Source organism: Microcystis sp. CS-574 (assembly GCF_028329095.1).
Lineage (GTDB): Bacteria > Cyanobacteriota > Cyanobacteriia > Cyanobacteriales > Microcystaceae > Microcystis > Microcystis ichthyoblabe_A.
On the sequence record NZ_JAQMSY010000208.1, the window covers coordinates 1 to 55286 of the forward strand.

Here is a 55286-nt window from a genome sequence, read left to right on the forward strand (position 1 = left end):
ATATCCTAAATACTCTAAACGTACTCATTCTGTTGAGTTTAAAAAGTCAGGTTGGAAACTTAATCGAAATTCCAAGAGAATAACTTTCACTGACGGAAAAAACATTGGGGAGTTAAAACTAATTGGTAGTCGAGACTTGTTGGATTTTCAAGAATGGCAAATTCAACGGATAAGAATAGTTAAAAGGGCCGAATTTGACTTCTTTTCTGAACAAAACCCCCTACTATCTGTTGTCAAGGTTCAGTTTTTAGCTTGGTTATCGCTTTTTCCGTTGTAGCTTAAAGCCGTCCTAAAAGGACGGGGTTTTAACCCAAATTTTCGATAAAAGATTTTGTTAACAAAGTGTTGGTCGAGGAAATCTCCTTGATCTACATTGATGAAGAGGGAATTATTTTCAAGAACTAACAAGGCGCTCCGTCCCTCAAAATTCGATTTTTCGAGGTAGCCTAGACATAACGCCTTGGTTATTGGCTAAAATTAAACTTTTTTTGCCCATCAATTTAAAAACTTGCGTTTTTTTGATCATCTTAGCCTAGAGGACTGAGTAGTATGAGTTACAGCAAAGTTGAGTTGTTAATTTTGTCCATCAGTGTAATCTGGGTTAAATCTCTCACTTTTTCCCGTTATCAATTACTCAAGGGGTAGCTCGATCAATTGGACTTATTGAGAAAATCTTCGCACTAATTGAGAGTAAACCAAGGTTTGATCAGGGTTTCAGGCGGTGCAATGCTGAAGTAAATCTATTTTTCGAGGTACCCCCAAGAGGATCGATAACCACTGATTCCGAGCCAGTAATGATACACTAGGCATGATTTAATTACAAACCTCGATCGCAAAAGGAAATAAATATCGATGAAAGCCATGATTTTGGCGGCAGGCAAAGGAACTCGTGTCCGTCCGATTACCCATACGATTCCCAAACCCCTGATCCCGATTTTACAAAAGCCGGTGATGGAGTTTTTATTGGAACTGTTGCGACAGCATGGCTTTGATCAGATCATGGTGAATGTCAGTCATTTAGCCGAAGAAATTGAGAGTTATTTCCGCGATGGTCAGCGTTTTGGGGTGCATATCGGCTATTCTTTCGAGGGTAGAATCGAAGAGGGCGAGTTAATCGGTGATGCCCTGGGATCGGCGGGCGGTTTACGACGAATTCAAGATTTTAATCCCTTTTTTGACGATACTTTTGTGGTTCTCTGTGGTGATGCGCTGATTGATCTCGATCTAACCGCAGCCGTTAAATGGCATCGAGAAAAAGGAGCGATCGCCACTATCGTCACCAAAACCGTCCCCAGAGAGGAAGTATCCAGTTATGGGGTGGTAGTTAGCGACGAGGAGGGACGGATTCTCAGTTTCCAAGAAAAACCGGCCATCGATGAAGCTTTAAGTACCTGCATTAACACGGGGATCTATATTTTTGAACCAGAAATCATTGATTTTATTCCCTCTAATAGTAAATACGACATCGGGGGCGAGTTATTCCCCCAATTAGTCGCTAAAGGTGCGCCTTTCTACGCTTTAAACATGGATTTTGAATGGGTGGATATTGGTAAAGTCCCCGACTACTGGCAGGCAATTCGCGGGGTGTTATCCAGGAAAATTAAAAATGTTGCTATCCCCGGCATCGAAGTCAAACCGGGCATCTACACGGGCTTAAATGTGGGGGTAAACTGGGATCGAGTCGATATTACCGGACCTGTGTATATCGGGGCAATGACGCGCATTGAAGACGGGGCGAAAATTGTCGGTCCGAGTATGATTGGCCCAAATTGTTGGATTTGTGGCGGCGCGACGGTGGATAATAGCGTTATTTTTGAATATTCTCGCCTCGGTTCAGGGGCCCGTTTGGTGGATAAGTTGGTCTTTGGGCGCTATTGTGTTGATAAAACCGGCGCGGCGATCGATGTGGAAGCGGCAGCCTTGGATTGGTTGATTACCGATACCCGCAAGGTTCTCCCAGAGTTTGATCACCCTAAACATCAGGCAATTCGTTCTTTATTCAATAGCAAGTAGGCAACACCGCAACGGGGAACTTTTTACTTGATAAGTACCTAAGCAAAATTAATTACACATATCTAACCACTCCTTCCATGAGTGCCTTTTGCCTTTTGCCTTTTGCCTATCCTAACCAAGACATTAATTTTGCACGACTACTTATCATGTTTGATTCTCCTGTTGATCTTCTCATTCTCTCCAATGGTCCTGGAGAAATATCTACATGGGTGCGTCCAGTTGTCAAGAGATTGCGACAAAACTTAACAGAAGATCGATCGCGGTTGCGGATTTCGGTGATTCTTTCCCCTTGTACTCATTCTATGGGGGCGGAAACGGAAGTAGTTAGGAAATATCCGGAGGTCGATCGAGTCCAGTCGCCAGAAAACTTCTTTAATTTTCTTTTCTGGGGAAAAACCGCCGATAATTGGGATTGGCACCCCAAGGGCATCGTTTTATTTTTAGGGGGCGATCAATTTTTTGCCCTCACCATCGGTAAACGTTTGGGTTATCGCACCGTTATCTATGCGGAATGGGAAGCGCGTTGGTATCGGGGGATCGATCGCTTTGCCGTGATGAATACAAGTGTATTAAATAATATTCCCCAACAATATCAGCATAAATTTACTGTTATCGGCGATTTAATGGTGGATTTGCCCACTGCTATCACCCCTGATGATGCTACCTTAATTGCACTCCTCCCGGGTTCCAAACCCTCGAAATTAGCCCAGGGTGTACCCCTAACCCTAGCCATTGCTGAAAAGATACACGCGCAGGCTCCCCAGACTAAATTCTTAATTCCCGTCGCTCCTACCCTAAATTTAGCTTATTTGGCGAAATTTGCCGATCCTAGCTATAATCCGATGATCACTAAAACCGGTTGGAGTGCTGCCCAATTAAAAAACGGCGAAAAACCCTATCTAGAAACAGATAAGGGGGTAAAAGTTGACCTAATTACCGATTTTCCCGCCCATAACCAGCTTTCTCGCTGTCATTTAGCTTTAACGACGGTGGGTGCTAATACTGCCGAATTAGGGGCGCTGGCAATCCCGATGATTATTTTACTACCGACTCAGCAACTAGACGCGATGAGAACTTGGGACGGTTTACCCGGTTTATTAGCTCAACTGCCGGGGGTGGGTTCTTTATTTGCTAAGATAATTAATCTCTATATGTTGCGGAAAAAGCGTTTATATGCTTGGCCAAATATTTGGGCTGGTGCCGAAATTGTTCCGGAATTATTAGGGGAATTACAACCAGAGGAAGTGGCAAATATCGCTAGATCTTGGTTAGAAAATCCCGAACAATTAGAGGCTATCCGGCAAAAATTGCGGGCAGTGCGCGGGCAAGCAGGAGCAGTGGATAAGTTAGTATCTATTATTGCCGAACAATTGTCTAGTTTTTAATCAATTAGATAATTAAGCTTGTTGGTAGTGAGGATCAATTGCGATTAATTTATTAACAGTTTGATAGAATTCCTGCTGATAAAATTCCCGTTGATTGCCGTCCAGGGAATTAATTAATTGTTCTTGACAGTAGCGACGATATTCCATTAAACTAATTTTTTCCATAGCTATAATAGCATCTTTAATTTGTTCCTCTGGTTGCAAAATTTCCTGACTGGTATGTTCATTTAAGTGAAATAAAGAATTAAAATCACGATTTTTGTCTGTAGTTATCATCAATAAATGATTCTGTAAAGCTGACATCAAATCTCTTGGTTTAGTAATTTGGTTTTCTAAATCTAGAATTACTTGCCATAACCAACGATAATCAGGGACATTAAAAATTAAATCTTTTTCATCCAAAAGTTCACAAATGAGCCTCCGATATTCGGGAGAATGGAGATAGATTAATAATAATAACCATTCGGCTTTTTCTGTGCCATTTTTTTCGGATTTATCTAAGATGTTTTTACTCTTAATTGCTGGGGATTTTCCTTGAGGTTTATTAACCTGTTTGGAGAGATTTTTTAAAATATATGGCAAACGAGTAGCATCTTTTTGAGCCAAAATTTCAGCACAATAATCGAGGTAAAAAGTGCGTTGATTGCCATCGATTAACTTTTGCAGTAAACTCACCATACTATTAGCTATTTGTTGAAAATGTAGTCCCTGTTTTAAATCTTTATTAACCAACATTTGCGAGATTTGCCAATCAATCCAAAAAGGAGATTTTTCGATTAATTCTCGATAACTATTCACCCCGTCAGCACGAGATTTAAGAAATTCATCGGCATCTTTACCATCGGGAAGATTAAGGATTTTTAGGTTAACTTGTCCTGAATAAACTAGAGAGTTAATTTCCTCGATCGCCCTTTGTGTCGCTTTAATTCCCGCTTGATCGGCATCAAAATTAAAGATTATTTGTTTACTTTCACTGTAGCGCAAAAGTAGCTTAATTTGCTCTTGACTTAAAGCTGTTCCTAAACAGGCAACCACATTAGTAATACCAGCAGCATGGAGAGCGATTGCGTCAAAATAACCCTCCACAACTATCGCTAAATCTTGCTGAATAATTGCCTGTTTAGCTCGATCGAGAGCAAAGAGAGTTTTTCCCTTTTCAAATAGAGGAGTATCGGGAGAATTTAGATACTTTGGTTGTTCATTACCTAAACTACGACTACCAAAAGCGATCGCTCGTCCTTGACTATCAAAAATAGGAATCATTAAACGATCTCGAAATTGATCGTAATAACCGCTACCATTTTGACGCGCTTTAATTAATCCCGCTTGTTCTACTAAAGCCACAGGATAGCGCTTTTGTTCCACTAAATAACGATAGAGAGTTTCCCAACCTTCCGGAGAATATCCCAGTTGAAAAGTTGCGATAGTTTCTGCGGTTAGTTGTCGTTGTACCTTGAGATAATCTAACGCTTTTTCCCCTTGGGGTTGACTAAGGGCGTGTTGATAAAAACTCACCGCCACGGCCATTATCTCGTATAATTGTTCCTTGAGGGATAATTGCTGTTCTAATTCCTGACGCTGTTCTACTGCTAGAGTTTTAATCGGGATTTGATACCTTCTAGCAAGATCGAAAACCACTTCACTAAAAGATTGTTTCCCCACTTCCATGAAAAATTTAATCCCGTTTCCCCCCGCACCACAGCCAAAACAGTAATACATTTGTTTGGCAGGACTAACCGTAAAACTAGGGGATTTTTCCTCGTGAAAGGGACATAAACCGACGTATTCCCTTCCCCTTTTTTTGAGGACGACTCTCTCGGAAATTAAATCCACAATATCAATTCTTTGTTTAACTTCTTCGATCGTATCTGGATGTAGTCGCGGTGTATCCATAATCAGTTATCAGTTATCAGTTATCAGTTATCAGGAGATTTGCTTTTATTTATTCTCCCCGTCTCCCCAATTCATCATTCATCATTCCCACTCCCCTCTCCTTCTCCCCCATCTCCCCACTGCGATGGCGGCATTTTGTCCTCCGAAACCGAAACTAAGACAGAGACAATTGTGCAGGGAAAAATTAACAGCCGATCTAATTAAATTTAATTGAAAAGGCGACTCGCGCACACCGACACAGGGGGGAATTAGCTGATTTTTCAGAGCCATTAAACAAAAAGCCACACCTAATGCCCCGGAAGCCCCTAAAGTGTGTCCTGTTGCGCCTTTTGTCGAGCTTACAGCCACTTGCGAACCAAAAATGCTGGCGATCAGGTTTGCCTCCCGTTCATCGTTTAAACGCGTGCTAGTGCCGTGGGCGTGAATGTAATTAATTTCATCTTTTCTTAATTGACTTCTGTGCAAACATAGTTCTATGGCTTTGGTAGCGCTACGATTATCCACCGCCGGGGCGCTAACATGATCGGCATCGCAGGTAAAACCATAGCCCAAAATTTGCCCGTAGATGGCGGCATTTCTGCTTAAAGCCAGTTCTTCCGATTCAAGGACTAAAATCGCGCCACCTTCCCCCAAAACTAAGCCTTCCCTAGCTCTATCAAAAGGATAACAGCCCGTTTTCGCCAAAGCTCCCATCTGTTCAAATCCCACCAGAGTTAAGGGAGTGATCGGAGTTTCGATCGCCCCGACTAAAACTCGATCGCATTCTCCCATTTTGATTAATTCTACAGCCTGTGCGAGCGACCAGATGCCCGTGGCACAGGCCGCCATGGGTGCTAAGACTGGGGCGCCGGTTTCTATCAATCTAGCGGTCAATACCGAGGCGCGATCGGGTAAACTATCTAACCAGTTTTCTACTATTCCCGTCGCTGCCATCCGTTCCCATAAACCCTGACAACCACGACTAGAACCGATAGTGACACCACAATCCTTTAAGGGAGGGGTTAACTTCGCGTCTTCAAGGGCAGCAATCAGGGCAATTTTGGTTAAATCCTCTAAAAATGCCGGTTTGTGACCGATTAAACCCAAGGGTAAAGCGGGTAAATCAGAAAATGGTTGTTGTCTAGTTATACCAGTTTTGCCCTCTAGTAATCTTTGCCAACTCTGACTTAAATTTCCCAGAGAACTGATCAACCCAATTCCCGTCACCACAACATTCATTGATCAGTTATCAGTTATCAGTTATCGGAATATTAAATGATTGGGTGGGTGACGGCGAAGATTAAATTATCGTCCCGCGAACCCACCCTAACTGATCGCTATTTTTTCAGATTTTCTGCACCAGAAATAACTTTGGCCGAGTCAATTTTATCCCCTTGTTTGATCGTATCGATCACTTCCATTCCCTCAGTTACATAACCAAAAACGGCATAATCACCATCGAGGAAATTGATATCCGACAGGGCAAAATAAAACTGAGAAGAAGCGGAATTAGGTTGTTGAGAACGGGCCATCGCGATCGCACCGCGTTTATGGGGTAAAGCGACGATGGGAGTGCGCGACGTGGCCTGTTGACCGATTGATTTCCCATAAATCGGCTCTTTTTCGTCTTTAAGGAGAATTTCTAGGGGAACATAACGGGATTGCTTGGTTTCTGGATCAACAAAACCACCGGTTCCGCGACCTTGGGGATCACCACCTTGGGCGACAAAAGGCTGCGGTTCTGTAACCACGCGATGGAAAGTTAAACCATTATAAAAACCTCTCTCCACCAGATCCACAAAATTACCGGCAGTAACTGGGGCCGCATTGCCATCAATTTCGATCGTTACCGGTTTACCTTTGATGATCATCTCGACGACAGCAGTTCCATCTAAGCGGGGTTTGTAATTATCCATGTTGACACTGCCCGAACTGGCAGGTTGAGAGGTTTGGGTGATACTAGAATTATCGGGGGTGGAGTTAGCTTCTGGGGAAGAACAGCCGAAAAGTGTGGTCGTTGTGATTAAAAAAACACAAACCACAGACAGCCAGCCAGATTTTCTTATCTTCATCATTTTATAGCCAAAAAGAGCGAAAAAAGGACTACAATCCCTCTAGAGGAATTTCTAGAAAACGAGCGAGTTCCGCTCCTTGATTTTCCAATTCCGAGAGGGACATCGGATCACCGACGCGAGTTAAAGGAATATCGCGACGCTGTTTAATCCGCAGGAATAGTTCCCGTTTCGGGTTGAGTCCTTCTCGCACTTCGGCCCGCACAGCTTGCACATCTTCCAGGGGCCAATCGAGATCAACGCGACGATTTTTGCCAGGGTAGCCCCAACGAAAGATTTTAAGTTTGCCGGTTTCCTTATTAAACTCGTTGTAACCACCTCCGACATTCCAGAGGAGAGATAACCAGAGATAGATGGCTAAGAGGGTCCCCGCAGTGCCATAAAAGAGGAGGGCGACCCCTTGGGGAATAAATTGTAAGGCACTGGTATCGCTAACGAGAAGTAGATTGACCTTCAAATAACTGGAAAGACCGGCAAGGAGAAACCCTAGACCGCCAATAGAGACGATTACAGCCCAAAAATAGTTACTAGGGCGACGCGCTCCCACTACTTCTTGCCGTAGGATCAGGCTATCTTTACTTGTTGTTTGCGCTTTCATGAATTCTTTTTAAGGTTGCCTAGAGTTATTTTACCAGCTTTTTTCTCGCCACTTCCCCAACCCCGACCCAGGGATGCAGCCGTTGATTTTTCTGGGTGTACCCATGTTTATTATAATATTTACTTATAGGTGAGTGGGGGAAGTTTAGGGGAAAATTCCCTAATCGTAATTCTCCTCGGCAACAATCATGCGTTAGATTTATTCGGGGTTTCCTTAATTTGTACCCAGTAAAGGCACATTCAGATACAGCACGGGTTATGGCCTTTTGTTGACGGGGAAGTCCAATAATTAAATCTCCACCTTTTAAAATACAAATCGACTATTAAAACTAAATCCGTAGTCAATTACTCATAACTTCGGTGGCCGCTCGTAACCTTTAAGGTGTTTGTCCAAAGACCATATATAGACGCGGCGGCTTGGATTTTGATCACAAATTTTCTGCCAATCATGAATGATAGAAAGGTCTCCCAGTCCCCTACCTCGCATCGCTTGATCAGGAAACTCTTTTAACCATCCTTGCAGGTCTTCTTTCTTTAGAAAATTAATAGGGGTGAAGGGAGATTTTCCTTCAAGAGCTTGTGTTACCTGATTTACAAATTTTTCTGCACAAATACGTCGCTGATTGCCATCTACCTTTTTGGCCTTGGCAATATGATTGCCAGTTTCCAGAATGGTCGCCATTGGCAAAAAAAGAGATTCTCTAGCTTCAATTTTCTCTTTTAACTCTTGAAGTATTAACTCAGATTGACTCGCTTTGTGGGGGACATTAAGTATCTCTAAAAAGATCGAAGTATCGATCAGACAAATAGCTCCCATCAGGCTACTTCTCCCTGTTTTAATTGCTCTAACCAACTTAGCGCGTTTTGTTGACGTTGTTCTGCTGTGGACTTATCCTTTAAGAACTTATCTAATACTTGTTTAGTCATCAACTGACCAAGAGTTCCCTGCACAATTAATTCGGGGAAACGCTCTAAATCAGCTAATCGGACAATACGACTATCTCCTGCTTGCGGATCTCGGTAACAACAAAGTACATTTCCAATATCACTATCGGGTACTGCATCTAGTAACGCTGGGTTATGGGAGGTGATCAGTACCCTCAGTTTTCTTTCTAAGGCGATCTCCCGAATTTGCTTAACTAAATTATCTGCACGACTGGGATGAACACCATTATCGATCTCTTCAATAATTACGAAAGTTCCAGGATTTACACTTAGTAGAGTTGCAGCAATCGCTAAAACTCTCAGAGTACCATCAGACAACAAAGGAGCATCTATCTGATGTTCTTTGTTCCCAAAAGACTCTATTAGTTTCACCATAACATCCTTGCGGTCTGTAATGATAAAGCGAATATCGGTAATATCCTGTTCTGGTAATGAACGAATGAAGTCAAGCAACTTGTTTTTTTGAGTCTCTCCCTGCTGACAAACTGCGTAAAGAACACTAGAAAGGTTAGAGCCATCTTCTTTAATATCATCATCTTTAGCGTAAGCATAATCCCGCATTACTGCTGGACGAGGATCAAGAAAGACGATATTCCTCAAGGTTTCTCGAATTACTTTAGTAACTGCTGGAATAATTTTTTGTGATTTAGTATGACTTTGCTGGAACCGACTGGGAGTTTCCAATTGATAAAAAATAGCTTGTCGGTTAGAGCAAGGTATGTGGGGCTTTTTACCACCTTTATTAAAATTGTTATACATCACCCTAATTTCATCGGTGTGTGAGTTGGGATCGCCATCAATTTTGTAAAGTGTTAATTCCTGATCTTTACTAGCTTTACTGACACTTTCTCCGATTATAATAAGTTGGTCTGATAATAGCCCAATTTCAATCTCGAAATCAGTCCAACCGTCAGGAGCGTTATCAATGTGTGTTGCTAAGGTAAAATACTGTTTTTCTGCACCGAAAAGATCGATCACTTGTCCACGAGCAATTGCATTCCCGCTTTGAATGTTGCGTTCAATGTCATCTAACCTGCTGCCTTTCGCTAACCACGAAAGTAAGCGAATTGCTTCTAGTGCATTACTTTTCCCTGACGCATTAGCACCGATTAAAAAGGTGATGGGTGCTAGAGACAAGGTTGCCTCCTGATAGCTTTTGAAATTCCGAAGAGTCAGCGATGTTAACATACTTTTCACCCATTAAATCTTGACTGGTGCAGTTTGAGCATTTGTACTAAAAGTTCCAATACCAGCGCAGCTTATAGACTCTAACAAGTACCGAAAACTAGCACCCATAACCTTGAAAACTCAAACTGTAGGGCAGGGCATATCCGAACAGTATAATCTAGGCTTGGGGAGATAAGATCGCTGTTTATTGGCATTAGGGCGGAACCCTTACCCTTACTGCATGGGGCTTCTCAGAAAAAATTGAAAAGACGCTACCGGGTACATTTTTCCCTTGAAAATGGCTGTACCGTTGACTGTATCTAGAGTAGAGCGATTCGGTGGAGTTGGCTTTATAGTGATCGCTAACCTTATGATCACAGATGATGTCATTAATCTTTAGAGTAAGCGATTCCCTCTGTAGCCATGTTTTTGCTGGTTTTCTGCCCCGAAACAAGCTATAATGGTCGAAAGGTCAAATTGGAAGATTTTTGCCGCAAACCCTATCTGCGTAAAGACTTCAGGATTTTGTGTTCAGTAGCTCATTGGTATTATATGGCTTTAACTCAGGCTCTGTAAGACTTTTAGCCATAGCTAGTATTTTTGTACGGGTAAAGTCCAGAGCTAAATGGTTGCCTTTTTTAACTTTTTTATTGATCTCATTAAGCATTTCTACTTATTGCAAGGGTGAGATGCTCCCTTATGAAATATGAAACTAGAGGCAAAGTCAAAATTAATAATCGTCTTAATTCCAATGAAATTAAAAGATATTGTCAACAAAGTCAAAATAGATTCTAGAAAATTAACCCAATATGCTCTCAATTTAGACAATCCAAAAGGATTAAATAAAGCCATCATGTTTCAACGCCACTTAGGATATACTCAAGATAATTATGAGCCACTTCTACAACAAATCGCTAACAAATCCCTTGAAGCAAAAGCTGTTTATCAAAGTACAGATCGACATGGCAAACGCTATCAAGTTGACCTAGAAATTACAGGAATTGAACCAGGGCAACAAGAAATAGTGAGGACTGGATGGATTGTTGAGCCTGATAGTGATACAGCTAAATTAGTAACTTTATATGTGAGAAAAAGACCATGATTAAACCAGAATTATTTGACCTTGTGGAATTATTAGTTGACTTGCCTGAACATAACTTAATGATGGGAGAACAAGGGACAATTGTTGAAGACTACAATGATGGTTGTTACGAAATTGAATTTAGTAATAATCTAGGGGAAACTATCGCCCTTTGTTCTCTCCCAATGCAGCAATTTATTGTAATCTGGAAAGCTCAGAACAAAACTTGGTTATCTTTAACAGAAAAGCTAACAGCTTTAATCGATAAATTACCCAAAGAAAAGCAACAAAAAGTTTTAGATTTCACCCGCTCTTTGTATCAATAAAATCGGAAAAAATAGGCTATTCCAGAATTGCTATGCAAATAATTAACTTAAAATAAAAGCTAAAATTCATATAGGGAAGGACTTACGGCACAAACAGGTTAATACCAAAAGATAGACAATAGAGTTAAGATTTGATATAATCGCCAAAAACGAGAGTATTTTACCTATGATAGTTGACAAATTTTTGAACCTAAAAGGAACCTCTATTCAAGGCTATCGACACCTAGAAAATATCGGTATATTTTGACGAATTGAATCAAAAAATAAAAAAGCAACGGCTCGAAGGCGTTAGATTTATTTGGGGTTTCCTTAATTTGTACCCAGTAAAACCCCATTCAGACACAGCACGGGTTATGGTCTTTTGTCAAGGGGTAATACCAAATTTCTAAATCCATGACAGACATCCACGCTCGAATGCTTGCCAAGCCTGCATTCGTTGTGACGCAAATAAAGAAAAATGGTATAAGTCCAGTAATAGTTATAATTCCTATGTTGATGTTAACTTAGCACCCCACAGACAAGGTGCGTTACATTTTATTAAAGCACCAGGTAATAGCGGCGTGCTGCTACGCAGTGCCTTGAAAACCTCACTATCGTTCAACACTTCTCATCCATCATCCATCTTCTCCTTGCTGCCTCACGAGCTAAGTCGAACTTAATCTTGAACTTATTATTCTCCAGAATTTCCTGAATTGATCTAAGCTCATCATCCCCTAAATGGTCTGCTAAATAAGCTTCTATCAAAACCTCCACCAGTTGAGTAATAGTATCTTTCGGCATTTGAATATGTTGCCGAATATAATTTATTGCCTTTCTATCATCGGTCAGCACTTTGCCACCGATACGTCTGGCGACAACAAAACAGGACAGTTCTGCATCACTCGCACGTTTTGATTGAGGGACGTTTGACATCTCAACTAAATCCTCGATCTCTAGAGGAAATGTTGTAATTTCACCATAATTAATTAGTTTTTTGTAATAATTTAAACTATCAGAATGTCCCTGCTCAAATTCTAATTGAACATACACTGTAGTAATCACAGAGTATCCAAGCAATTTAAGAAGATGAAAGCGATTAATGTACATGAAGTGAATAATCGCACAAGTATCGATAGATACTACGCCCATCATTAACTACTGACCTCCAAAAACGTTAGAAGTTCATTTAGAAGCTGATAACCATCTTCCAAAGGTAGCAGTAGCATATCTAGGAGCTTATGGTGAGTAATCTCTCCTCTTCTATATGCCTCCGTACACAAATCAATGAAATGCCAGGATAAACCTTGACGTATAATTTGTGCAGATTTACTTCGCATACCTGAAGATAGCGTTGGTGGAGTCTCAGGATCAAATTTCTCGTCATGTTTAATGACCAAACGTTTTTCTTGAATTAATGGATCTTGTAAAGCCTTATCGAGCCATTTAAGCTCAGATAAACGGATAATTACCACTTGAGAACTGACTCGAAATCGTTCAGCAATTCGCCGAATGAGACTAACCCAAGCTTCGTAGCTTTCTGCGGGTGAGTAATCTGACTCAATTCTTTGTTTTGAAACTAGAAAGCTGCCTGCAAAACTATTGGCTCTCCACTCAAGTTCAGACCGAGCATTTAAAGATTTTAAGTATGTAACTTCCTGCCCTTCAGAAGAGTCAAATAAAGCATGACAGTACTCATGAGCGGCAGAAAAATTTTGTCGGTATAAATCATCAAGATAGTTGATGAGAATACAGTGACCAGCGACCGGATGGTTAATATATAGTCCGGATATATTTTTATCTTCTAATTGACGTTTGAATATATGAATGCCTTGATTTCTGATTAACTCAAATATATTTTCTACTGGCTGTTGCCCTAAACCCAAACGTTCTCTCTCCAAAGAAGCTGCTTCTTCACCTTGTCTTTTGAAGTAGCTATGATTAAACGGATATTGTGCGTAATTAGGAATTTTTGTAGGCTGACGCTGAAATACTTCCCTTTCTAGGAAATCTTCGTACTCACAAAGCCGAACAAATTCCTGAATAGCAATGCGATCGCTTTTGGAAAGGGCAGCGTTGCGACGAAATATTTCTTGAACTTGGGACTCTGCTGATGGGTAGTCGCCTGTAACTAAGTACCTGAAGTCACGGCGGTACATCACAGATAACAACACCAACTGGTCGCCAGTAATTCTATTCCTGCCTTCTTCAATATCTAGATATTCCTGCAAACTTATTTGAAGACGCAATGCCGACTCTTGCGGAGTAATTGAAAGACTTTCTCGCGCATCCTTGAGCTTTCTGCCTAAAACTACATAATCAAATGCCATCGCTAATGAGAAAAACAGGAATCCAGTCCCATTATATTGGGAGCATTTCATTTATGCAAGTGAGTAATTATATAGTCATTTCAATTAAAGGTGAGATGCTCCCTTATTTCTAGCTCGGATTCACTCTTGCTAAAAATTCTACCAGACAAATAGAAAAAAAGGGAGGTCTAAGAACCCCCCTCAATAGTTAATAATTAGATGACAGCCAAATTAGTAGCGGCCGGCATTGGGTTTATGAACAATAAAGCTCATGGTTTGACATTGTTTGATGTTGTCAAAAGCGATAACGCGGATATAGCAATCAGAATACTCGGTGCGGCACTCGCGAACTTCATTAAGAACTTCTTGGGGACCAGAAACAGAGAATAAAGGCAGTTTCCACATCGTCCAATGATAATCCGCGGGTTTGGGATCTTTTTCAAATTCCACAGCAGGAATATAACCCTGATCGATCATGTATTGAATTTGTTTAGCAATTTGTTGATCGGTGAGGGGGGGCAAGTAGGAAAGAGTTTCGTAACGCTTCTCTTTAGGTAAAGTTTTCATGGGTTTCTTGATTCCTTATGGGTTGGGTAGATCATCAACATCGAGATTTAATTCCGATGTCTCTGGTTGACTTATAGCAGTACGGGTGAGACGTTCCAAAAGTTGCCGACGATGTTCGGTATTGTCATTAATAATTCCCGTTTTTACCATCTCTGGCAAGAACTCTAAAACCTGTTCGGCTAGATGTTCTCTTACCGTCATGATCCGCAAAACTAACTCTTTATTCTCAGTCATTAACCCCGCAATATAGGCCTCGCCATCCTGAATGGAATGGCTAGAAGTATAGTGACTCAGCCAAATAGCTAAAGTGGGATTAGTTTCTGACAATTGATCGATAATCGTGCGAACCGCTTGGTAAGTTAGGTAACTTTGTAAGACTTTCGCGGTATCTTGAACAACTTTTTTCGGATACATTTTATACAGTTTTCAGTTATTGGCTAGACAGTTATCAGTGTTGAAATTCTAGCGACTGCTTGCCGATTTTGGGCAAGTCCCCAGCATTATTTTGCACCGATAACTGCTAACAACTTTCTGAAGGGCTGTATTAGAGGGTATCCATAGCCTCGAACTCGAATTTGATTTCTTTCCAGAGTTCGCAAGCGGCAGCCAGTTCAGGACTCCAACGGCAAGCTTCCCGGATAACGTCGTTACCTTCGCGGGCCAAGGAGCGACCTTCGTTACGAGCTTGGATACAAGCTTCCAGAGCCACACGGTTAGCGGTGGCACCCGGTGCGTTACCCCAGGGGTGGCCGAGGGTTCCACCACCGAACTGTAAGCAGGAATCGTCACCGAAGATTTCCACCAGCGCCGGCATATGCCAAACGTGGATACCACCAGAAGCAACCGGCATTACCCCGGGTAAGGAAGCGTAGTCTTGGGTGAAGAAAATACCACGAGCGCGATCTTCTTCTACATAGTCTTCACGCATCAGGTCAACAAAACCCATCGTGATTCCGCGTTCACCTTCGAGTTTACCGACAACGGTTCCCGAGTGCAGGTGATCACCACCAGAGAGACGTAAGCACTTAGCTAAAACGCGGAAGTGGATACCATGATTTTTCTGACGGTCGATAACCGCGTGCATTGCCCGGTGAATGTGGAGCAGTAACCCTTTGTCGCGGCAGAATTTCGCCAGGGTGGTGTTAGCGGTGAAACCACCGGTGAGGTAGTCGTGCATGATGATGGGGGTTTTGATTTCGGCGGCGAATTCAGCCCGTTGCATCATCTGCTCGCAGGTAGGAGCAGTTACGTTGAGGTAATGTCCTTTAACTTCGTTGGTTTCTGCTTGGGATTTAACGATCGCCTCTTGGACAAAGAGGAAACGATCGCGCCAACGCATGAAGGGTTGAGAGTTAATATTTTCGTCGTCTTTGGTGAAGTCTAAACCACCGCGGAGACATTCATAAACGGCACGACCGTAGTTTTTAGCGGAAAGGCCGAGTTTGGGTTTGATGGTGCAACCGAGTAAGGGGCGACCGTATTTGTTTAATTTGTCCCGTTCAACGGTGATACCGTGGGGAGGACCTTGGAAGGTTTTGATTAAAGCGACGGGGAAACGGATATCTTCTAAACGGAGACCGCGTAGAGCTTTGAAACCGAAAACGTTACCAACGATCGAGGTGAGGATGTTGGTGACGGAACCTTCTTCAAATAGATCTAAAGGATAGGCAACGAAACAGAAGAATTGGTTATCTTCGTTGGGTACGGGTTCGATATCATAACAACGGCCTTTATAGCGATCGAGGTCGGTTAAGTTATCGGTCCAAACGGTGGTCCAGGTACCTGTGGAAGATTCCGCCGCTACCGCCGCACCTGCTTCTTCAGGAGGAACTCCTGGTTGGGGTGTTACCCGGAAGCAAGCTAGTAGATCGGTATCTTTGGGGGTGTAGTCGGGGGTGTAGTAAGTCAGGCGGTAGTCTTTTACGCCGGCCTGGAAACCTTTGGATTTGGCTTGCACCATTGGGATTATTCCTCCATAAACTGCATGATTAGTCGCACCTGTAAAATCTCGCCGTCAACCGACATAGATTTTTCTTAAGCTCCTTTCCCCTGCTGCTAGGAGCGAAGTTAGGGAGCAATTTTCACTAATGTTTTTTTCAACTGATCATCTTAACACGAACTTTACCCTATTCTGATCATTTTTTTCTTTATCCCTAAAATTTTGATTGTTTTTTTTTCTCGGGGGGATTAGTTTCTTTAATCTGTCGTCATCTAACTTTGACAATCTCTACAAAAACACAAAAAAATCAACAAAAATTTACCTGATTGACACGCAGACACTTCTGCTCATCAGGCTTTGAGCGATTAAAGCTAATCCTTAATTGAGGAAGATTATCAATAATTACAACCTCAAAAAATGTCGGCAATCGCTAAAGATGAATTAGATTTCTAAGCAATTATACCCAGTACCTAGAGGACAGTTAGACAGCAGTGAACTCTAGATAAATTAGGTCTAATTACTCAGTAATTATTGTTGAGATTTTTGGCTTATGAACGATTATTTTCCCCTTCAAGAATTAAGGTTATTGTTGCCATTAAAACGATGACGTTCTGGAAATAGTGTGACCAATAACTGATTGATATAGACCTTTCCGACCACCGATGCTTGATTCGGTCGGTTAGTAGTAGATGCTGGTTCTCTGGTTTCCGTAGGACCTGCCTCGGCGACCATTTCCTCGCCATCCCAAGGACTGGCCACGGTTTCGGAGACCACTTCCTCCACGGACGGCACTGGGGACACTTGACTGACTACGGGTTGCGGTTCCGGTAAAGGGGGTCTTTCCGGTTCCGATGGGGTCGCTGACACCTCGATGGTAATTTGACGGGAAGTATCTCCGATCAGGGAACCAGACGGCACGATCGACATCGCTGCCACAGAAGCATTAAAAATCGTTGTGGTTGACCCAATACAGGCATTTTCACCGATTTCACCCCGACCGACGACGAGAACACCTGTACCTAAAATTGCTCCCGCACCGATAGCAATAACACCCTGATAGGCGGTTAAAATTGTTCCCATACCCAGGCAAGCACCCGCACCGATAATTATTTGGCTATTGGGGGCTGCTCGGAGAATCACCCCCGGAGCCACGATCGCACTCTCATCAATGGTTACATCACCATTGACATAGAATTCCGAGCGGCTAATAGGTTGAACGGGGGGTAAGGACATAATTGACAGTTATTCAGTGATCAGTGATCAGTGACCAGGGGTTAGGGGGTAGGGGTTAGAGTTTCGGGTATTTTTCCCGATCCGCCAACACCTAACACCTATCTCCCTTCACCGCTCGCCGAGTCCTGAAATTAAGGGCGTTGAATAATCGATTCGAGAACACGACGTTTTGCTTGGGAGTCAATCCCGATCAGACGAACGTATTCTCCTTGATGGTCGCGCAGACAGGTTTCTAAAGCGGCCACCACATCGGATTCGCGACTGCTATCGATCGGGGTGCAGCTTTGCCAAGAACCGGTTTTAAAACGACGTTTATCCGCGTGTTCACTGCCAATTTTGTGACCTTGGTTCAATAAAGAACGAATCTGAGCGATCGTTTCCGCCGTTAAGGTACTGGTTAAAGTGGCAGTACCGCCGCCGGAGGAACTGGAAGCAGAGCTTTTGAAACTCGGTTCGGCAACGGTGGCGGTTTTACTGCTGCCATTACTACTCACCGAACCATCGGGGCGCTGGATCACCGTTTCTAAAACCCGTTTTTTGGCTTTAGCATCGATACCGAGTAAGCGGACGTATTCGCCGCTATGTTCCCGTAAACAATCTTCCAAAGCAGTAATTACCTCGGATTCGCGATTACTTTCGATCGGAGCGCAACTCTGCCAAGAACTGGTTTTAAACCGGCGTTTATCGGCGTGTTCGGTGCCGATTTTGTAGCCTTGGGCGAGCAGGGAACGAATTTGAGCGATCGTTTCCCCACTTAAGCTACCACTGCTGCTGTAACTGGCTCCGTTACTAGCGGGGGCGCTGTAGCTGCTGGCTTTGCCGCTGCCGTTACTAGCGGGGGCGCTGCCGGGGCGGTGAATAATCATTTCGACGACGCGTTTTTTCGCTTGCGGGTCGATCCCGATCAGGCGGACGTACTCATCGCTATTTTCAGTCACGATCGCTTCAATATCGCGAATGATGCCCGCTTCGCTCTTGGTTTCGATCGCAGGTCCGGTTAACCAAGAACTGGTTTTAAACCGGCGTTTATCCGCGTGTTCGGTGGCGATTTTCAGCCCTTGGGCCAGCAGGGAACGCACTTGTACGGACAGGTCGGAATGGCCGTTACCGTTGCCATGACCGCCGTGGACGGCGGTGGTGGTGCGGGCCGGTTCTCCCGGTGTGTCTTCGGGGCGTTGGATAATCATTTCCAGTATGCGCCGTTTAGCGGCGGGATCTACTCCGATCAGGCGGACGTATTCGCCTTGCAGGTCTCTGAGGGAGGCTTCTAGGGATTGGGATACCTGTTCTTCGCGGCCGCCGTCGATAAAGCCGGCACTTAACCAAGAACTGGTTTTAAAGCGGCGTTTGTCAGCGTATTCGATGCCGATCTTGTAGCCTTGGGAGAGGAGGGAGCGAACCTGCGCTCGAATGTTTGTATTTAAACTCATAGGTGTCACCGAATTTCTATATAGCGTCTCATTAGCGATGTTTATAGCGGCTGCCGGTGGAGGAGTCGCTGGGCTGTGGGCTTTGACCGGGACGCTGGGGGCGAGGTCGATATCGACAATGTGACGGGTGAAGGCTCGATCGATTTCTGTGACATCGGGTAAGCGGTCGGCCTGTTGTTGGCTGGTGATCACGGAACCGGATGGCACGAATTTCCCGGCGGGGATTTCCACGTCTTGAACGAGGGCGTGCATCATGACGATGCAATCGGCACCAATGCGGGCATTAAAGACGGTGGAGCGAAAACCGATAAAACAGCGATCGCCCACATAGGCTGGCCCGTGAATGAGTGCCATGTGGGTGATGCAGCTGCCCCGGCCGATCCACACCGAATATTCTCGGCCGTCATCTCCCACCACACGGCTTTTTTCTAAACCGTGGATGATTGCTCCGTCCTGAATTTTGCTGTCGTCGCCAATGTGAAAGGGTGTTCCTTCATCGGCGCGGATGGAAGTCCCCGGAGCAATCACCACTCGCGCCCCGATCTCGATAGCGCCACTGAGGTTAGAGAAGGTGTGGACTTTGGCACTCTCGTCTATGTGCGTTTCCTCTGGGGATTTGGTCCGCTTTTTCGGACTAGCCGCCGTTGTGCGGACGACCATAGTTAGTCTTCCTCCATACTGAATTTGGCTGGCTGGTTGTTACTTAACTGTGTTTGGGTTCTATCAATGTTTAACCGGATTGACGAAATTCGTCCCTCTTGCTGTAGAGGGTGCGATTTTCTACGGTTATAGTGTCAATAATCCCCACCACCATCGCGTCAAGGGGGCGATTGTTCTGTCCGTCTTCGATACGGGCGGCTCCTCCCCGGGACACTAGCACCCATTCATTAATCCCCGCTCCGACAATATCACCCGCTACTTCGTATTTAGGCAAAAGTTGCCCTTGCGCGTCGATGAATTGCAAAAGCAGAAGTTTCACTCCCGTCATACTGCGCGGTTTCAGGGAGCTAACGACGGTGCCGCAAACTTTGGCAATTTGCATGGAATTTGTTTACACTAAAAGTTAGTTGCGCTCTAGATTCGTCTTAAAGGTTGTGGGTTAACACTTTCACGAAACTGTTCCACGGCTTCTGTATAACGAATGGGAAGAACGTATTCGAGGTTTTCGTGGGGACGGGCGATGATGTGGGTCGAGAGGACTTGACCACCCTTAACACGATTAGATGCCGCTTCTGTCCCCGCCGATACGGAGGCCTGTACTTCCGAAACGTCCCCCCGGACGATGACGGTGACGCGACCACTACCAATTTTTTCGTAACCTACTAGGGTTACGCGGGCGGCTTTTACCATGGCATCAGCCGCCTCGACGACGGCTGGGAAACCCAAGGTTTCCACCATGCCCACTGCAATTGACATAATATTTTTGTCTCCTAATGGTTGGCTTTCTTCGACTCTATAGATGCTGACCCCGATTAACGGTGTTTAATAGCTGCGGAATTGCTCTACTTCTTCGGTGTAGCGAATGGGCAGCACGTATTCGAGGTTTTCGTGGGGACGAGCGATGATATGGGTAGATAGCACTTGTCCTCCGTTAACCCGGTTGGCGTTTTCCACTCCGGCAGCCACAGAAGCTTGCACTTCTGAAACGTCTCCCCGGACAATGACAGTGACGCGACCACTACCGATCTTTTCGTAACCCACTAGAGTCACCCTGGCGGCCTTGACCATGGCATCGGCCGCTTCCACAACGGCGGGAAATCCTAGGGTTTCAATCATTCCTACTGCAATTGGCATTTTTTTGTTCCTCGCTTGTCAAGCCAAACTAAACTATTAATTTCGTTAGCGTTATCAACTTTGTTTCAGTCAAATTCTTTCCTTGTTACTTTTCCTGCTCTAGCTTTGGTGGCAGTCGGGATCGTGGCAAGGTGGGGGTAAGACCATCCTAAATTTTATCTCGATCGTGACCGTTTTCATCCACTAATTTTATTTTCTAGGGCTGGTTGGTAAAAATTTGACGAGTCAGGCAAAATTATCAACCTAAAAAAAGCATAGGAAACTATGACACCTTTGACAATATAAAACATTATGATTATTTCTCATCTTCCGGTTAACGAAAGTTAATCATTCCTTGACTTCGCTCATCAGCCTCAGCAATTCTCAAGAGATTTACAGCTAAAACCTTTGCTATGACTGCATTTCCGCTTTAACTTTTCTCTTGGCAGCTCGATTGTCTCTGCTGGATTTACTGGCAGATAAAAGCCTATTTTTCGCTGATTTCGGCTTTTTTATAATTTTTTTATACTATATATGGCTGGGGTGGGGAGTGGGGTGAGGGGAGTGGGAATTATAAATTATGAATTATGAATTATGAATTGGGAGCATTCCACTTTTGCCATAAGCAATTATACTTAGATGCAAAATGCTTAGATGGCAAGCCTTTTCGGTAGTTCTGGGAATTATAAATTATGAATTATGAATTATGAATTGGAAGCATCCCAATTTTGCCATAAGCAATTGTACTTAGATGCGAAATGCTTAGTGGGATGCTCCCTATGAATTGGGGAGAGAGGGGAGCCTTTTTCAGTGATTAGTAAACAGTGAAATGAAAACTCACCTCTGATCACTGGTAACTGATCACTGATAACTGATTCTAGCGATCGATCTCACCTTCGTAGGGTTGGACACCGATCGAGGGATAATTATCGTGGTTAGGGCTGAAAACTTCTAACACTGCATGAGCTAACTTTTGGAAAAAGTCGGGACTCTCGTGCAAGGATTTAAGTGCCGCTTCTAATTCCGGACGGGAGAAATCGAAGCCTTGGGAGCGAGCTATCTCTAGTAATTGCTGAGGATCTTGGGTTGAGCGCATTTTTTGACCCAATTCTTCGTTTTTAGCAGCTAAGGCGAAAAAGTCGAACACTTGATTTTTAGACATATAAATACTTTTCCTTTGATGATTAAAGGTGTGGCCTCGGCGGCGTGGAGGTTAAACTGCCTAGTATGGTTTATTTTTATCCTACCAGTCAGGAGATATCCTCAAAGCAAAAGTTTCGTTTTTATTTGCTTGTATGGCTGAGTATGCTTTAGGTCTAATTCTGAGGAGTGGGAAGTGGGAAGATGAAAGAGGTTTCTTTCCCCACACCCTACACCCCACACCCTACACTCTCTTTCAAGTCAGAGAATAAATAGCCTAAAATAGAAACCTGCACTCTTGTTTCTGTAGCCAGCATCATGAATAAGTCCCCACGTCGTTACCATATCACCACCTTTGGTTGTCAGATGAATAAAGCTGACTCCGAACGCATGGCGGGTATTTTAGAAGATTTGGGGTTTCAATGGTCCGAGGATGCCAACGAAGCCGATTTAATCCTCTACAATACCTGTACAATTCGCGATAATGCCGAACAGAAGGTTTATTCCTATCTCGGCAGACAGGCTAAACGCAAACAAACTCAACCCGATCTTACTCTAGTGGTCGCTGGCTGCGTGGCCCAACAGGAAGGGGAACAATTGTTAAGACGGGTTCCCGAGGTGGATTTAATTATCGGTCCCCAACACGCAAACCGCTTGGGAGACTTATTACAACAAGTTTTTGACGGTTCCCAGGTGGTGGCCACCGAACCCATCCACATCATGGAAGATATCACCAAACCGCGCCGGGATAGTAATATTACCGCTTGGGTGAACGTCATCTATGGTTGTAATGAACGCTGTACCTATTGTGTGGTTCCGGGGGTGCGTGGGGTGGAACAATCGCGCACTCCTGCGGCAATTCGAGCAGAAATGGCACAATTAGGACAACAGGGTTATCAAGAAATCACCCTTTTAGGTCAAAATATCGATGCCTACGGACGGGATTTACCCGGAGTGACGGCAAGCGGCCGACATCTGCACAATTTTACCGATTTACTGTACTACATTCACGATGTGGCCGGCATTGAACGTCTCCGTTTTGCCACCAGTCACCCCCGCTATTTTACCGAACGTTTGATTAAAGCTTGTCAGGAATTACCTAAAGTTTGTGAACATTTTCATATCCCTTTTCAATCGGGGGATAATGATATCCTCAAGGCCATGAAACGGGGCTATACTCAGGAAAAATACCGACGGATTATTGCTAATATTCGCGATTTAATGCCGGATGCTGCCATCAGTGCCGATGCGATTGTCGGATTCCCGGGAGAAACAGAGGCACAGTTCGAGAATACTTTAAAATTAGTCGATGAGATTGGTTTTGATCAATTAAATACGGCGGCCTATTCTCCCCGTCCAGGCACTCCGGCTGCTATTTGGGATAATCAATTAAGTGAGCAGGTAAAAAGCGATCGCCTACAAAGATTAAATCATTTAGTGGCCACAAAAGCTGCTGAACGTTCCCAAAGATATTTAGGCAGAATTGAGGAAATTTTAGTGGAAGACGTTAACCCTAAAGATGCTAGTCAAGTTATGGGAAGAACTAGAGGCAATCGCTTAACTTTCTTTACGGGAAATATTGAGGAATTGCGAGGCACATTTGTTAAGGTTAAAATTACCGAAGTCCGTCCCTTTAGTTTGACGGGAGTGAGCTTTTAAGTAGTGGTGCAAAACTAATTTCTTGGTTAGGAGAGGCAAAAGGCAATAGGCAAGAGGTTGTTAAATATGTGTAACTAATTTTGCTTAGGTACTTAATAGTTAACAGTGACCCCTCAGCAGCGAAAAAAGACAATAGCTATCGGGAATAATTGGGTATTTTATGGATATTATCGCTATTTTGCAGCAAGATTATCAAAGATTTCCCCTCGATCAAACCTATGATATTTATGCTGATAACGTTTATTTTCAAGACCCTCTCAATCAATTTCGGGGGATTAAACGCTATCGGGAAATGATTGGTTTTATGAGTCAATGGTTCCAAGCTATCAAGATGGATGTCCACGCAATTGAACAGCAGGGAAATATTATTAATACCCGTTGGACATTGCACTGGACAACCCCTTTACCTTGGCGGCCTCGCATCGCTATTTCTGGCCACAGTGAATTAACTCTCGATGACAATAATCTGATTATTTCTCATATCGATTATTGGGATTGTTCGCGCTGGGATGTGCTGCGTCAGCATTTACCTTTCCGCACTTCTTAACCATATTTTTTAACCAGAAAATGCCGACCAACGAGTGCTCGTTTGCTTGACAAAATCCTGTAAAAATGCTAGGCGCTGATTTTGTTCCCAAACCTGTTTAACTTTATTCTGCAAACTCGTCCAATTCCAATCATTATTCAGTTGCTCGTTAATTTCCTGTTCTTGGAAATATTCAATTAAACTTAAACCAGCTAAACGAGTTAAATAGGCTGCTCCAATTCCCTGCACTGTACCACCGGCAATATAAGTAATCGCATTTCCCTTGAGAATCGTTCCTAATGCTTGGGTTGTCACCTCTACCATGCCTAATTGTACCATCATTTTCCCCAGGGTAGTCATGGCTGTTTTTGCTTGTTCAAGGGACATTTTTTGTTGATAAATTGCCCCTAAATCCACTAACATTTGAGCGTTAGTAGCTGCTGCTAAAACTAAATCTAGGGCCGCGAGAGGATTAGCAAAAGTGGCGGTAGCGGCTATCCATTGGTATTGTTCGATAACAGGTAAAGCCTTTTTGCGTCGGGATTGATTAAGTAATTGTTTGGTTTCCTTGGCTAATTCGAGCGCTTGTCTCCAGATAGTTCCGAGAACTAATTCGGACTTTTCTTGTTCGATAATTTGTCGGAGATGATTATCTAAAGGAGCGATAACCACGGTTTGAGGTTCCGTCCATTCCTTGATTTCTCCATTGCTTTGATGTTGACGAACTTTTAGGGGTTCAGGGGCAGCGGCTATGGCTAAAATATGATGAGCGGGAATAGTTTCTTTTAGTCTTTGTTTCAGGGAAAGGAGTATTTCTTCTCTGGTTTCGGCGGGTAAACGATCCTGTTTATTCAGTAACAGAATAACACGCTGGTGCATTCGATCGAATTGCTGGAGGATTTGCCATTCGGAATCGGTTAAATCCCCATTGATAAGATACAAAACTAAGTCGGCTGCTAGGGACTTTTGCTGGTTAGCGGTGGAGTCGAAAGTCAAAAGGGGTTCCGTTTCCAGAAAAGCGATAGATTCCCCAAAGTTGCCGCTTTCTAGTAGTTTTTTTAAGGCAGTTTTACCAGTTTTTCTAGCACCAGTAATGGCAATTTTGAGGTCTTGGCGACTAAATTCTTGATTTAATTGGCTTAAACTGGTTTTGAGTGGAGTTAAGTCTTGATTAGGGTCTTCTTTGGCCAGATAATTAATTATCTTCTCGGCTTTGCTAATCGCTTGTTTAACCTTTTCTAGACTCAGGGGAGTGGGATGGGAAAAATCGATTTTCGTGTTGGGTTTTTGCCAAAACCAGATACCAGCACCAAGAGCAATCGCACCTAAAACACCCCAAGAACCAATTTCGCTCAGTGTACTATTGAGAGTTTCCCCCAGGGTGAAAGCGATGGTAATGCCTATCCCCGTCACTAAAATCGGTTTACCCAATCTTACCGTCATTTTTCCTCATCCTCGCCAACTGCTGTGATTATTCTAGCTTTTTTGTGCTGGATTTCATCCCAAACTCAACTTTTTAGCCGACAATTCCCCTGGTTCGTCCCGGCCGCTCTTGCCTAAAAAGCTTCAGATATGTCATAATGATTGATTGCGTGTAAATTTACCCGATCCCCTGTTGTTATGGCTAGTAAAAAAGGCGTTCGCCTAATCATCACTGTAGAATGCACGGAATGCCGCAGTAATCCCGATAAGCGTACCCCCGGCGTTTCTCGCTACACCACCAGCAAAAACCGTCGCAATACCACCGGCAGACTGGAAATCAAAAAATACTGTCCCCACTGCAATAAGCACACCGTCCACAAGGAAATTAAGTAACCACACTTTAGTTAAAAAGTCAAGCAATCTTTACAAATCTATGAGCTACTATCGTAAACGTCTCTCCCCCATCTCCCCCAGTCAACCGATTGACTACAAAGACACCGAACTCCTCCGCAAATTCATCACCGAACGCGGCAAACTCCTACCTAGACGTATCACCGGTTTAACTTCTAAACAACAGCGAGATTTAACTGAAGCGGTGAAACGGTCCCGTTTAATGGCTTTATTGCCTTTTGTCAACCAAGAAGCCTAAATTCAGTGATCAGTAATCAGTAATCAGTGATCACTGAAAATAACACATATAAGTAATAGGACAAAATTAACTGGCTCTCCTAGGTTTGGTGGGTAAAATGTATTCTAGGATACATTTCTCCTAGCGAGGGGGTGAAACGAACCACAAAGACACAAAGGACACAAAGATCGATCGATCCTATGTAAGTTAAACTGATCACACAGAACCTAGAAGAGCCATTAACTTCTTTGTGAGGATAGGCACTCATGGAAGAAGTAATTGGATATGTGTAATTAATTGTATCTAGCTACTTAACTTAAAACTTAAACCTGATCACTGATAACTGATAACTGATAAGCGATCTCAGTATATTGGGGTTGCTTTCTCGTTTTTGCAAAGAAATATATCGAAATCGGCAGCGGATAGGAAAATTCGTGCGAGAATCTAAAGAAATAATTAAATCGCCCTAGGAGTAGCCGACGATTTTGTGATTATCGATCCAAATCCACCAATTAGCACAATGGGAGGCTCTTATGGAAAAGCAGCCATCAGAAACCGAGATCGAGCTAGATAAACAGCTAAAAGAGGAGTATTCCGAGCAGTTTCTGCGTAGTATATTTAATTCCGTGCAAGCGTCGATTTTTGTGGTGGACGTGCTGGAAAATAGAGATTTTCGCTATGTGGGAGCAAACCCCGTTCATGAACGCTGGACAGGATTGCGTTCATCAGAGATTAAAGGCAAAACTCCCGAACAAATTCTTCCCCCCGATGATGCGCGTAGTGTGCGGCAACACTATAGTGATTGTGTGCGTTACGGAACGACTATTTCCTACGAACAGTATTTACCTTTTCAAAATATACCCTACTGGTGGCTAACGACTTTAACACCCCTACGGGATAACAATGCGCGCATCTATCGTTTAGTGGGAACCAGTACCAATATCACCGAACGTAAACAGGCCGAAGAAGCTTTAAGATTACAAGCAGAACGGGAACAACTATTGGGGGTAATGCAGGAAAGAATCCGGCAATCGTTGGATCTTGATCGCATTTTGCAAAGAACCGTTAAAGAGGTGCGACAATTCCTCAACTGCGATCGAGTGTTAATTTATCGTTTATTCCCCGATCATAGTGGCATGATTGTGGTGGAATCCCATACTGCGAGGATTAATTCCGTCTTAGGAAACAGCATCGAGGATCCCTGTTTTAATTTATCCCCAGAACGTCTGGAAAATTATCGTCGTGGGAGAATTCAAGTTATTGAAAATGTTCATAATTCGGGACTTGATCCCTGTTATCGCAACTTACTCACCTCTTTGCAAGTACAGGCTAACTTGGTGGTGCCAATTATCTGCGATAACCAACTCTGGGGGTTACTAATTGCCCAAAATTGCCAAAAAACTCGCTCTTGGCAATCCCAAGAAATCGATCTCCTTAAACAATTAGCCATTCAAGTGGGAATTGCCATTCAACAAGCGGAACTGCACCAACGGGTAAAATGCTTGAATACTGCCTTAGAATCGGAGGTTCAGCAAAGAACCGCCGAATTGCAGATGACTTTGAAGTATGAAGCCTTAATCGGACGGATTACCGAAAAAATTCGCGATAGTCTCGATGAAAATCATATTCTGCAAACCACCACTAGGGAATTAGTGCAGGTTTTACCCGCAGAACGGGCCCAAATTGAGCTTTACAATCCCAGTCGCAGCCAAGCTACTATTGTCCACGAATATACCACTCAAGAGCTTATCTGTCAGGGAATTAGCCGTCAAATTAGCGATTTTCCTGAAATCTATCAACCGCTGCTGCACAAACAAATTTTACAATTTGTTGATCGTCTTCCCCTTGGCAATCCGCAAATCTGTCGTGTTAACCGTTGCGCTTGTCCTATCTTTGACGATCAGGGTTTTTTGGGCAATATTTGGCTAATTCGGCCAGCTAATCAGATTTTTAACTCCTTAGAAACTAATTTGATTCAACATATTGCCACCGAATGTGCGATCGCTATTCGCCAGGCGCGACTTTACGAATCTTCCCAAGCACAAGTGAGGGAATTAGAAAAACTGGAAAGATTAAAAAGCGAATTCCTGAAAACCCTTTCCCATGAACTGCGAACCCCGATCACCAGCATCCGTCTAGCGGTGGAAACCCTAGAAAGTCTCCTAGAATATCAAGGGATCAAGATCGATCCAGAGGATTCGATCGGTCAACTGTTGCAAATTCTTAACATTGAATGTCAGCGTCAGAGTAAGTTAGTTAATGATCTGTTAACTTTAACCTATCTGGATGCGGAAAGCGAACCTCCGGCGATCGAAACAATCGACTTACTTTCTTGGCTACCCTTATTAGTGGAACCTTTTCGCACTCTCACCCGCGAGCGACAACAGCAGTTAATTTTAGATATAGATGGGGATATACCGGAGATTAACAGCAATCTTTGTGATATCGAACGCATCATAGCGGAATTACTGACCAATGCTTCTAAATATACCCCAGAACAAGGGATAATTAGGGTAAATGTCTGGCGTGCAGACGAGCAAATATTAATTAATGTGAGCAATTCAGGAGTAGAAATCCCTCCAGAGGAATTATCAAGAATATTTGCTCCTTTTTATCGCATTCCTCACCACGATCCCTGGCGCTACAGTGGCACCGGTTTAGGTTTAGCTTTAGTCCACAAACTGATTAAACCCCTGAATGCCACCATCGATGTCACCAGTGCCAACGCTGTCACCACTTTTACCCTCACCCTGCCAATCTAGTCGAGCAGAAAACTTTTTAGAAAAAAACCTTGCAATTATTTCGAGGGCGTGCTATATTGAGAAAGGACTAAAAAAAGCCGAGATAGCTCAGTTGGTAGAGCAGAGGACTGAAAATCCTCGTGTCCGCGGTTCAAATCCGCGTCTTGGCATCGGAAAAACGCTAGAATTTGCCCTGTATTTACTTTCTAATCTGCTAGGTTTTGTAAATGCAGCTGACTCTCTTAGGTTTGGTGGGTAAAATGTATTCTAAGATACAGTATTGCGGGCGAACGACTGGAACGAACCACTCCAGACACAAAGGACACAAAGATTGATCGCTACTATATCAGTTAAACTTATCACACAAAGAATAAGAGAGCCTGCAGCCTTTCTCGTCAAGATGAAGTGTAACCTAATTTGGTAAGCTAAAAGCTTTGATGTACTTAGTTTCTGACCTTGTTTTTAGGTGGGAGAATTGCCAGATTCTTTCTTTTGCCTGTTGCCTGTTGCCTCTTGCCTATCTTCACTAGGAAATTAATTTTGCACGACTACTTACTTTTTGATTTTGGGCTTGACGTGAGCGGTCACGGATTAAGATAATCTAACAAGTATGTACGACAATGAAATCCTAGACTCTAGCAATTCCTTAAATAATCCTCTCGATGGGAGCGATCCGGATCAAGCAGCGGAAATCCCTCCCGATCCCGAGGAAATGCTCTTATTGCTTACTTCTGCTCATGTTAGCGAGAGAATGATCGCCGCTCGCGCCTTTTGTGAATTGCGGGACGAAAGAGCGATCGCCCCCTTACTAGAGATGTTAAACGATGTCTGTCCCCTGGTGCGTGTCAGTGTCGCCTACGCTTTGGGACGAAATCCCAGTCTTAGCTCTGTGGCTCCCTTAATCGATTTACTGGCCAGGGATTGGAATGGTTACGTCAGAAAAGGGGTAGTTTGGGCCCTGGGTAACTGTGGCGATCGCAGAGCGATCGAGCCTTTGGTTCATGCTCTCAAAACTGATATTTCGGCGGTGCGATTATGGGCCGCCAGTAGTTTGGCCCAGATTGCCAAGGTCAATTATGAAGATATCATCACTGTGTTGCCGCCTTTAATTGAAGGATTGCGCCGGGATTTAATCGCAGCGGTGCGGAGTAATTGCGCTTGGTCGATCGGTCAATTATGCCGAGAATTGCCCTTCAATGTGATTTATGCCACGGCGATCGATGCTTTGATCGAGGCCTTGGTGGAAGACGAGGATTTAGGTGTCAAGGAAGATGCGAGAGGTGCTTTATTAAAAGTGGGCGACCCAAGAGGATTACAATTGATCGAGGAATTAGAGCTTGAAGGAATTATCTAAACCGCTAATTTTGGGCGTTACGGGAGCATCAGGGCTGATTTATGCCGTGCGTACCCTCAAATATCTACTTTTAGCCGACTACACGATCGATCTAGTGGCCTCCAGATCAGCTTACACCGTCTGGCAAGCAGAAGATAATATTCGGATGCCGCCAGAACCGGAGCTGCAAGAACAATTTTGGCGCAGTCAATGCGGGGTGATGGAGGGGGGAAAATTACGCTGTCATCGTTGGGGTGATGTGGGGGCAACGATCGCCAGTGGTTCCTATCGCACCCTTGGTATGGTAATTATTCCCTGTAGCATGAGTACAGTGGCCAAATTAGCGGGGGGATTAAGTTCCGATTTGCTAGAAAGAGCGGCCGATGTGCAGATTAAGGAGGGCAGAAAATTGGTTTTAGTACCGCGAGAAACCCCTTTTAGTTTAATTCATCTGCGTAATTTAACTACTTTGGCCGAGGCGGGCGTTAGAATCGTGCCAGCAATACCGGCATGGTATCATCATCCCCAATCGATCGAGGATTTGGTCGATTTTGTCATCGCTCGTACTCTCGATCAGTTAGATATCGATTGTGTGACAATTAATCGCTGGCAAGGACATTAACAGTTATCAGTGATCAGTTATCAGTTATCAGTGGATAGTGGACAGTGGTTAGTGGTTAGTGGGAAAGCATCTCATTTATGCAAGTGAGTAATTATACTTATCCATAAAACTGGTTTCTAGCAAGACTTTCAAAATAGCTTGACATAAAAACCTGATTTAGGGGTTACAAAGGTGAGATGCTCCCGTGGTTAGTTAGTGGTTAGGGACCTGCGCTTTGATAATGTACCTTTTGGGCGAACGCAGTTCGCCCCTACATTGTGGACAAAATCCGTTACTGTAGGGGCGCAAAGCTTGCGCCCTCCGATCGATTGGGATATTATTCCCACGCAAGTCCCTTAGTGATTGATCACTGATCACTGTTTACTGATCACTGTTTACTGAATCACTGAATTAAGGGAGGTAAAAATGGGCTGGATTATGGTCTTATTTGCGATCGCTGTAGGCGGATTACTGATCTGGCAGAATCTGGGGGTGATCACTTTGGTCTTTTTTGGCGGTATTATGACGGTAAAACTGCCCCTAGCTGTCTGGGTGTTACTTTTCACCCTAGCGGGAATTATCAGTGGTTTAACCCTGCAATTTCTCTATAGTTTTGGTCGTCCTTTGGCTGCCCCAAAAGCCTCCCCTCGTATAGCGAATAATCCTACAGTACCACCGCCATCTCCCCGACCTACCTATATTCAAGATACTGCTCCGTCTGCACGGGGTAACGATTGGGAAAGAGATAGCGGTGATGATTGGAATTTTGATACACCCCCCGAAAAACCGACGACCATTCAGGATCGGGAAGAATTTTCGTCTAGGCTTGCAGATGAGGAAAAAGCAAATTTTGTCAAGCCTCTTAGTGACAGTTCTCGAACCGGCTCGGTTTATTCCTATAGTTACCGCACAGCCAAACAGACTCGCGGGGAAAAAGCCGATCAAGTGTACGATGTCAATTATCGGATTATTACGCCCCCCGCCCAAGATCAAAACGAAGATCGGGAGGTAAACAAAGGGGATGAAGAGGAGTGGATTTAACTTTGACAGAGACAGAACCGGTGCTGATCAGCTAAAATTTGCTAAAAAGGCGGTAAAAAGAGCCTAAAAAACTTAATAATGCCCAAAACAGCTAATTGGGGCTTGCTCAATAAATCTAAAAACCTTGTTGGGTAAGACTTTTAGACTTTTTGGAAACCAAAAAGTACCAGATCTGGGAGTGATCGGGTGGAAAATTCAGGTACTTTTTCCCTGAAAATTAGGTAATTGACCAGATGAAAATCGCTAAAACCCTACACCCTACACCCCACACCCCACACCCCACACCCTGCCCCCACCGAAAAACTTTTTGCCGCAAACCCTGATTATGTCCCTTGTTGGCCCTCTGGTTAGTTAAAGAAAAATCTCGGCTAATCCGATAATACCTGCTGGCAAATCCTGCTAGGGGGGGTTTATCTGTTAAAATTTCTTGTCGTCGTCAAGTGAAGCGGGAAGAGTATGCGAATTCTATTTGTGGGTGCCGAGGCCGCTCCAATTGCCAAAGTTGGGGGAATGGGGGACGTAATTGGGGCATTACCGAAAGTCTTGCGTCAGCTAGGTCATGATGTGCGGATTTTTCTACCTTACTACGGTTTTCTTCAGGAAAAAATGGACATCCCTTCCGAACCCATTTGGTCAGGATTCGCCATGTTTCAGGATTTTTCAGTCTATGAAACGGTTTTACCCGATACAGATATTCCTCTCTACCTCTTTGGTCATCTAGCTTTCTCTGGACGCAGTATCTACGGAGGCGAAGATGAGGCCTGGCGATTTACCCTTTTTGCCAATGGTGCGGCGGAATTCGCTTGGAATTACTGGAAACCACAAGTTATTCACTGTCATGATTGGCATACGGGCATGATTCCCGTCTGGATGCACCAAGACCCCGATATTAGTACCGTTTTTACGATCCATAATCTCGCCTACCAGGGTCCTTGGCGCGAAGCATTAGAAAAAATGACTTGGTGTCCTTGGTATATGCAGGGCGATAATACCATGGCCGCGGCGGTTCAATTTGCCAATCGCGTCACGACTGTCTCTCCCACCTATGCCCGTCAAATACAGACCCCCATTTATGGCGAAAATTTAGAGGGATTATTGTCCTATATTTCCGGCAATCTGGTGGGCATTGTCAACGGCATCGATACGGAGGTGTATAACCCGGCTAAAGATGTTTATCTTAAGCAGAATTTTACCCCAGAAACCATCGAAAAACGTCTGGCTAATAAAATTGCCCTGCAAGAAGAAGTGGGGCTACAGGTCAGCAGAAATGCCTTTGTCATGGGGATGGTGACGCGTTTGGTAGAACAAAAAGGTATTGATCTAGTGATGCAAATTTTAGATCGCTTTCTCACCTATACTGATGCTCAATTGATTATTTTAGGTACAGGCGATCGCTATTATGAAACCCAACTATGGGAGATGACTTCCCGTTTCCGGGGGCGAATGTCCCTGCATCTTCTCTATAGTGATGCTCTTTCCCGTCGCATCTATGGGGGGGCCGATGCTTTGTTAATGCCTTCCCGTTTTGAACCCTGTGGCATTTCCCAATTAATGGCCATGCGTTACGGTTGTATTCCCATGGTACGCCGCACCGGTGGTTTAGTCGATACGGTGTCTTTCCACGACCCAATTCAGGAAAGAGGAACAGGATTTAGTTTCGATCGCTATGAACCTTTAGACCTGTTTACCTGTATGATCCGGACTTGGGAAAGTTTCCGTTATAAACAGGATTGGCAAAAACTACAGCAACGGGCAATGACTCAAGATTTTAGTTGGTATAAATCCGCTTTGGAATATCTCAAAATCTACAAACAAATCACCGGACAATCCGATCAATTATCCGATGAAGAAAAAGATAAATTTGTCGCCCTGACTAGCAGTTAAATCCTCCTTGATTAGGGGTGAAGATATATCACCCCTACTCCGGTAGAAATTAATCGGTAATGGCGTTGAGAAGAACTTCCGCTAGGGTCATATCTTCCATATCATCGATAGTAATTGTGTCAACAATATCGAATTTGGCCCCCGCCGATTCTAGTTGATCGTCTAAAGCTTTGAGAAATTCTGTCGCTTGTCGATCATGGCCTACTTGAATCAGAGAAATGGCTAATTCTTCATCCCTATCGAGTTTTCGAGAAGCTTCGATAATTTGACGCATCACCGCTTTGCGATCATCTGGTTCTCCGTCGGTAATCACCAGAATAGTTTCTCCGTTGGGTTTAGTTTTGCCGGCAGTTTTGCGCTGAAAATAATTATCGAGGGCATCTTGGAGAACAGCTGCTAGGTCTGTCCTCCCCATGGGTTCATTTTCTTGATAAATTTGTGTCACCTTATCGGAAGTAACATTATCATAGCGTCGGAAACGTCCGGAAAAAAGATAGATAGTGATGCCGTCGGGATCGAATTCCTCGCACTTTCTAGCCAAGGCGAGGGTGGATTCTTGGGCAATTTGCCAACGGGTTTTCTCGCTGGGTTTATCAGCAGTGGACATACTGCCACTTTTGTCAATAATCAGAGTATAATCTCTGTTTTCTACCATAGGGGCTATACCTCCAAGCAATTTGCGCTCGTCCTAGTCTAATAATTATTAAACTCTAGGATGGAAACTCTACCTCGATCGACTAGGGTTTTTTAACTATTGGGGGAAGGAGACAGCGTAATCAACAGCAGAAACTATCGCCAGAAAACCGGTCGGGCTAAAATGAAAAAAGTATGAAAATTATTGCTTAACCCGATATTGTTAAATTAGCCGATGAGTGATAGCAAATCGATCGCCTCAACCGAGAAAAAGCCAGATCAGCCACCTTCTTGGAGTTTTTGGACGGTGTTTAGTTCCACCTTCCTAACCATATTTTTTGCTGAAATCGGCGATAAAACTCAATTAGCCACCCTTTTGATCAGCGCCGAATCCCAATCCCCCTGGGTGGTTTTTGCCGGGGCAGCCACCGCTTTAATCGCTACCAGTCTCCTCGGTGTCCTGATCGGTTATTGGATTGCGCGTCGTCTTTCCCCCAAAACCTTAGATATCGGTGTCGCTATTCTTCTCCTTTTGATCACTGGTTTACTGATCGGCGATATTCTCTAAGCAATCAGTGATCAGTGTGACTGTTTACTGTTTACTGTTCACTGAAAAAAGCTTCCCATCTCCCTAGAATTTATGAATTGGCAATTATTCGGACTGACATTTATCACGGTTTTTTTGGCAGAAATAGGCGATAAAAGTCAATTAGTAGCGATCGCTCTCGGTGGCAGTTCCAAATCACCCAAAGCTGTCTTTTTTGGCTCAATTACCGCCTTAATCTGCACCAGTTTCTTAGGAGTCCTGGCGGGGGGCAGTATGGCGCAGTTATTCCCCGCTAAGATATTAAAAGCGATAGCGGCCATTGGTTTTGCTCTGCTTGCTGTCCGGCTGCTTTGGCCAGATTCGGATTGATAATTGGGTTGGGCTGAATATTACTGGAAGCCTTACTAAAAAACGGTTTTGCGACCTTTTCCAAGCACGCGAGGCCATTCTGTTATTATGACACTAAATCCGGTTATTAAAGACTGATTATCTATTCCCTCTTTTGCCTTTTGCCTCTTGCCTTTTGCCTATCCTCATAACTAGCCTATACTCAACAGATTTAGTATGACTCCCTCCTGATAGCTAAAAAACTGAGGCAAATTCCAGAAAAATAATTAATTTTTTGGAAAAAAGTAGCTAAACTTACAAAAAATATCCAAAAAGTAGCGAAAATCACAAAAAATCTGCTAACCTAGCCGTAATATCACACAGATATTTGTAGAAAGATTCCCGAAAATCTCCTCAGCAAAAACGTCCGTGTGAAGTAGCTAATATTGTCAGCGAGGTTAGTTCAAGATCATCATGTCAAATTTAGGACGACGTAAATTTCTCCTGTACGGTTCTGCCACTTTGGGAACCAGTATTCTGTTAAAAGCTTGTGGTGGACAAAACCAAACCCCCACGGCTAGTCCTAGCCCAGCTGCTAGTCCCGCCCCGGCTTCTGGAGAGACGATTAAGGTGGGTATTCTGCACTCCCTCAGTGGCACCATGGCCATCAGTGAGACCAGCGTGGTTGATGCGGAAAAACTGGCGATCGAGGAAATCAATGCCGCCGGTGGTGTTCTTGGTAAACAGATCGAGGCAGTGGTGGAAGATGGCGCTTCCGATTGGCCAACTTTTGCCGAAAAAGCCACCAAACTGATCGATCAGGACAAAGTTGTGACTGTCTTCGGTTGTTGGACTTCCGCCAGTCGTAAGGCGGTTTTACCCGTGTTTGAAGCCAAAAACCATATGCTCTGGTATCCTGTCCAGTACGAGGGTCAAGAGTGTTCTAGAAATATCTTCTACACTGGGGCTGCCCCCAACCAACAGATCGAGCCGGCAGTCACTTGGTTGCTGGAAAACAAAGGGAAAAAATTCTTCCTCGTCGGTTCCGACTACGTTTTTCCCCGCACCGCCAACACGATTATTAAAGAGCAGTTAAAGGCGAAAGGCGGCGAAACCGTGGGCGAAGACTACCTACCCCTAGGTAACACGGAAGTTACCCCGATTATCACCAAAATTAAGCAAGCTTTACCCGATGGTGGCGTTATTTTCAACACCCTCAACGGTGACAGTAACGTGGCTTTCTTTAAACAACTGCAAGCGGCCGGTTTAACTCCCGATAAATATCCGGTCATGTCGGTGAGTGTTGCCGAGGAAGAAGTTAAACAAATCGGTAAGGAATATCTCCTCGGTCAGTACGCTTGTTGGAACTATTTCCAAACCGTAGATACCCCCGCTAACAAAAAATTTGTTGAGGCTTTTCGAGCTAAATTCGGTCCCGATCGCGTCACTAACGACCCCATGGAAGCGGCCTATATTATGGTCTATCTCTGGAAGCAAGCGGTGGAACAAGCGGCAACCGCCGATGATCTCGACAAAGTTCGCGCCGCCGCCGTGGGACAAAAATTCGATGCTCCCGAAGGACCGGTGGAAATGTTCCCCAATCATCATATCTCCAAAACCGTCCGCATTGGTCAGGTGAGAGATGATGGTCTATTTGACATCGTTTGGTCAACTCCGGGGGTAGTGGATCCGCAACCTTGGAACCAATTTGTCCCCGAAACTAAGGGCTTTGCCTGTGACTGGACGGATCCGGCTAAGGGCGGTAAGTTCAAAATGGAAAAATCCTAGTTTTAGGAATTTTTCCAGACAGTAACGAGAGTGAGGTGGGCATTACTGCTCACCCCACTTTTTAAAGCTTAAAGATGCAGGGGAATAACGAAAAGTGTCAGCATTATTGGAAGGATTGTTTAATGGTATTAGCATCGGTTCTGTGCTATTGCTGGCCGCTTTAGGACTAGCGATTGTCTTTGGACTGATGGGGGTGATTAATCTCGCTCACGGTGAGTTAATGATGTTAGGGGCTTATACTACTTTTGTGGTGCAGAATATCTTTAAAGGTTTTGAAGATATTTATATTTTAAATGTCTTTCAAGCTTTCCGTATTTCTCTCTTTGATACTTATGTTTTATTCGCCCTACCGATCGCTTTTTTAGTGTCGGGATTGGCGGGATTATTATTAGAAAGGGGGGTGATTAGGTTCCTCTACGGCAGACCCCTAGAAACGCTGCTGGCCACTTGGGGAGTCAGCTTAATTCTGCAGCAATTTGTCAGAAGTGTCAACGGGTTATTAGTAATTAGTTTAATAGTTTTCTGTCTGTTATTTTTTGGGGCGATGACGGTGTTAAGTCGTCGCCTAGATTGGGAGAGAATTCGCAATTTAGCTATTGGTATCACCCTGCCTTTATCCCTAGCTATCGCTGGATTATTAGGCTATCTTTTATCTTTTAATCCGGTTCTCGCTCGACCCTGGTTTAGTGCCAGAAACGTCGATGTCACGGCTCCTGCCTGGTTACGGGGAGGTTTACCTTTACCCGGTTTTCAAATGCCCTACACCCGTCTATTTATTATCATTTTAACTGGCCTTTGTTTGTTAGGGACTTATTGGTTTTTAAATAAATCTTCTTGGGGTTTACGCATTCGTGCCGTCACCCAAAATCGCCAGATGAGTGCCTGTTTAGGCATTCCGACAAATCAAGTGGATGCTTTGACTTTTGCCCTCGGTTCGGGATTAGCTGGAGTTGCCGGTTGTGCGATTAGTTTTTTGGGTTCCGTCGGTCCAAACGTGGGACAAAATTATATCGTTGATACCTTCATGGTAGTGGTGGTGGGGGGAGTGGGTAATCTCCTGGGAACTATTATCGCGGCTATGGCGATCGGTGTGGCTAATTATTTAATTGGTTCGGGAACTTTTGCTCTGATTTTTGGTTCCGTAGAAGCCCTAAAACCCTTAACGGATTTCTTCACCTTTTTCTCCACCACTAGCATGGCAAAAGTGATGATTTTTGCTTTAATTATTGCTTTCTTGCAATTCAAACCTGCGGGAATTTTTCCTCCTAAAGGACGTACTGCCGAGTTATAGATTATGATTACCGAAACCATCACTAGAAACGAATCCCGACAACGGGAAAAGAAAAAGTTAATCACGGAAATCGCTGTTATTGTTGGTTTAGTGGTCATCTTTGCGGTGTTACTGCCCTTAGCTTTGTCGGCTTTCCGCTTGCGTTTATTGGGGCGATTTCTTTCCCTCGCTATTGTTGCTTTGGGGATAGATTTAATCTGGGGTTATACGGGTTTATTAAGTCTTGGTCATGGCATCTTTTTTGCCCTCGGTGGTTACGCTTTGGCCATGTACCTAAATCTTCAGTTACCCCCCGGACAAATGCCCGAATTTTTTACTCTCTACGGGGTGACAGAATTACCTTTTATTTGGCAACCTTTTTATTCCCTACCTTTGACAATTCTAGCCCTAATTATCGTACCAGCGATCGTGGCAGGATTATTGGGTTATTTAATCTTCCGCAACCGCATTAAAGGGGTTTATTTTTCGATTTTAACCCAAGCGGCTTTACTGGTATTTTTTAACTTTTTTAACGGCCAACAAAAGTTAATTAACGGCACTAATGGCTTAAAAACCGATACCCAAACAATTTTCGGGTTGCTGGTGGGTTCCGATGCCGTTCAAGTGGCCTTTTATTTACTCACAATTGTCTGTTTACTTGCTATTTATCTCCTCTGTCGTTGGTTAACTACAGGCAGATTTGGGCGCTTGTTAGTCGCCATTCGCGATGATGAGGTGCGTGTCCGTTTTTCTGGTTATGATCCTACTTGGTTTAAGGTGTTAGTTTTTGCCATTTCTGGGGCGATTGCCGGTGTTGCCGGCGCCCTTTATACCGTGCAAACGGGAATTATCACTCCTAACTCTATGGATGTGGCTTTTTCCATTGAAATGGTGATTTGGGTGGCTGTGGGGGGACGTGCTACCCTCGTGGGGGCAGTTATCGGTACTTTATTAGTACGCCTAGCCCAAACTTTTTTAAGCGAACAATTTCCGGAAGTCTGGGTATTTTTCCAAGGGGCCCTATTCCTAATTGTGGTGACAGTGCTTCCCGATGGTCTTCTCGGTGGAATTAAACGTTTGCTGACTCATTTTGGTTTCCGCAAAACTTTAATTACCTATCCTAGTATTGAGGAAGCTCCGGAAGTGCAACTGGAAAGAGAAGAATTAGAGCATAAGTGATCTTAGCTATCAGTTATCAGTTATCAGTTATCAGATGTGAGTTTTCAGTTCACTGATTACTGCTGACTGTTCACTGAAAATACTTCCCAATTCCCTCTTAGAAATTATGACTGGAAAAATCTTAGAAATCGAGAATCTTACCGTTAGTTTTGGGGGTTTTAAAGCTCTCAATAATCTTAATTTCAGTATGGATACGGGAGAATTGCGGGTGATTATCGGTCCCAATGGTGCGGGAAAAACCACTTTTTTAGATGTGATTACGGGGAAAGTGCAACCCACCATCGGACGGGTATTATTTAAAGGTCGAGATCTCCGCAAAATTCCCGAATTTGCGATCGCTCGTTTAGGTATTGGTCGCAAATTCCAAACTCCTAGGGTATATTTAAATCTAACTGTCCGAGAAAATCTCGATTTAGTTAGTAATCGCAATAAAAATGTTTTCTCAACTCTTTTCGGTCGTCCTCCGCTAGAAGATAGCAGAAAAGTTATTGGTTTATTGGAAATTATCGGGTTAACTGCTAAAGCTGATTTATCCGCTTCTTTACTTTCCCACGGCGAAAAACAACGCTTAGAAATTGGTCAATTAGTGGCCCAGTCACCAGATTTACTGCTAGTAGATGAACCCGTGGCAGGATTAACCGATGAGGAAACGGAAAACGTGGGTAATTTGTTATTAAATCTAGCGGAAAGTCATTCGATTATTGTCATTGAACACGATATGGAATTTGTCCGTCAAATTGCCCGCAAAGTCACGGTTTTACACCAAGGAACTGTTCTCTGTGAGGGGAATATGGAGCAAATTCAAAATGATCCGAAAGTTATTGAAGTTTATCTAGGTTCCTCGGAAGAATAAAGAGTAAAATGATTAAAATTAGTTAAAAAGGGTTGACAATGTTACACATATCTGATCTCAATGTTTACTACGGAGAAAGTCATATTTTAAGAGATGTTGATCTTAACATTAATGCGGGAGAAATGGTCTGTTTAATTGGACGTAATGGCGTGGGTAAAACTACCCTATTAAAAACCTTGATGGGTATCTTAAAACCGCGAGCGGGAACAATTAATTATGAGCAAGAAAACCTGATTAATAAAACCTCAGATCAAAGAGCCAGATTAGGACTGGGTTATGTGCCGCAGGGTAGGGATATTATTCCCCGTTTAACGGTAAAAGAGAATTTAATTCTCGGTTTGGAAGCTTTACCCACAAAAAGAAAAAATGCCACAATTCCCGAAGAAATCTTCGATTTATTTCCCGTTTTAAAAACCATGTTATCGCGGATGGGAGGAGATTTAAGCGGTGGACAACAACAGCAATTAGCCATCGCTCGCGCCTTAGTGGGGGAACCAAAATTATTAATTTTAGATGAACCCACGGAAGGAATTCAACCGTCAATTATTCTCGAAATTGAAGCGGCGGTGCGGCGTATTGTTGCCAGCAAAGGAATTGCCGTTTTATTAGTAGAACAACACCTGCATTTTGTCCGCCAAGCTGATCGATATTATGCCATGCAGAAAGGGGGAATTGTTGCTTCCGGTTTCACGAGCGAATTAAGTCAAGAAGTCATTCAGCGATTTTTGGCGGTTTAAACTTAACTTTTTCCTTGATATATGACTCAAATAGTCGTAATTGGTGGCGGGGCAGCGGGATTTTTTGGCGCAATTAAAGCGGCAGAATCTAACCCCAAAGCTGGCGTTACTATCCTAGAAGCGGCAAAAGAACCTCTGGCGAAAGTGCGGATTTCGGGAGGGGGACGCTGTAATGTCACCCATCATTGTTTTGATGTTTCCCAATTGGTTAATTATTATCCTCGCGGTGGCAAAGCACTACGGGGAGCTTTTAGTCGTTTTCAACCCCAAGATACTATTAAATGGTTTGAATTGCGGGGGGTAAAACTCAAAACAGAAGCGGATGGGCGAATGTTTCCCAGCACCGATAATTCTGAAACTATTGTTAATTGTCTGCGGGAAAGTGCGACTTTTGCTGGGGTTAATTTAAGGCTAAATTCCCCAGTTAAATCGGTAAAAAAACAGCAAGAAAGTTTTTTGATTGAATTAAAAAGAGATGAGCAAATTAGGGCAGATAAGCTTTTAATTGCTACGGGAAGTAGTCCTTTTGGTTATCGCACCGCTCAAGATTTAGGTCATTCTTTAGTCTCTCCTGTCCCTTCTTTATTTACCTTTCAAATTGCCGATGCTCGTCTGAAAGATTTGTTAGGGGTTGCTGTGGATAAAGTGCGAGTTCGTCTTGGGGGAAGTAAATTAGAACAAATCGGACCTTTATTAATTACCCATTGGGGAGTTAGTGGCCCGGCTATTTTAAAACTTTCTGCTTGGGGAGCGCGGGTGCTTCACGAGCAGCATTACCGAATGCCTTTAATAATTAATTGGTTAGGGGATTATCATCCTGAAAAATTGCGAGAAATTATCTTACAAACTAAAAGTGAATATCCCAAAAGAAAACTTTTTAATTATTGTCCCTTTGAACAGTTACCTAAGCGTCTTTGGCAGAGTTTATTAAGTTACTTGACTGTTAACTCGGAAACTCCCTGGGCAGAATTATCTAAAAATACTCTCAATCGATTAATGATTGAATTACAGCAAGGGGAATATCAAATCAAAGGAAAAGGGGTGTTTAAGGAGGAATTTGTCACCGCTGGGGGAGTGAATCTTCAGGAAGTGGATTTTAAAACTATGGAAAGTAAAATCTGTCCGGGGTTATATTTTGCCGGGGAGGTACTAGATATCGATGCAGTTACGGGGGGATTTAATTTTCAAAGCGCTTGGACCACTGGTTATCTCGCCGGACAAGCTATGGGTAATAGATAGCAGTATTGCTGGTGTATTAGGCTGCCCCAATACACCCGACGGCAATTAAACTGCGAGAAAATCTCACTTTAACTGATAGTTGATAACCGATTCCTTGATGCTGTTATTCCCAAATTGGACCGGCTGCAATGATTTCTTGGGAGGCAGTGGTAAATTGACGGAAATTTTCCACGAAACGATGGGCTAATTCTCGCGCCTGTAGGTCGTAGGATTCGCCATCTTGCCATGCTTGTCGCGGGTCGAGGATTTTTTTGGGAACTCCTGGGACAATTTCGGGGACGAGAACTTGAAAGATGGGATGAGGATGGAAAACTACTTCCTCTAAATCGCCATTTAAAGCGGCGGAAACCATAGCGCGGGTGTGTTTGATCGAAATGCGATCGCCGACTCCGTAGGGACCGCCGGACCAACCAGTATTAATCAGATAAACGGAGGTTTCGGGGTGTTGTTCTAAACGTTCCCCTAACATTTGGGCATAGACGAGGGGTGAGAGGGGGAAGAAACATTGACCGAAACAACTGGAAAAAGTCACCTGTGGGGCTGTGATTCCCCGTTCCGTTCCCGCTAATTTGCTAGTATAGCCGGAGAGGAAATGATACATCGCCTGGTTCGTGGTTAATTTGGCGATTGGTGGCAGTACCCCAAAAGCATCGGCAGTTAAGAAGATAATAGTTTTCGGGTGGGTTCCCATGCCAGATACGGCACAATTAGGGATATAACGCAGGGGATAGGCGGCGCGGGTGTTTTCGGTCAAACGTCCATCATCGTAGTCGGGAAGGCGATTATCGGGGGAAAGGATCACGTTTTCGAGAATAGTGCCAAATTGAATCGCCGCCCAGATTTGGGGTTCGTATTCGGCACTTAAACGGATGGTTTTAGCATAACAACCGCCTTCAAAGTTAAAAATGCCGTCTTCTGACCAACCGTGTTCATCATCACCGATGAGGCTGCGTTTAGGATCGGCGGAAAGGGTGGTTTTACCCGTACCGGAGAGACCGAAAAAGAGGGCTGTATGACCGTGTTTATCGATGTTAGCGGCACCGTGCATCGGTAAAACCCCTTGTTTGGTCATCAGGTAGTTCATCATCGAGAAGACGGATTTTTTGATTTCGCCAGCGTAGCGAGTGCCACCGATGAGAACGATTTTTTTTGCCAGGTTGAGGACGATAAAGGCTTCGCTGTTCAGGTCGTCATCCTCGGGATCTCCCTGTAACCCCGGCAGGGCAATCACGGTAAAATCAGTTTGATGGGCAGCTAGTTCGATCGCACTGGGCCGGAGGAATAACTGATGGGCAAAGAGGTTATGATAGGCGATTTCGGTGACAACGCGCACGCCAAAGCGACAATTAGGATCGGACCCGACGTAACCATCGAAGATATATAGGTCTTTTCCCTGCACATAGGCGAGGACTTTTCGGTATAACTGCTGGAATTTTTCCTCGCTAATCGGGGCGTTATGCTGATTCCAGTCGATTTCCTTTTCGCTGGTGGTTTCTTTGACAATGAATTTATCTTTGGGGGAACGACCGGTATATTTACCCGTTTCCACCACTAAAGCCCCATTATCGGCTAAAACGCCCTCATGATGTTCGATCGCCTGTTCGACTAATTGCGGTACGGAAAGATTGCGATAAACGCGACCGAGATTTTTCATGCCTAGGTTTTCGAGGCCGTAGGTGGGATGAATTTGATTTTCTAATTCGTAGTGGAAATTGACATTCTCCATGCGATCGGACAAGGAACAAGAGATACTATCATTGGTCAGCGTGTGTAGAGTCGGCATAACCCCAATTCTCCTGATAATTCAGTTGTCGGTTTAGAGGTAAGTTCTAGGTCTCTGATTAGTGCAGTTATAGGAACTAGAAAACCCTCGTTCTCTGTCTTTTTCACTCCCAGACACCTAAGAAGCTATATTGATTAGTTTATCTGACGATATTTCCCTGATTAATCTGGTCTCTCGCTGTCGGTAAAGCCAACTTTAGAGCGGAATTGAGGCTTATTTGCGTATTTACCCTTCATCTCCCAGTCAGGGTTTGTACCTTTTCTCTCTTGCCGATCTAACTGCTTTTTCTAGATATTTTTAGTCTAGCTGTACAATAGGATGCAGACGATGTTTTTTTTACAAAAGTTAACAGCTACACAAAATTGGTCAGCTAATCTAGAAGTTATCTTAATTGTCAGGTAGGAAGTCTCTGGTTTTGGGGAACGTCAGAACAATAGCTGGTTGTCTAGAGATGATGACAATGATCCTAAACGTGGTCAAATCGATTTCGCCGCTAATAAAAAAAGTCGATTGACACAGGAACCAGTTAGCGGCCAAAATTGACCCTATTAGCCGTTGGCAAGCCTTAGAATTGATTGTGTAACAGGTTAATTAAGTCTAGCTCGATCTCGAAAAAAACAACTAATAATGATCATCGCAGGAGAAAGAAGCGGAGTCGGTAAAACGACGATTACTCTGGCAATCTTGGCCTATTTAATCAGTCGTGGCGATCGAGTGCAATCTTTTAAAGTCGGGCCCGATTATATCGATCCCATGTTCCATACTCATTTTACCGGTCGCCCCTGTCGCAATCTCGATCCGGTTTTAACTTCTGAAGACTATGTAAAAACCTGTTTTGCCCAACATTGTCAAAATGTCGATTATGCTCTGATTGAAGGGGTAATGGGGCTATTTGATGGTATTCAATTAAGCGATACTCAATTTCCCGATTATGCCAGTACCGCCCATATTGCCCGTATTTTAGGGCTTCCTCTGCTGTTAGTTATCGATTGTAGTCGTTTATCTACCTCTGTCGCCGCTATTGTCCGCGGTTATCAATCTTTAGACAAAAATCTCCATCTAGCCGGAGTTATCCTCAATCGGGTTGGTAGCGATCGCCACCTGCAATTACTGCAAACCGCCCTAGAATCCATCAATATGCCGATTGTCGGGGTTTTGCGTCGTCAAGATTCCCTGACAATTCCTGATCGCCATCTAGGATTAGTTCCCAGGGATGAACTAGGAGAAATCAGGGAACTGCAAGATCAACTGGCCTCTATTGCCCAAAACTGCTTTAATTGGGACATTCTCTTGCCTTTACTGACTATTTCTCCCCAAGAGAACCCGAAAAATCCCCCAGGAGCAAATAAGCTTTTTCCCCCTATCCGTATCGGTATTGCCAGAGATAAGGCTTTTAACTTTTATTACCCCGATAATCTCGATATTTTGGCCAATTTAGGTGCAGAATTAATCTTTTGGAGTCCCCTGCAAGGAGCAAATTTGCCCGAAAACCTGCAAGGATTGTACTTTGGTGGCGGTTTTCCCGAAATCTTTGCCCCGGAATTAGCCGCTAACACCCCCGTCTTAACTCAGGTGAGAAAAGCGATCGCATCTGGAATTCCCACCTACGCCGAATGTGGCGGATTAATGTATTTATGTGACAAAATAGTTGATTTTGAGCAAAAAAATCATTCTATGTTGCAAATAATCCCCCAATCTGCTATAATGTCTCCGAAGTTAACCCTAGGTTATCGACAAGCCATCGCCCAACAGGAGACGATCCTGCTCAAAGCAGGTCAACCAGTGCGCGGCCATGAATTCCATCGCTCCCAATTAAGCGGGGTGAGCGACGCACCGATTTATCAACTGCAAGCATTCCCCAAAAGTGACATCAATGGCGAAGGGTGGCAAGGTAAGAATCTGCACGCTTCCTATCTCCACCTACATTTTGGGGCTAATCTGGGCCTGCCGAAAAAATTTTTAGCTGCCGGCCTTGATTTTTTCCGAACAGCTGCGTTAAGCTAGTTGCAGACAAATTTAATAATCAATCCGTTCAGGGATACAGGAGGTGATGTCGATGGTAGAAAGTAGTAAAAGCATGGGTCTCCTAATCGACAATAGCCGGCTGTGCGCCGGGGCTGTTCTCTAGACCCCCACGTCTAAACAAGATTTAGACTAGCTGGAGTTCCTTCCGGCAGTCTGGTGTCGATTCCGATGACCCGCTACACCGCCCTTACCGAGCAATTGGTAAGGGCGGATAGTTTTTCAGGGTTTCTCGTCATCTCTTCACTTTAACTCTACGGGCGCAAACTAACCCAGCGCCGCTTCTGGTTGGGGGACACCGTTTTAACGCCTGTCACCGAGATAATATCATTGGCCAAATTGTCCGCCATCATGGGAATTAATCGATTTATATTATTTCTATAAGCTTTTGTCCAGAATTCGGAGAGTTTCTCTCGCGCCTCCTCATTGACGTAGATAGTTTTATCTGGCGTAATCAATACCATTGCCACGTGACCGGAGTTTTCCGTGATGGCAAAGACAAACTGATCACGGTCGGACTTGAGGCCTTTGTACCAGTAGTCTAGGTGTTCTTCTAATTCGTATTCATAAAGAGCGCGTTCCATCTTGCCATCTTCTAGCAAGGCTTTACGCAGTGTATTGGCTATCTTTCTTTTTTTCATGGTTTTGTCTCTGTTTTTATCGGCGTTAAGTTTTGCCCATTAGACATCACTCCATATTAAGAGTGCCACTACAGAAATCATCAATTAACCTGACGACAACTCAGTTCAGTCGTCGTTATCAAAATTACAGAACCTTGCCCGACTCGTCTAAATGAGGCTGTTATTTGAGCTTAAGTCTTCTCTCTGTAAGGATTTTAACCTACTTTAGTTTTTGTTTAAGTACCGTTAGGATCAACAGGGTGGCCACTTTGTCAACCGGTCAAGGGAAAAAATGAGATCGCATCTTTCCCTAAGCAATCAAATCGTGTATAATGGCAAAAGAATAGTAAGGCTATATGCGTGATCAAACTGTGTAGTCAACCTATAAGGTGTGAGGAAAAAACCATCATGTTAAGAATGTTCTGGAAATCATTGCTGGTTAGCCCAGCGATTTTAGGGGCTACCCTAGTAGCTTCCGCTAATGCTAGTAGCTTCGATCCCGTCAAATCTACCAGTGTTTCTACCGAATTTAACAATCTAGAAATCGCTCAAGTTCAGAACACCGGTGCAGGAACTGGCGAACTACTCAATCAGATCGAACAGTACGGTAACGAAGGACAGTCCGTACCCGTGGAAGGCAATACCATCGATCAAGTCACCAGCGTTAACCAACTGCGGGATGTTTCCCCCACCGCCTGGGCCTATGAAGCCCTAAGAAGCCTTGTGGAGCGCTATGGTTGTATTGTTGGTTATCCCGATCGCACCTTCCGGGGTGACCGAGCTTTAACCCGTTGGGAGTTTGCGGCTGGTTTAAACGCTTGCTTAAACGTGATGGAACGTTTAATTCAAGATGGTGTCAACGTCCTCAAGGAAGACTTAGACGCTCTCAAGCGCTTGATGGACGAGTTCCAAGCTGAATTAGCAGCCTTGGGAGCTAGAGTTGATAACTTAGAAAGCCGGGTGTCTTTCCTCGAAAATAATCAATTCTCCACCACCACCAAATTAGCTGGGGAAGTCATCTTCGCTGTCACCGATACGGTTGGTGCTGGTAGCCCCGCATCCCAGGCCGCCATGCAATACCGCGCTCGTTTAGTTTTAAACACGAGCTTCACCGGTCAGGACGTACTGAAAACTCGTTTAGCGGCGGGTAGTGCCACTCCCTTCGGATTTGATTACAAATCGACCACCACACTACAAAATGGTGATCCCGCTTCCGTCAGATTCGATAATCTGCAAAGCCCTTCCCTGTTCCAAACTTGGACCGCTGCGGGTAACGGTAGCGATGTGGTTCTTGACTGGTTGGCCTACTACACCCCGATTGACTTAGGTTATTTTGGTCGCTTCAATACCTATGTTGCCGCTTGGGGCGGTATTTGGAATGACTTCGTTCCCACCACTAATCCCTTCTTTGAAGACTTCGACGGTGGTAATGGTGCGCTATCTACCTTCGCTTCTGAAAACCCCATCTATCGTATCGGTGGTGGTTCTGGGGCTGGTGTTAGCCTACAGTTAGGCTTCCTCCAAAGCATTGTCGGTCCGACCTCCCTATCCTTGGGTTACTTAGCCGGTGGTGGTGGCTCTAGTTCTGCGGCCAATCCTAACCCGGGTAATGGTCTCTTTAACGGGGATTACGCCGCTTTAGCACAGATTAACGCTAACCTCTTTAACTTCCTCAACGTCGGCTTCACCTACGTTAATGCCTACCAAGGTGCCGATACCGCCATCTTCGGTAACGGTGGTTCCTTCGGTGTGACGGGAAGTTCCGCCGCTAACCTTTCCCAAACTCAGTTAAATACCCTGCTCAACGTCAACGGCAACCCTCCTGGAGACGTAACCCTACAGGATGAAGTCGGTTTCTTCAACTTCGGAGCCAAAGTATCCAATAGCTACGGTTTAACCGGTGCGGTAGATATTGGTTTCGCCAGCTTGAGTGCCTTCGGTTCCTACTCCACCGTGCGCTTACTCGGTCTCGGTGATGCGGAAGTGTGGACCTACGGTGCTGGTATTGCCTTCCCCGACTTAGGTAAAGAAGGAAATATCTTAGGTCTGTTTGCTGGTGCGCAGCCCTACATTGGTCACTTAAGCTTCCGGGAAATGGGTCTGAAAGTATCTAACATTGTTCCCTACCACGTTGAATTGTTCTACAAGTACCAAGTCACCGACAATATTTCTATCACCCCCGGTGTCATCTGGATTTCTGCACCTGAACAGTTCAAAGGCACTGGTAACGAGTGGATTGGCACCCTTCGCGGAACCTTTACCTTCTAGGATTTCCTAAATTAAACCCGAAACCCCACCCATGGTGGGGTTTTGTTTTAGGCAAATAAGAGACTTCCAGAGAATAAAATACCCAACAAAAAAATAGAAAAGTGTTTTTTTGAAAAAGTAATTATTTTTGTCTAGGAAAACAAAGAGTCTTCCATTACAACCTATTTTTCCGAAAAAATAGGCAGCATAAACTTTTATACTTCCGAGCTTTTTCGAGTATAAAAAGGACAAGTTAAAGAATCAAAGACAGTTTTTAGCCAACCATCTTAGTTAAATACAAACCAGGTCTTATCATAATAGATATCAATAAACCATTGGCCCAAATTGGGAAAGTCTTGATTCGTTAATTCTGGGAGACGTTCGATTTTTTCTTCAATTTTTTCCCTGGCTTTTTTAGCAAGCTTTACTCCTTTTTGTAAATTTCAGTAATCAACTTAACAATCGGGTGTTTTCCTTTTCAAGTCATAGTTTGGGCGAATTTAAAGGCTGTTTCGATTTCATCTAAAATACTCCCATTCCAAGGGTTTTCTAGCCCAATTCTAAGACTGTTTGTGCCATGAATCTTCTTTTAGTTGCATCTTTTAATTGAAGTGCAGTTTCACTGAGCAATTTCTTGAGGGAATCAGTTAATTCCATATACACTTAAAAGGAAAAACTTGATTAATAATGTACAGGATTAATTCTACTACAAAATCGGGAAGGAGGGGGCAATCATCGACCCCTCCCTCTCACACTCCGAGAATGAATAGTTTATTTTTTGGAAGTCCCTTAACTGGTTACTTTTGACTTGATTGCGGGTCGATTTGGGGCAAATGCAAAGCCGGATCCTGCGCTGTCCAACCGACGGGAGTATCTAAGCGCACCTCAAAATGAAGATGGGGGGGAATAATATCCGGTTGTCCCGTGGTGCCAACCGCACCGATAACGTCTCCTGCTCGTACCCGTTGGTCAATTCTCACTGTAACCCTGCTTAAATGGGCATAACGGGTCTGCCGGCGACCTAAATGATTAATTACTACCAAATTACCATAGGCCCCCTCCTGACCCACATAAATCACGAGACCATCCTCGGCGGCTAGAACGGGTGTACCAATTGGGGCGAGAAGATCAACACCACTATGAAAGAGATTTTTCTGTTCCGTGGGGCTTTTTTGCCAACCGTAGATTAGGCCAGCACTACTGGCCAAGGGTAAGGGATAAGAACTTAATCCAGTATAATCCGATCGCTTGCCGGCGGCGGACCAATTGGTGCCGGGGATAAAAACTATTGTCGGCCGGCGACCACAACCGTTAAGCTCAAAGAGTATATCTGCACGAATACCATAGGCCGCTTCTAAATCTCGCCAAGTGGAACCCTTGGGTGCTTCGATGCGAATGCCGTTCATCGGGGGAATAAAGATTTCTTTCCCCACGGGGGCCAGACCATTTTTGAGAATAGTCGGATTGAGTTTAATTATCGTTGCGGGGATGAGAGCGTATTTTTCGGCGATGGAGGCGATCGTTTCTCCCGCTTGGATTTTATGGCGTTGTAACCTTGATAAAATCGGTAGGGGACAAACATTATCAGACCCTTGGGCAAAAATTAATTTTTGATTTAAGCCCAAAAAACCTAGACAAAAAAACAAAATTGTGCTGGTCAAACTTAGCCAACTTTTCTCACTTCTGATTCTCCGACCCATGTCCATAAAAAAAGCGATCTCTATAATTACAAAACCCGGAGAATACTAGGAATACTGTCAATAGCTTCTAAAGACTCTATGGCTGCTAAAGCGTTGCGGAAATTGCCCTCGCGTACATCGTGGGTGACAACGACAATTTCGGCTAAATCACCCCTAATACCAATTTGTACCACGGATTCTAGACTAACCCCATGGTCGCCGAAAGCCATACCTAAATGACCGATTACCCCCGGCACATCGCGACAGAGAAAACGAGCATAAAAACGGGTCGATAAATCCTCCATCGGGGCGATTTGACAATAATGCTGGTGAATACAGCTTAAAAGCGGGTCAAGTTCCTTGGTTTTGCCACTACTTTTTAAAATTCCGACGATATTCATCACATCCGATACTACTGCACTGGCCGTCGGTCCGCCACCGGCACCCGGTCCATAAAACATCACTTGTCCCAAGGGTTCCCCCTCGACCAGAATAGCGTTATAGACTCCGTTAGCATTAGCGAGGGGATGGATTTTCGGTACTAGGGTTGGATGAACCCGCAACTCTAGGGTATCGGAATCCTCCTTAACCGTATCTTTTGCGATCGCTAATAATTTAATCACAAATCCCAGTCTATCAGCGTAGGCGATATCGACGGCGCTAACTTGCCGGATACCTTCACAGTAAACATCTTCCCGTTTTACCCGACCTCCAAAACCCAGAGAGGCTAAAATAGCGATTTTATCGGCCGCGTCGAATCCATCCACGTCCGCAGTGGGATCCGCTTCTGCATAGCCTAATTCCTGAGCTTTGGCCAGAACTTCGCTAAAATCTGCCCCTTTTTGGCTCATTTCCGTGAGAATATAGTTAGTTGTGCCGTTGACAATTCCCATGATGCTGCTGATGCGATTAGCGCCGAGGGATTGTTTTAAGGGTTTAATGACGGGAATTCCACCACCCACGGCCGCTTCTAGGAGGACATAAACCCCCTTTTCGTTGGCCTTGGCGTAGATTTCATCGCCAAAACGGGCAATAACCGCCTTATTTGCCGTAACAACGTGCTTTCCCGATGCGATTGCTTGGAGAATTAAAGAGCGTGCCGGTTCCAAACCCCCCAATAATTCGACAATAATATCAATTTCGGGGTCAGTAACGATCGATTCTAGGTCAGTGGTCAACAGTTGGGGAGAAAGCTCGATTTCTCTCGGTTTATCTAGGGATCTAACTCCCACTCGTCCAATGGTAATCTCTTTGAGTACGGGATGACGACCAAAAGGATCGAGGAGGATTTTCGCTGTTCCCGTCCCCACAACCCCGAAACCGAGTAAACCAATCTTAAAGGTCACGCTTTTATCTCCTGCTAGTCCGACGCAAAAAATACTAATGGCCAAGCTGTCGCCATTGTCGATTCTATCATTACAGGGTCTTTGTCTGTGGGGTTTTCTTTTGCTTCCCTGACACCACTAACACAACTCAAATGGTGGGAGTTAGCCAATTTTCAGCCCGCGAATCGCATAATCTAATAATTCGATGGGATGAATAACGGGTGTATCTTTTCCCTGTAATTGTAGATGTTTTTTAATTTGTAGGGAACAACCCGGATTAGGAGAAGCAATCACCGCAGCCCCAGTATTTAATAAATTGCGTACTTTCTGCTGACCTAATTCATCGGCAGTATCTGGCTGTAGCATATTATAAACTCCGGCACTGCCACAACACAAAGCCGCATCGATAGGTTCTTTTAAGTTAATATTGGGGATTTTTTGCAATAATTGTCGTGGCTGCACCGAGATTTTTTGTCCGTGTAAAAGATGACAGGCATCTTGATAAACTAGGGTTAATTCTGTCTCGGTAATCGGGGATAAATCAGCAGTTAACCCCACTGCGGCTAAAAATTCTTGGGCATCGCGTACTTTAGCCACAAACTCCTTAGCCTTATCTTTATATTCAGGATCATCGGCTAAAATATGATGATATTCCTTGAGAGTATGACCACAACCCGCCGCGTTGATAATAATATAATCAACCTCGGTTTCTGCAAAACTATCAATCATTTGTCTGGCCAAACTTTGTGCTTGTTTTTCCTGTCCTTGGTGTGCGGGTAAAGCGGCACAACAACCCTGGGTTTTTGGGATAACCACTTCACAACCATTGGCAGTTAAAACCCGCACTGTCGCTTCATTTACTGGCGAGAAAAAGAGGCGCTGCACACAACCTAAAACCACCCCTACCCGATAGCGTTTTTCCGTTTGGGAAGGAATAACATCGGGATAGTTTTTAAACAGAGAATTTAGGGTAATTTTGGGTAAAATTGATTCCATGGCCGCTAGACGAGGAAAGAGCATTTTTAAGATACCCGATTTCCTGACTAGGGTTTGTAATCCTAGGGTTTGATATAACCAGAGGAAAGGTAAAAATAATTTGAGACGGACGGGATAGGGAAAGAGATTAAAAATGAGAAAACGAATAATTTTATCTTTAAAACTGCGGGGTTGATTGCGTTCCACCTGCGGACGAACTGCGGCGATTAATTGATCGTATTGTACTCCCGATGGACAGGTACTAACACAGGCTAAACAGCCTAAACAAGTATCAAAATGTTGGCTAGTGGTTTCGTCTAAAACCGCTTCCCCTTTATTGATGGCATTCATCAGATAAATTCTGCCCCGGGGGGAGTCCATTTCTTTGCCAATGACTCGATAACTGGGACAGGTAGATAGACAAAAACCACAGTGAACACAACTATCGATTAATTCTTGAGCGGGGGGATTTTTGGGGTCAAATCCTTGATTTTTTTGGTCGATTAATTCTTGAAAGTTAAGGGAATGTTCGGAGGTTTGCATAATTTTTAATTAGATTTTGTTAAGAAAGCGTTCAGGACTAAAAATACCTTGAGGATCGAATTTAGTTTTTAGGGTTTTCATCATGGTAATCGCGTTACCTGTATAGCCCCAAGGTTCAATTTTTTCTTTTAGCGATGGAGGTGCGGTTAACACCGTTAAATAACCCTGATTGTCATGGCATAAAGAGCGAATTTTGTCAAGATTTTCCTCCGATTTTAAGATAACTTTACCCACGCCGCTACTAATATTAATCGAGGCTAGTCCGTTAATTTGGTCGATAACTAGAGCTAAACTGCTGGGTAATAATCCTATTTTGCCGAAAAAATTGCCCTCTTGGTCATAATTATCGATTGTTTTTCGGTATCTTTGCCATAGAGAAATTTCTTCCTCATCCCGATAATAATTAGTCTGACAATCTAACTGTTGCCCAAAATAACTTACCTGTTGCGATTGTTCGCTAATACTTTCGGGAATGCTTTGAAAACGCAGCAGTAAAGCGACTTTTTCCCCTAATCCTAGTGCTTGCGTCATCCCTGGGTTTAAACATTCAGCCACGGTGGGAGTTAGGGACGATTGCCGAATAACTTGACTCAATTTGCTAATATTTTCGCTATTTCCAGTGATTATCAGGGTTTCTGAGTTAGGGGTTTCGGGATACAGTCGCAGGGTAATTTGATCGATAATCCCCAAAGTGCCGTAGGAACCCGTAAATAGCTTCATCATGTCGTATCCCGCCACATTCTTGACCACACGCCCTCCAGCTTTAGCAATCTCGCCATCGTGACGGATAAAGGAGAATCCTAGTATCAGATCCCGGACTCCACCGTATCTTTGCCGCCATGTTCCGGCATCGGCCGTGGCCATAATACCGCCAATCGTGGCATTATCGGCGTAACTGGGATCAAGAGGAATAAATTGACCGCTAGAAGCCAAAAAAGCCTGTAAATCCGCTAGTTTAAGCCCAGATTCCACGGTTATAGTTAAATCTCCCCTAGCATGGTCAATAATCTGGTTGAGATTTTGGCTACTGACTAAAATATCGGGTGACTGGACTAATCCACCCCAATCTAATTTACTGCCTTGACCGTAGGCCAGTAAAGACAGACGATTTTCGTTGGCAAAACGCACCAGAGAGGCTAAAGCGGCCGTATTAGCGGGATAGACTATAATTTCAGGACTTTTGCCCCTAATGGCCCTTGATAATCTTTCTTGTTCCTCTTTTGGCACTTGTGGCCAAGCTATAACCGTCGTGTCGGCGGGTAAAATAGAAGTTATCTGAACAGCGATCGCAGTCATATTTGAGAAAAGAATTGAGGAGTGAGGGGTGAGGAATTACCGGCCGATAATGGCGAAGAATGGGGGTAATGCTGGGGCTAATCAGTAATTTTGGGACTCTATTAATCAGATTACCTTAGTTTGGCTCTCCATCTCCGATGTCAGGCAATTCTAGCAATACTGAGGCACAAAGAAGTCAGCTTAATAACTAAGGGACTTGCGTAGGAATAATATCCCAGCCAGAAAATCGCTCTGTAGAAGAACCAGACCAGCCAGATGGTACATTATCAAAGCGCAAGTCCCTTAGTTGGCGGCAAGCTGCCGGCAACTAAGCCGAAAATTTCAGGGTTCCCCCAGTAATTCTCAATAAACAGTGCTTGTTGAGAATGGCTGGGCAATCAGACTTAACATCTAGCGGCGAGATGTTCGAGTAGTGCTTAAGTTTTATTACCCCTTGAAATCAATCCATCTGGTCAAGATAAGAGATAATATTCCTGGCAAGGTTTGGGAAAAAATCTCAAAATGTTGCGCCTCTCAGCCGTTAAGTTGCTAATCTTTTGATTGTCTTGAATAGGTCGGAGATG

48 protein-coding genes, 1 tRNA gene and 2 pseudogenes are annotated in these 55286 nt (G+C 44.0%); 25 read left to right on the forward strand and 26 right to left on the reverse strand.

What is annotated here, in order from left to right; all coding sequences use genetic code 11:
• From PN470_RS16550 to PN470_RS16560, 3 genes and pseudogenes are all read left to right on the forward strand, one after another.
• Positions 1 to 193, forward strand: a pseudogene (locus PN470_RS16550) (RNA-guided endonuclease TnpB family protein); the annotation flags it as partial.
• Between the two features lie 659 nt (positions 194 to 852).
• Complete coding sequence (locus PN470_RS16555) at positions 853 to 2013, forward strand: NDP-sugar synthase (RefSeq protein WP_272104824.1); 1161 nt, start codon at positions 853 to 855, stop codon at positions 2011 to 2013.
• Positions 2014 to 2159: 146 nt separating this feature from the next.
• Positions 2160 to 3398, forward strand: coding sequence for a lipid-A-disaccharide synthase (locus PN470_RS16560; protein WP_272104835.1), 1239 nt, complete (start codon positions 2160 to 2162; stop codon positions 3396 to 3398).
• A gap of 12 nt (positions 3399 to 3410) precedes the next feature.
• On the opposite strand, the gene dnaG is transcribed toward PN470_RS16560, so the two are convergent.
• The 6 genes from dnaG to PN470_RS16590 all read right to left on the reverse strand — a co-directional run bounded on the left by dnaG (position 3411) and on the right by PN470_RS16590 (position 10072).
• Complete coding sequence (gene dnaG, locus PN470_RS16565) at positions 3411 to 5291, reverse strand: DNA primase (RefSeq protein WP_272104825.1); 1881 nt, start codon at positions 5289 to 5291, stop codon at positions 3411 to 3413.
• A gap of 81 nt (positions 5292 to 5372) precedes the next feature.
• Complete coding sequence (locus tag PN470_RS16570) at positions 5373 to 6509, reverse strand: beta-ketoacyl-ACP synthase (protein WP_002753375.1); 1137 nt, start codon at positions 6507 to 6509, stop codon at positions 5373 to 5375.
• Between the two features lie 98 nt (positions 6510 to 6607).
• Positions 6608 to 7345 carry a peptidylprolyl isomerase gene (locus PN470_RS16575; protein ID WP_002777275.1) on the reverse strand — a complete coding sequence of 246 codons (738 nt, stop codon included), beginning with the start codon at positions 7343 to 7345 and terminating at the stop codon, positions 6608 to 6610.
• A 28-nt stretch (positions 7346 to 7373) separates the two neighbouring features.
• The gene (locus PN470_RS16580) at positions 7374 to 7940 is read right to left on the reverse strand and encodes a photosystem I assembly protein Ycf4 (protein ID WP_002733435.1); all 567 of its coding nucleotides are present in this window, start codon (positions 7938 to 7940) and stop codon (positions 7374 to 7376) included.
• A gap of 348 nt (positions 7941 to 8288) precedes the next feature.
• A complete protein-coding gene (locus PN470_RS16585; RefSeq protein ID WP_271938556.1) occupies positions 8289 to 8756 on the reverse strand; it encodes a hypothetical protein in 468 nt (155 codons plus the stop codon).
• Positions 8756 to 10072: an AAA family ATPase gene (locus PN470_RS16590; RefSeq protein ID WP_271938552.1), complete on the reverse strand. Its 1317-nt coding sequence runs from the start codon at positions 10070 to 10072 to the stop codon at positions 8756 to 8758. Before PN470_RS16590 ends, PN470_RS16585 begins: the two co-directional genes overlap by 1 nt.
• A gap of 730 nt (positions 10073 to 10802) precedes the next feature.
• Between PN470_RS16590 and PN470_RS16595 the strand changes: the two genes are divergently transcribed.
• Both PN470_RS16595 and PN470_RS16600 read left to right on the forward strand, forming a co-directional pair.
• Positions 10803 to 11153 carry a DUF6883 domain-containing protein gene (locus PN470_RS16595; protein WP_002777278.1) on the forward strand — a complete coding sequence of 117 codons (351 nt, stop codon included), beginning with the start codon at positions 10803 to 10805 and terminating at the stop codon, positions 11151 to 11153.
• Positions 11150 to 11458 carry a DUF4926 domain-containing protein gene (locus PN470_RS16600; protein WP_002777279.1) on the forward strand — a complete coding sequence of 103 codons (309 nt, stop codon included), beginning with the start codon at positions 11150 to 11152 and terminating at the stop codon, positions 11456 to 11458. The genes PN470_RS16595 and PN470_RS16600 overlap by 4 nt, the downstream gene beginning before the upstream one ends.
• A gap of 597 nt (positions 11459 to 12055) precedes the next feature.
• Here the strand turns inward: PN470_RS16600 and PN470_RS16605 are convergent.
• The 11 genes from PN470_RS16605 to PN470_RS16655 form a co-directional block, all read right to left on the reverse strand.
• Positions 12056 to 12589 (reverse strand): hypothetical protein, encoded by a 534-nt coding sequence (locus tag PN470_RS16605; protein ID WP_069474423.1) that lies wholly within the window; start codon positions 12587 to 12589, stop codon positions 12056 to 12058.
• Complete coding sequence (locus tag PN470_RS16610) at positions 12589 to 13815, reverse strand: helix-turn-helix domain-containing protein (RefSeq protein WP_069474424.1); 1227 nt, start codon at positions 13813 to 13815, stop codon at positions 12589 to 12591. The genes PN470_RS16605 and PN470_RS16610 overlap by 1 nt, the downstream gene beginning before the upstream one ends.
• A gap of 159 nt (positions 13816 to 13974) precedes the next feature.
• Entirely contained in the window at positions 13975 to 14310 is a 336-nt protein-coding gene (locus tag PN470_RS16615; RefSeq protein WP_002741682.1) for a ribulose bisphosphate carboxylase small subunit, read from the reverse strand.
• A gap of 15 nt (positions 14311 to 14325) precedes the next feature.
• The gene (gene rcbX, locus PN470_RS16620) at positions 14326 to 14724 is read right to left on the reverse strand and encodes a RuBisCO chaperone RbcX (protein WP_002732424.1); all 399 of its coding nucleotides are present in this window, start codon (positions 14722 to 14724) and stop codon (positions 14326 to 14328) included.
• Between the two features lie 130 nt (positions 14725 to 14854).
• Positions 14855 to 16270, reverse strand: a complete 1416-nt coding sequence (locus tag PN470_RS16625; RefSeq protein WP_002753365.1) for a form I ribulose bisphosphate carboxylase large subunit — start codon at positions 16268 to 16270, stop codon at positions 14855 to 14857.
• 549 nt (positions 16271 to 16819) lie between these two features.
• Complete coding sequence (locus tag PN470_RS16630) at positions 16820 to 17482, reverse strand: carbon dioxide concentrating mechanism protein (protein ID WP_272104826.1); 663 nt, start codon at positions 17480 to 17482, stop codon at positions 16820 to 16822.
• A 131-nt stretch (positions 17483 to 17613) separates the two neighbouring features.
• Positions 17614 to 19572, reverse strand: a complete 1959-nt coding sequence (locus PN470_RS16635) for a ribulose bisphosphate carboxylase small subunit (RefSeq protein WP_004162496.1) — start codon at positions 19570 to 19572, stop codon at positions 17614 to 17616.
• Positions 19573 to 19642: 70 nt separating this feature from the next.
• Positions 19643 to 19954 carry a EutN/CcmL family microcompartment protein gene (locus PN470_RS16640; RefSeq protein ID WP_002759323.1) on the reverse strand — a complete coding sequence of 104 codons (312 nt, stop codon included), beginning with the start codon at positions 19952 to 19954 and terminating at the stop codon, positions 19643 to 19645.
• Between the two features lie 32 nt (positions 19955 to 19986).
• Complete coding sequence (locus PN470_RS16645; RefSeq protein ID WP_002733426.1) at positions 19987 to 20328, reverse strand: carbon dioxide-concentrating mechanism protein CcmK; 342 nt, start codon at positions 20326 to 20328, stop codon at positions 19987 to 19989.
• A gap of 66 nt (positions 20329 to 20394) precedes the next feature.
• Positions 20395 to 20706 carry a carbon dioxide-concentrating mechanism protein CcmK gene (locus PN470_RS16650; protein WP_002734613.1) on the reverse strand — a complete coding sequence of 104 codons (312 nt, stop codon included), beginning with the start codon at positions 20704 to 20706 and terminating at the stop codon, positions 20395 to 20397.
• Positions 20707 to 21562: 856 nt separating this feature from the next.
• Positions 21563 to 21847 carry a Nif11-like leader peptide family natural product precursor gene (locus tag PN470_RS16655; RefSeq protein WP_002741693.1) on the reverse strand — a complete coding sequence of 95 codons (285 nt, stop codon included), beginning with the start codon at positions 21845 to 21847 and terminating at the stop codon, positions 21563 to 21565.
• Positions 21848 to 22143: 296 nt separating this feature from the next.
• Here PN470_RS16655 and miaB point away from each other — a divergent pair, with 296 nt between their 5' ends.
• Positions 22144 to 23484 carry a tRNA (N6-isopentenyl adenosine(37)-C2)-methylthiotransferase MiaB gene (miaB, locus tag PN470_RS16660; protein ID WP_272104827.1) on the forward strand — a complete coding sequence of 447 codons (1341 nt, stop codon included), beginning with the start codon at positions 22144 to 22146 and terminating at the stop codon, positions 23482 to 23484.
• Positions 23485 to 23644: 160 nt separating this feature from the next.
• Positions 23645 to 24031 carry a DUF2358 domain-containing protein gene (locus PN470_RS16665; RefSeq protein WP_272104828.1) on the forward strand — a complete coding sequence of 129 codons (387 nt, stop codon included), beginning with the start codon at positions 23645 to 23647 and terminating at the stop codon, positions 24029 to 24031.
• A gap of 9 nt (positions 24032 to 24040) precedes the next feature.
• On the opposite strand, the gene PN470_RS16670 is transcribed toward PN470_RS16665, so the two are convergent.
• The gene (locus tag PN470_RS16670) at positions 24041 to 25453 is read right to left on the reverse strand and encodes a slr1306 family protein (protein WP_272104829.1); all 1413 of its coding nucleotides are present in this window, start codon (positions 25451 to 25453) and stop codon (positions 24041 to 24043) included.
• A 177-nt stretch (positions 25454 to 25630) separates the two neighbouring features.
• On the opposite strand from PN470_RS16670, the gene rpmG reads away from it, so the two are divergent.
• The 8 genes from rpmG to glgA all read left to right on the forward strand — a co-directional run bounded on the left by rpmG (position 25631) and on the right by glgA (position 33660).
• On the forward strand, positions 25631 to 25825 hold the full coding sequence (gene rpmG / locus PN470_RS16675) for a 50S ribosomal protein L33 (RefSeq protein ID WP_002734724.1): 195 nt from the start codon (positions 25631 to 25633) through the stop codon (positions 25823 to 25825).
• 40 nt (positions 25826 to 25865) lie between these two features.
• On the forward strand, positions 25866 to 26081 hold the full coding sequence (gene rpsR / locus PN470_RS16680) for a 30S ribosomal protein S18 (protein WP_272104830.1): 216 nt from the start codon (positions 25866 to 25868) through the stop codon (positions 26079 to 26081).
• Positions 26082 to 26593: 512 nt separating this feature from the next.
• Positions 26594 to 28822 (forward strand): sensor histidine kinase, encoded by a 2229-nt coding sequence (locus PN470_RS16685; protein ID WP_016515025.1) that lies wholly within the window; start codon positions 26594 to 26596, stop codon positions 28820 to 28822.
• Positions 28823 to 28898: 76 nt separating this feature from the next.
• A tRNA-Phe gene (locus PN470_RS16690) sits at positions 28899 to 28971 on the forward strand.
• 440 nt (positions 28972 to 29411) lie between these two features.
• Positions 29412 to 30155 (forward strand): HEAT repeat domain-containing protein, encoded by a 744-nt coding sequence (locus tag PN470_RS16695; protein ID WP_002791190.1) that lies wholly within the window; start codon positions 29412 to 29414, stop codon positions 30153 to 30155.
• Positions 30139 to 30756, forward strand: coding sequence for a flavin prenyltransferase UbiX (locus PN470_RS16700; RefSeq protein ID WP_002734602.1), 618 nt, complete (start codon positions 30139 to 30141; stop codon positions 30754 to 30756). Before PN470_RS16695 ends, PN470_RS16700 begins: the two co-directional genes overlap by 17 nt.
• Before the next feature lie 405 nt (positions 30757 to 31161).
• Positions 31162 to 31776: a hypothetical protein gene (locus PN470_RS16705; protein WP_103112869.1), complete on the forward strand. Its 615-nt coding sequence runs from the start codon at positions 31162 to 31164 to the stop codon at positions 31774 to 31776.
• 456 nt (positions 31777 to 32232) lie between these two features.
• Positions 32233 to 33660 (forward strand): glycogen synthase GlgA, encoded by a 1428-nt coding sequence (gene glgA / locus PN470_RS16710; RefSeq protein ID WP_002741723.1) that lies wholly within the window; start codon positions 32233 to 32235, stop codon positions 33658 to 33660.
• Positions 33661 to 33709: 49 nt separating this feature from the next.
• On the opposite strand, the gene PN470_RS16715 is transcribed toward glgA, so the two are convergent.
• Complete coding sequence (locus PN470_RS16715) at positions 33710 to 34315, reverse strand: vWA domain-containing protein (RefSeq protein WP_002753340.1); 606 nt, start codon at positions 34313 to 34315, stop codon at positions 33710 to 33712.
• A 213-nt stretch (positions 34316 to 34528) separates the two neighbouring features.
• Between PN470_RS16715 and PN470_RS16720 the strand changes: the two genes are divergently transcribed.
• The 8 genes from PN470_RS16720 to PN470_RS16755 all read left to right on the forward strand — a co-directional run bounded on the left by PN470_RS16720 (position 34529) and on the right by PN470_RS16755 (position 42233).
• Positions 34529 to 34861 carry a TMEM165/GDT1 family protein gene (locus tag PN470_RS16720; RefSeq protein ID WP_002777289.1) on the forward strand — a complete coding sequence of 111 codons (333 nt, stop codon included), beginning with the start codon at positions 34529 to 34531 and terminating at the stop codon, positions 34859 to 34861.
• Between the two features lie 72 nt (positions 34862 to 34933).
• Positions 34934 to 35209 (forward strand): TMEM165/GDT1 family protein, encoded by a 276-nt coding sequence (locus tag PN470_RS16725; protein WP_002732425.1) that lies wholly within the window; start codon positions 34934 to 34936, stop codon positions 35207 to 35209.
• Between the two features lie 432 nt (positions 35210 to 35641).
• Positions 35642 to 36955, forward strand: a complete 1314-nt coding sequence (gene urtA / locus PN470_RS16730; protein ID WP_271938521.1) for an urea ABC transporter substrate-binding protein — start codon at positions 35642 to 35644, stop codon at positions 36953 to 36955.
• A 94-nt stretch (positions 36956 to 37049) separates the two neighbouring features.
• On the forward strand, positions 37050 to 38246 hold the full coding sequence (locus tag PN470_RS16735) for an ABC transporter permease subunit (RefSeq protein ID WP_272104831.1): 1197 nt from the start codon (positions 37050 to 37052) through the stop codon (positions 38244 to 38246).
• 3 nt (positions 38247 to 38249) lie between these two features.
• Entirely contained in the window at positions 38250 to 39404 is a 1155-nt protein-coding gene (gene urtC, locus PN470_RS16740) for an urea ABC transporter permease subunit UrtC (protein ID WP_271938515.1), read from the forward strand.
• A 106-nt stretch (positions 39405 to 39510) separates the two neighbouring features.
• The gene (urtD, locus tag PN470_RS16745; protein WP_052275869.1) at positions 39511 to 40257 is read left to right on the forward strand and encodes an urea ABC transporter ATP-binding protein UrtD; all 747 of its coding nucleotides are present in this window, start codon (positions 39511 to 39513) and stop codon (positions 40255 to 40257) included.
• 38 nt (positions 40258 to 40295) lie between these two features.
• On the forward strand, positions 40296 to 40994 hold the full coding sequence (gene urtE, locus PN470_RS16750) for an urea ABC transporter ATP-binding subunit UrtE (RefSeq protein ID WP_002732163.1): 699 nt from the start codon (positions 40296 to 40298) through the stop codon (positions 40992 to 40994).
• Positions 40995 to 41015: 21 nt separating this feature from the next.
• Positions 41016 to 42233 carry an NAD(P)/FAD-dependent oxidoreductase gene (locus PN470_RS16755; protein ID WP_271938511.1) on the forward strand — a complete coding sequence of 406 codons (1218 nt, stop codon included), beginning with the start codon at positions 41016 to 41018 and terminating at the stop codon, positions 42231 to 42233.
• A 103-nt stretch (positions 42234 to 42336) separates the two neighbouring features.
• Here the strand turns inward: PN470_RS16755 and pckA are convergent, their stop codons facing one another.
• Entirely contained in the window at positions 42337 to 44016 is a 1680-nt protein-coding gene (gene pckA, locus PN470_RS16760; RefSeq protein ID WP_272104832.1) for a phosphoenolpyruvate carboxykinase (ATP), read from the reverse strand.
• 627 nt (positions 44017 to 44643) lie between these two features.
• Between pckA and PN470_RS16765 the strand changes: the two genes are divergently transcribed.
• Positions 44644 to 46020 (forward strand): cobyrinate a,c-diamide synthase, encoded by a 1377-nt coding sequence (locus tag PN470_RS16765; protein ID WP_272104833.1) that lies wholly within the window; start codon positions 44644 to 44646, stop codon positions 46018 to 46020.
• A 272-nt stretch (positions 46021 to 46292) separates the two neighbouring features.
• On the opposite strand, the gene PN470_RS16770 is transcribed toward PN470_RS16765, so the two are convergent.
• A complete protein-coding gene (locus PN470_RS16770; RefSeq protein WP_016517153.1) occupies positions 46293 to 46679 on the reverse strand; it encodes a hypothetical protein in 387 nt (128 codons plus the stop codon).
• Between the two features lie 387 nt (positions 46680 to 47066).
• On the opposite strand from PN470_RS16770, the gene PN470_RS16775 reads away from it, so the two are divergent.
• Entirely contained in the window at positions 47067 to 48926 is a 1860-nt protein-coding gene (locus PN470_RS16775) for an iron uptake porin (protein WP_016517154.1), read from the forward strand.
• A 266-nt stretch (positions 48927 to 49192) separates the two neighbouring features.
• Here PN470_RS16775 and PN470_RS16780 read toward each other — a convergent pair.
• From PN470_RS16780 to PN470_RS16800, 5 genes and pseudogenes are all read right to left on the reverse strand, one after another.
• A pseudogene (locus PN470_RS16780) lies at positions 49193 to 49458 on the reverse strand (ISAzo13-like element transposase-related protein); the annotation flags it as partial.
• A gap of 244 nt (positions 49459 to 49702) precedes the next feature.
• Positions 49703 to 50611 (reverse strand): LysM peptidoglycan-binding domain-containing M23 family metallopeptidase, encoded by a 909-nt coding sequence (locus PN470_RS16785; RefSeq protein WP_103112863.1) that lies wholly within the window; start codon positions 50609 to 50611, stop codon positions 49703 to 49705.
• 20 nt (positions 50612 to 50631) lie between these two features.
• Positions 50632 to 51930 carry a homoserine dehydrogenase gene (locus PN470_RS16790; RefSeq protein ID WP_002777299.1) on the reverse strand — a complete coding sequence of 433 codons (1299 nt, stop codon included), beginning with the start codon at positions 51928 to 51930 and terminating at the stop codon, positions 50632 to 50634.
• Between the two features lie 141 nt (positions 51931 to 52071).
• Positions 52072 to 53427 (reverse strand): (Fe-S)-binding protein, encoded by a 1356-nt coding sequence (locus PN470_RS16795; RefSeq protein ID WP_271938500.1) that lies wholly within the window; start codon positions 53425 to 53427, stop codon positions 52072 to 52074.
• 9 nt (positions 53428 to 53436) lie between these two features.
• Positions 53437 to 54723 carry an FAD-binding oxidoreductase gene (locus PN470_RS16800; RefSeq protein ID WP_272104834.1) on the reverse strand — a complete coding sequence of 429 codons (1287 nt, stop codon included), beginning with the start codon at positions 54721 to 54723 and terminating at the stop codon, positions 53437 to 53439.
• Positions 54724 to 55286 lie beyond the last annotated feature (563 nt).

Bases quoted from the DNA above. Each gene is read 5' to 3' on its own strand.
- PN470_RS16555 (WP_272104824.1), top strand. From the start codon at position 853: ATGAAAGCCATGATTTTGGCGGCAGGCAAAGGAACTCGTGTCCGTCCG.
- PN470_RS16560 (WP_272104835.1), top strand. From the start codon at position 2,160: ATGTTTGATTCTCCTGTTGATCTTCTCATTCTCTCCAATGGTCCTGGA.
- dnaG (WP_272104825.1), bottom strand. From the start codon at position 5,291: ATGGATACACCGCGACTACATCCAGATACGATCGAAGAAGTTAAACAA.
- PN470_RS16570 (WP_002753375.1), bottom strand. From the start codon at position 6,509: ATGAATGTTGTGGTGACGGGAATTGGGTTGATCAGTTCTCTGGGAAAT.
- PN470_RS16575 (WP_002777275.1), bottom strand. From the start codon at position 7,345: ATGATGAAGATAAGAAAATCTGGCTGGCTGTCTGTGGTTTGTGTTTTT.
- PN470_RS16580 (WP_002733435.1), bottom strand. From the start codon at position 7,940: ATGAAAGCGCAAACAACAAGTAAAGATAGCCTGATCCTACGGCAAGAA.
- PN470_RS16585 (WP_271938556.1), bottom strand. From the start codon at position 8,756: ATGGGAGCTATTTGTCTGATCGATACTTCGATCTTTTTAGAGATACTT.
- PN470_RS16590 (WP_271938552.1), bottom strand. From the start codon at position 10,072: ATGTTAACATCGCTGACTCTTCGGAATTTCAAAAGCTATCAGGAGGCA.
- PN470_RS16595 (WP_002777278.1), top strand. From the start codon at position 10,803: ATGAAATTAAAAGATATTGTCAACAAAGTCAAAATAGATTCTAGAAAA.
- PN470_RS16600 (WP_002777279.1), top strand. From the start codon at position 11,150: ATGATTAAACCAGAATTATTTGACCTTGTGGAATTATTAGTTGACTTG.
- PN470_RS16605 (WP_069474423.1), bottom strand. From the start codon at position 12,589: ATGATGGGCGTAGTATCTATCGATACTTGTGCGATTATTCACTTCATG.
- PN470_RS16610 (WP_069474424.1), bottom strand. From the start codon at position 13,815: ATGAAATGCTCCCAATATAATGGGACTGGATTCCTGTTTTTCTCATTA.
- PN470_RS16615 (WP_002741682.1), bottom strand. From the start codon at position 14,310: ATGAAAACTTTACCTAAAGAGAAGCGTTACGAAACTCTTTCCTACTTG.
- rcbX (WP_002732424.1), bottom strand. From the start codon at position 14,724: ATGTATCCGAAAAAAGTTGTTCAAGATACCGCGAAAGTCTTACAAAGT.
- PN470_RS16625 (WP_002753365.1), bottom strand. From the start codon at position 16,270: ATGGTGCAAGCCAAATCCAAAGGTTTCCAGGCCGGCGTAAAAGACTAC.
- PN470_RS16630 (WP_272104826.1), bottom strand. From the start codon at position 17,482: ATGTCCTTACCCCCCGTTCAACCTATTAGCCGCTCGGAATTCTATGTC.
- PN470_RS16635 (WP_004162496.1), bottom strand. From the start codon at position 19,572: ATGGTCGTCCGCACAACGGCGGCTAGTCCGAAAAAGCGGACCAAATCC.
- PN470_RS16640 (WP_002759323.1), bottom strand. From the start codon at position 19,954: ATGCAAATTGCCAAAGTTTGCGGCACCGTCGTTAGCTCCCTGAAACCG.
- PN470_RS16645 (WP_002733426.1), bottom strand. From the start codon at position 20,328: ATGTCAATTGCAGTGGGCATGGTGGAAACCTTGGGTTTCCCAGCCGTC.
- PN470_RS16650 (WP_002734613.1), bottom strand. From the start codon at position 20,706: ATGCCAATTGCAGTAGGAATGATTGAAACCCTAGGATTTCCCGCCGTT.
- PN470_RS16655 (WP_002741693.1), bottom strand. From the start codon at position 21,847: ATGTCTAAAAATCAAGTGTTCGACTTTTTCGCCTTAGCTGCTAAAAAC.
- miaB (WP_272104827.1), top strand. From the start codon at position 22,144: ATGAATAAGTCCCCACGTCGTTACCATATCACCACCTTTGGTTGTCAG.
- PN470_RS16665 (WP_272104828.1), top strand. From the start codon at position 23,645: ATGGATATTATCGCTATTTTGCAGCAAGATTATCAAAGATTTCCCCTC.
- PN470_RS16670 (WP_272104829.1), bottom strand. From the start codon at position 25,453: ATGACGGTAAGATTGGGTAAACCGATTTTAGTGACGGGGATAGGCATT.
- rpmG (WP_002734724.1), top strand. From the start codon at position 25,631: ATGGCTAGTAAAAAAGGCGTTCGCCTAATCATCACTGTAGAATGCACG.
- rpsR (WP_272104830.1), top strand. From the start codon at position 25,866: ATGAGCTACTATCGTAAACGTCTCTCCCCCATCTCCCCCAGTCAACCG.
- PN470_RS16685 (WP_016515025.1), top strand. From the start codon at position 26,594: ATGGAAAAGCAGCCATCAGAAACCGAGATCGAGCTAGATAAACAGCTA.
- PN470_RS16695 (WP_002791190.1), top strand. From the start codon at position 29,412: ATGTACGACAATGAAATCCTAGACTCTAGCAATTCCTTAAATAATCCT.
- PN470_RS16705 (WP_103112869.1), top strand. From the start codon at position 31,162: ATGGGCTGGATTATGGTCTTATTTGCGATCGCTGTAGGCGGATTACTG.
- glgA (WP_002741723.1), top strand. From the start codon at position 32,233: ATGCGAATTCTATTTGTGGGTGCCGAGGCCGCTCCAATTGCCAAAGTT.
- PN470_RS16715 (WP_002753340.1), bottom strand. From the start codon at position 34,315: ATGGTAGAAAACAGAGATTATACTCTGATTATTGACAAAAGTGGCAGT.
- PN470_RS16720 (WP_002777289.1), top strand. From the start codon at position 34,529: ATGAGTGATAGCAAATCGATCGCCTCAACCGAGAAAAAGCCAGATCAG.
- PN470_RS16725 (WP_002732425.1), top strand. From the start codon at position 34,934: ATGAATTGGCAATTATTCGGACTGACATTTATCACGGTTTTTTTGGCA.
- urtA (WP_271938521.1), top strand. From the start codon at position 35,642: ATGTCAAATTTAGGACGACGTAAATTTCTCCTGTACGGTTCTGCCACT.
- urtC (WP_271938515.1), top strand. From the start codon at position 38,250: ATGATTACCGAAACCATCACTAGAAACGAATCCCGACAACGGGAAAAG.
- urtD (WP_052275869.1), top strand. From the start codon at position 39,511: ATGACTGGAAAAATCTTAGAAATCGAGAATCTTACCGTTAGTTTTGGG.
- urtE (WP_002732163.1), top strand. From the start codon at position 40,296: ATGTTACACATATCTGATCTCAATGTTTACTACGGAGAAAGTCATATT.
- PN470_RS16755 (WP_271938511.1), top strand. From the start codon at position 41,016: ATGACTCAAATAGTCGTAATTGGTGGCGGGGCAGCGGGATTTTTTGGC.
- pckA (WP_272104832.1), bottom strand. From the start codon at position 44,016: ATGCCGACTCTACACACGCTGACCAATGATAGTATCTCTTGTTCCTTG.
- PN470_RS16765 (WP_272104833.1), top strand. From the start codon at position 44,644: ATGATCATCGCAGGAGAAAGAAGCGGAGTCGGTAAAACGACGATTACT.
- PN470_RS16770 (WP_016517153.1), bottom strand. From the start codon at position 46,679: ATGAAAAAAAGAAAGATAGCCAATACACTGCGTAAAGCCTTGCTAGAA.
- PN470_RS16775 (WP_016517154.1), top strand. From the start codon at position 47,067: ATGTTAAGAATGTTCTGGAAATCATTGCTGGTTAGCCCAGCGATTTTA.
- PN470_RS16785 (WP_103112863.1), bottom strand. From the start codon at position 50,611: ATGGACATGGGTCGGAGAATCAGAAGTGAGAAAAGTTGGCTAAGTTTG.
- PN470_RS16795 (WP_271938500.1), bottom strand. From the start codon at position 53,427: ATGCAAACCTCCGAACATTCCCTTAACTTTCAAGAATTAATCGACCAA.
- PN470_RS16800 (WP_272104834.1), bottom strand. From the start codon at position 54,723: ATGACTGCGATCGCTGTTCAGATAACTTCTATTTTACCCGCCGACACG.